Annotated in this window: 52 protein-coding genes; 29 read left to right on the top strand and 23 right to left on the bottom strand. The window is 61.9% G+C overall.

Features of this window, described 5'->3' with window-relative positions; genetic code table 11:
* Window positions 1-424 (bottom strand): PAAR domain-containing protein (locus NR164_RS17260; protein WP_256823026.1); only part of this gene is annotated, 424 nt, incomplete at its 3' end.
* A gap of 216 nt (window positions 425-640) precedes the next feature.
* On the opposite strand from NR164_RS17260, the gene NR164_RS17265 reads away from it, so the two are divergent.
* The 15 genes from NR164_RS17265 (at window position 641) to NR164_RS17335 (ending at window position 16,482) form a co-directional block, all read left to right on the top strand.
* Window positions 641-2,263 carry a methyl-accepting chemotaxis protein gene (locus tag NR164_RS17265; protein WP_256823027.1) on the top strand — a complete coding sequence of 541 codons (1,623 nt, stop codon included), beginning with the start codon at window positions 641-643 and terminating at the stop codon, window positions 2,261-2,263.
* Window positions 2,263-2,775, top strand: a complete 513-nt coding sequence (locus NR164_RS17270) for a chemotaxis protein CheW (RefSeq protein WP_046384493.1) — start codon at window positions 2,263-2,265, stop codon at window positions 2,773-2,775. Before NR164_RS17265 ends, NR164_RS17270 begins: the two co-directional genes overlap by 1 nt.
* Complete coding sequence (locus NR164_RS17275; RefSeq protein WP_017844691.1) at window positions 2,772-4,031, top strand: protein-glutamate O-methyltransferase CheR; 1,260 nt, start codon at window positions 2,772-2,774, stop codon at window positions 4,029-4,031. Before NR164_RS17270 ends, NR164_RS17275 begins: the two co-directional genes overlap by 4 nt.
* Window positions 4,024-4,725, top strand: a complete 702-nt coding sequence (locus tag NR164_RS17280; RefSeq protein ID WP_046384491.1) for a chemotaxis protein CheW — start codon at window positions 4,024-4,026, stop codon at window positions 4,723-4,725. Before NR164_RS17275 ends, NR164_RS17280 begins: the two co-directional genes overlap by 8 nt.
* The gene (locus tag NR164_RS17285; RefSeq protein WP_128191890.1) at window positions 4,722-7,004 is read left to right on the top strand and encodes a hybrid sensor histidine kinase/response regulator; all 2,283 of its coding nucleotides are present in this window, start codon (window positions 4,722-4,724) and stop codon (window positions 7,002-7,004) included. The genes NR164_RS17280 and NR164_RS17285 overlap by 4 nt, the downstream gene beginning before the upstream one ends.
* Window positions 7,001-8,011, top strand: coding sequence for a chemotaxis response regulator protein-glutamate methylesterase (locus NR164_RS17290; RefSeq protein WP_256823028.1), 1,011 nt, complete (start codon window positions 7,001-7,003; stop codon window positions 8,009-8,011). The genes NR164_RS17285 and NR164_RS17290 overlap by 4 nt, the downstream gene beginning before the upstream one ends.
* A 51-nt stretch (window positions 8,012-8,062) precedes the next feature.
* Complete coding sequence (locus tag NR164_RS17295) at window positions 8,063-9,064, top strand: PleD family two-component system response regulator (RefSeq protein WP_046384488.1); 1,002 nt, start codon at window positions 8,063-8,065, stop codon at window positions 9,062-9,064.
* A 240-nt stretch (window positions 9,065-9,304) separates the two neighbouring features.
* Window positions 9,305-10,400 (top strand): peptide chain release factor 2 gene (gene prfB / locus NR164_RS17300; protein WP_098100956.1). Its coding sequence is split into 2 segments (ribosomal slippage): window positions 9,305-9,376 and window positions 9,378-10,400, totalling 1,095 coding nucleotides; the frame shifts between segments, so codons are not numbered across the junction.
* A 70-nt stretch (window positions 10,401-10,470) separates the two neighbouring features.
* Window positions 10,471-11,973: a lysine--tRNA ligase gene (lysS, locus tag NR164_RS17305; RefSeq protein ID WP_046490136.1), complete on the top strand. Its 1,503-nt coding sequence runs from the start codon at window positions 10,471-10,473 to the stop codon at window positions 11,971-11,973.
* A 106-nt stretch (window positions 11,974-12,079) separates the two neighbouring features.
* Complete coding sequence (locus NR164_RS17310; protein WP_017844698.1) at window positions 12,080-12,796, top strand: TetR/AcrR family transcriptional regulator; 717 nt, start codon at window positions 12,080-12,082, stop codon at window positions 12,794-12,796.
* Window positions 12,797-12,811: 15 nt separating this feature from the next.
* Complete coding sequence (locus NR164_RS17315; protein ID WP_017844699.1) at window positions 12,812-13,360, top strand: hypothetical protein; 549 nt, start codon at window positions 12,812-12,814, stop codon at window positions 13,358-13,360.
* A gap of 21 nt (window positions 13,361-13,381) precedes the next feature.
* Complete coding sequence (locus NR164_RS17320) at window positions 13,382-14,659, top strand: flavohemoglobin expression-modulating QEGLA motif protein (RefSeq protein ID WP_017844700.1); 1,278 nt, start codon at window positions 13,382-13,384, stop codon at window positions 14,657-14,659.
* Window positions 14,660-14,765: 106 nt separating this feature from the next.
* Window positions 14,766-15,671: an alpha/beta hydrolase gene (locus NR164_RS17325; RefSeq protein ID WP_046490139.1), complete on the top strand. Its 906-nt coding sequence runs from the start codon at window positions 14,766-14,768 to the stop codon at window positions 15,669-15,671.
* Window positions 15,668-15,994, top strand: coding sequence for a hypothetical protein (locus NR164_RS17330; protein WP_017844702.1), 327 nt, complete (start codon window positions 15,668-15,670; stop codon window positions 15,992-15,994). The genes NR164_RS17325 and NR164_RS17330 overlap by 4 nt, the downstream gene beginning before the upstream one ends.
* Window positions 15,995-16,113: 119 nt before the next feature.
* Window positions 16,114-16,482, top strand: a complete 369-nt coding sequence (locus tag NR164_RS17335; protein WP_126585655.1) for a hypothetical protein — start codon at window positions 16,114-16,116, stop codon at window positions 16,480-16,482.
* Window positions 16,483-16,528: 46 nt separating this feature from the next.
* Here the strand turns inward: NR164_RS17335 and NR164_RS17340 are convergent, their stop codons facing one another.
* The 3 genes from NR164_RS17340 to NR164_RS17350 form a co-directional block, all read right to left on the bottom strand.
* Window positions 16,529-17,314, bottom strand: coding sequence for an OmpA family protein (locus NR164_RS17340; protein ID WP_017844704.1), 786 nt, complete (start codon window positions 17,312-17,314; stop codon window positions 16,529-16,531).
* A 56-nt stretch (window positions 17,315-17,370) separates the two neighbouring features.
* Window positions 17,371-17,796 (bottom strand): DUF4398 domain-containing protein, encoded by a 426-nt coding sequence (locus NR164_RS17345; RefSeq protein ID WP_026139763.1) that lies wholly within the window; start codon window positions 17,794-17,796, stop codon window positions 17,371-17,373.
* 284 nt (window positions 17,797-18,080) lie between these two features.
* The gene (locus NR164_RS17350) at window positions 18,081-18,425 is read right to left on the bottom strand and encodes a hypothetical protein (RefSeq protein ID WP_017844706.1); all 345 of its coding nucleotides are present in this window, start codon (window positions 18,423-18,425) and stop codon (window positions 18,081-18,083) included.
* 198 nt (window positions 18,426-18,623) lie between these two features.
* Here NR164_RS17350 and ppc point away from each other — a divergent pair, with 198 nt between their 5' ends.
* The 6 genes from ppc (at window position 18,624) to NR164_RS17380 (ending at window position 25,148) form a co-directional block, all read left to right on the top strand.
* Window positions 18,624-21,269, top strand: a complete 2,646-nt coding sequence (gene ppc, locus NR164_RS17355; protein WP_256823029.1) for a phosphoenolpyruvate carboxylase — start codon at window positions 18,624-18,626, stop codon at window positions 21,267-21,269.
* Between the two features lie 279 nt (window positions 21,270-21,548).
* On the top strand, window positions 21,549-22,196 hold the full coding sequence (gene adk / locus NR164_RS17360) for an adenylate kinase (RefSeq protein WP_017844708.1): 648 nt from the start codon (window positions 21,549-21,551) through the stop codon (window positions 22,194-22,196).
* Window positions 22,197-22,286: 90 nt separating this feature from the next.
* Window positions 22,287-22,973 carry a tRNA (adenosine(37)-N6)-threonylcarbamoyltransferase complex dimerization subunit type 1 TsaB gene (tsaB, locus tag NR164_RS17365; RefSeq protein ID WP_128191891.1) on the top strand — a complete coding sequence of 229 codons (687 nt, stop codon included), beginning with the start codon at window positions 22,287-22,289 and terminating at the stop codon, window positions 22,971-22,973.
* 160 nt (window positions 22,974-23,133) lie between these two features.
* Entirely contained in the window at window positions 23,134-23,433 is a 300-nt protein-coding gene (locus NR164_RS17370; protein WP_017844710.1) for a hypothetical protein, read from the top strand.
* Window positions 23,433-24,293, top strand: coding sequence for a DUF72 domain-containing protein (locus NR164_RS17375; protein ID WP_046384482.1), 861 nt, complete (start codon window positions 23,433-23,435; stop codon window positions 24,291-24,293). Before NR164_RS17370 ends, NR164_RS17375 begins: the two co-directional genes overlap by 1 nt.
* Before the next feature lie 27 nt (window positions 24,294-24,320).
* Window positions 24,321-25,148: an oxaloacetate decarboxylase gene (locus NR164_RS17380; protein WP_256823030.1), complete on the top strand. Its 828-nt coding sequence runs from the start codon at window positions 24,321-24,323 to the stop codon at window positions 25,146-25,148.
* Between the two features lie 40 nt (window positions 25,149-25,188).
* On the opposite strand, the gene NR164_RS17385 is transcribed toward NR164_RS17380, so the two are convergent.
* The gene (locus tag NR164_RS17385; RefSeq protein WP_256823031.1) at window positions 25,189-25,809 is read right to left on the bottom strand and encodes an energy transducer TonB; all 621 of its coding nucleotides are present in this window, start codon (window positions 25,807-25,809) and stop codon (window positions 25,189-25,191) included.
* Between the two features lie 96 nt (window positions 25,810-25,905).
* Here NR164_RS17385 and NR164_RS17390 point away from each other — a divergent pair, with 96 nt between their 5' ends.
* Window positions 25,906-26,688 carry a class I SAM-dependent methyltransferase gene (locus NR164_RS17390; protein WP_017844714.1) on the top strand — a complete coding sequence of 261 codons (783 nt, stop codon included), beginning with the start codon at window positions 25,906-25,908 and terminating at the stop codon, window positions 26,686-26,688.
* 18 nt (window positions 26,689-26,706) lie between these two features.
* Here the strand turns inward: NR164_RS17390 and NR164_RS17395 are convergent, their stop codons facing one another.
* Window positions 26,707-27,366, bottom strand: a complete 660-nt coding sequence (locus tag NR164_RS17395) for a TetR/AcrR family transcriptional regulator (protein WP_026139764.1) — start codon at window positions 27,364-27,366, stop codon at window positions 26,707-26,709.
* Window positions 27,367-27,459: 93 nt separating this feature from the next.
* Between NR164_RS17395 and NR164_RS17400 the strand changes: the two genes are divergently transcribed.
* A complete protein-coding gene (locus tag NR164_RS17400) occupies window positions 27,460-28,560 on the top strand; it encodes an efflux RND transporter periplasmic adaptor subunit (RefSeq protein WP_046384480.1) in 1,101 nt (366 codons plus the stop codon).
* A 6-nt stretch (window positions 28,561-28,566) separates the two neighbouring features.
* Complete coding sequence (locus NR164_RS17405) at window positions 28,567-31,638, top strand: efflux RND transporter permease subunit (protein WP_079442980.1); 3,072 nt, start codon at window positions 28,567-28,569, stop codon at window positions 31,636-31,638.
* Between the two features lie 125 nt (window positions 31,639-31,763).
* On the opposite strand, the gene NR164_RS17410 is transcribed toward NR164_RS17405, so the two are convergent.
* Entirely contained in the window at window positions 31,764-32,219 is a 456-nt protein-coding gene (locus tag NR164_RS17410; protein ID WP_046490157.1) for an Lrp/AsnC family transcriptional regulator, read from the bottom strand.
* Between the two features lie 406 nt (window positions 32,220-32,625).
* Here NR164_RS17410 and NR164_RS17415 point away from each other — a divergent pair, with 406 nt between their 5' ends.
* Together NR164_RS17415 and NR164_RS17420 are read left to right on the top strand one after the other, a co-directional pair.
* Entirely contained in the window at window positions 32,626-33,243 is a 618-nt protein-coding gene (locus NR164_RS17415) for a LysE family translocator (protein ID WP_079442981.1), read from the top strand.
* Window positions 33,244-33,292: 49 nt separating this feature from the next.
* Entirely contained in the window at window positions 33,293-33,886 is a 594-nt protein-coding gene (locus NR164_RS17420) for a LysE family translocator (protein ID WP_057004712.1), read from the top strand.
* 477 nt (window positions 33,887-34,363) lie between these two features.
* On the opposite strand, the gene NR164_RS17425 is transcribed toward NR164_RS17420, so the two are convergent.
* The 3 genes from NR164_RS17425 to plsB are packed head-to-tail and all read right to left on the bottom strand — an operon-like array spanning window position 34,364 to window position 38,052.
* A complete protein-coding gene (locus tag NR164_RS17425; RefSeq protein WP_017844721.1) occupies window positions 34,364-35,053 on the bottom strand; it encodes a DUF4197 domain-containing protein in 690 nt (229 codons plus the stop codon).
* 27 nt (window positions 35,054-35,080) lie between these two features.
* A complete protein-coding gene (locus NR164_RS17430) occupies window positions 35,081-35,482 on the bottom strand; it encodes a YbaY family lipoprotein (RefSeq protein ID WP_046384477.1) in 402 nt (133 codons plus the stop codon).
* 50 nt (window positions 35,483-35,532) lie between these two features.
* Complete coding sequence (plsB, locus tag NR164_RS17435) at window positions 35,533-38,052, bottom strand: glycerol-3-phosphate 1-O-acyltransferase PlsB (RefSeq protein WP_046384476.1); 2,520 nt, start codon at window positions 38,050-38,052, stop codon at window positions 35,533-35,535.
* A gap of 179 nt (window positions 38,053-38,231) precedes the next feature.
* On the opposite strand from plsB, the gene NR164_RS17440 reads away from it, so the two are divergent.
* The gene (locus tag NR164_RS17440) at window positions 38,232-38,441 is read left to right on the top strand and encodes a cold-shock protein (RefSeq protein WP_017844724.1); all 210 of its coding nucleotides are present in this window, start codon (window positions 38,232-38,234) and stop codon (window positions 38,439-38,441) included.
* Window positions 38,442-38,585: 144 nt separating this feature from the next.
* Here the strand turns inward: NR164_RS17440 and NR164_RS17445 are convergent, their stop codons facing one another.
* From NR164_RS17445 to NR164_RS17460, 4 genes are all read right to left on the bottom strand, one after another.
* The gene (locus NR164_RS17445) at window positions 38,586-38,963 is read right to left on the bottom strand and encodes a hypothetical protein (protein ID WP_046490163.1); all 378 of its coding nucleotides are present in this window, start codon (window positions 38,961-38,963) and stop codon (window positions 38,586-38,588) included.
* A 71-nt stretch (window positions 38,964-39,034) separates the two neighbouring features.
* Complete coding sequence (locus NR164_RS17450; RefSeq protein ID WP_046490165.1) at window positions 39,035-39,844, bottom strand: putative RNA methyltransferase; 810 nt, start codon at window positions 39,842-39,844, stop codon at window positions 39,035-39,037.
* A complete protein-coding gene (gene dapE, locus NR164_RS17455) occupies window positions 39,844-40,995 on the bottom strand; it encodes a succinyl-diaminopimelate desuccinylase (RefSeq protein WP_046384474.1) in 1,152 nt (383 codons plus the stop codon). The genes NR164_RS17450 and dapE overlap by 1 nt, the downstream gene beginning before the upstream one ends.
* A 226-nt stretch (window positions 40,996-41,221) precedes the next feature.
* A complete protein-coding gene (locus NR164_RS17460; protein ID WP_046384473.1) occupies window positions 41,222-43,813 on the bottom strand; it encodes a glycosyltransferase in 2,592 nt (863 codons plus the stop codon).
* A gap of 218 nt (window positions 43,814-44,031) precedes the next feature.
* Between NR164_RS17460 and tcdA the strand changes: the two genes are divergently transcribed.
* Window positions 44,032-44,841 carry a tRNA cyclic N6-threonylcarbamoyladenosine(37) synthase TcdA gene (gene tcdA / locus NR164_RS17465; protein WP_026139765.1) on the top strand — a complete coding sequence of 270 codons (810 nt, stop codon included), beginning with the start codon at window positions 44,032-44,034 and terminating at the stop codon, window positions 44,839-44,841.
* A gap of 122 nt (window positions 44,842-44,963) precedes the next feature.
* On the opposite strand, the gene NR164_RS17470 is transcribed toward tcdA, so the two are convergent.
* From NR164_RS17470 to NR164_RS17485, 4 genes are all read right to left on the bottom strand, one after another.
* Window positions 44,964-45,371 carry a SufE family protein gene (locus tag NR164_RS17470; RefSeq protein WP_017844731.1) on the bottom strand — a complete coding sequence of 136 codons (408 nt, stop codon included), beginning with the start codon at window positions 45,369-45,371 and terminating at the stop codon, window positions 44,964-44,966.
* On the bottom strand, window positions 45,368-46,573 hold the full coding sequence (locus tag NR164_RS17475; protein WP_079442985.1) for an aminotransferase class V-fold PLP-dependent enzyme: 1,206 nt from the start codon (window positions 46,571-46,573) through the stop codon (window positions 45,368-45,370). Before NR164_RS17475 ends, NR164_RS17470 begins: the two co-directional genes overlap by 4 nt.
* A gap of 64 nt (window positions 46,574-46,637) precedes the next feature.
* Window positions 46,638-47,672 (bottom strand): 2,3,4,5-tetrahydropyridine-2,6-dicarboxylate N-succinyltransferase, encoded by a 1,035-nt coding sequence (gene dapD, locus NR164_RS17480; protein WP_046384471.1) that lies wholly within the window; start codon window positions 47,670-47,672, stop codon window positions 46,638-46,640.
* Between the two features lie 32 nt (window positions 47,673-47,704).
* Window positions 47,705-48,067, bottom strand: coding sequence for an ArsC family reductase (locus tag NR164_RS17485; protein ID WP_026139766.1), 363 nt, complete (start codon window positions 48,065-48,067; stop codon window positions 47,705-47,707).
* A gap of 212 nt (window positions 48,068-48,279) precedes the next feature.
* Here NR164_RS17485 and NR164_RS17490 point away from each other — a divergent pair, with 212 nt between their 5' ends.
* On the top strand, window positions 48,280-49,923 hold the full coding sequence (locus tag NR164_RS17490) for a Na+/H+ antiporter (RefSeq protein ID WP_046384470.1): 1,644 nt from the start codon (window positions 48,280-48,282) through the stop codon (window positions 49,921-49,923).
* A 44-nt stretch (window positions 49,924-49,967) separates the two neighbouring features.
* Here the strand turns inward: NR164_RS17490 and NR164_RS17495 are convergent, their stop codons facing one another.
* The 5 genes from NR164_RS17495 to map all read right to left on the bottom strand — a co-directional run bounded on the left by NR164_RS17495 (window position 49,968) and on the right by map (window position 56,455).
* Window positions 49,968-50,750, bottom strand: coding sequence for a M12 family metallopeptidase (locus NR164_RS17495; protein ID WP_079442986.1), 783 nt, complete (start codon window positions 50,748-50,750; stop codon window positions 49,968-49,970).
* A gap of 113 nt (window positions 50,751-50,863) precedes the next feature.
* Complete coding sequence (locus tag NR164_RS17500) at window positions 50,864-51,577, bottom strand: M12 family metallopeptidase (RefSeq protein WP_256823032.1); 714 nt, start codon at window positions 51,575-51,577, stop codon at window positions 50,864-50,866.
* Window positions 51,578-51,666: 89 nt separating this feature from the next.
* Entirely contained in the window at window positions 51,667-52,866 is a 1,200-nt protein-coding gene (gene dapC, locus NR164_RS17505; RefSeq protein ID WP_046490180.1) for a succinyldiaminopimelate transaminase, read from the bottom strand.
* A gap of 39 nt (window positions 52,867-52,905) precedes the next feature.
* Window positions 52,906-55,608: a [protein-PII] uridylyltransferase gene (locus tag NR164_RS17510; RefSeq protein WP_046384468.1), complete on the bottom strand. Its 2,703-nt coding sequence runs from the start codon at window positions 55,606-55,608 to the stop codon at window positions 52,906-52,908.
* Between the two features lie 64 nt (window positions 55,609-55,672).
* A complete protein-coding gene (gene map / locus NR164_RS17515; protein ID WP_017844739.1) occupies window positions 55,673-56,455 on the bottom strand; it encodes a type I methionyl aminopeptidase in 783 nt (260 codons plus the stop codon).
* Between the last annotated feature and the right edge of the window lie 80 nt (window positions 56,456-56,535).

Genomic DNA, 56,535 nt, shown 5'->3' on the forward strand with positions numbered 1-56,535 from the left:
AGAAGCGCCAATTGCGCTCGCAGGCTGACTCGAGTATTTCGCTGAAAGCGGAAGGCGTTGAGCTCGGGGTAGGATTTTTCGCGGGCGCTGGCGCTTCCGATGCAGTCGCGCTTCGGCGGTGTACCGCGGAGTCTTCGGCGGTAAGGGTCTGAAACCGCTCGAACTGGTCGGCCAGCAAACGAGGGGGCGGGTCGCATTGGCAGCGGCAGAGATCGTCCGAGAGCGCCACCCGTCGCCCTCGTGCCCACTGCTCCAGGCGCGGGCCAACACAAACTATGACCCCGGTGGTTTTGCATACCGGGCAACGCACCTCATGACCTTCAAGGGCGATGTCCACTTGGGTGATGCAAAAGCCCGTCAAACCGCCGACGACGGTCCCGCCAGCGGTGGTTTTGGCTCCTCGGGTAATGAAATAGCGCCGCATGCCAGCCGTGTCCTTTTGTTAGCAGGGACCTGCACGCTAGGCTCGGCGAGAAAAGCCCGGTAGTCGGACGCTTCGCGGGTTTTTGTAGGTTGGTTCTGTAATTACCTTCAGGGATGTTTTTGCATTCTGTGGGCACCACGTCGAAACCCATTGATAAATGAAGGCTTGTGCTCAGCTATACTCCCCCCCATTTGAATGGCTCTTCGAGGAAACACTGTGAAGAATTGGACCTTGCGCCAGCGGATTTTGGCGAGCTTTGCGGTCATTGTCGCGATCATGCTGCTGATGGTTGTGGTGTCCTACTCGCGGTTGCTGAAGATCGAAGTCAGCCAGGAATCGGTCCGGGACGATGCGGTACCGGGGGTTTACCTCAGTTCGATGATCCGCAGCGCATGGGTCGACAGCTATCTGCTGACCATCGATATCATCGGCCTGCGCGCAGATAAAACCCTCACCAGTGCCGATAAGACGGACTTCAAGTCTTTCGAAGCGCGTATTGAACAGCAGATGGCCAATTACGAAAAAACCGTCAACAGCCAGGCTGATCGCATGGAGTTCGATAACTTCAAGGCGGCGCATATCAACTACAACAAGGCCCTCGCCGAGGTGCTGGCGCGCATTGAAGCCAATGATTTGCCGGGTGCGAGCGTGCTGGTCGAAGAGCAATTGACGCCGATCTGGACCGAAGGGCGCATGAAGCTCAATGACATCATCACCGAAAACAAGAGCGTGTCTGACCGCGCCACATCGGCCATCGACGAGTCGGTGATGTCGGCCAAGCTCAGCATGGCGGTTTCGCTGATCATCGCCATCTTCGCCGCTGGCCTGTGCGGTCTGCTGTTGATGCGCGCAATCATGGCGCCGATGCAGCGTATCGTCGAGATCCTCGACGTTATGCGTACCGGTGACCTGAGCAAGCGCTTGAACCTGGAGCGCAAGGACGAATTCGGCGCGGTCGAAACCGGCTTCAACGACATGATGACCGAACTGACCGCCCTGGTGTCCCAGGCCCAGCGTTCGTCGGTGCAGGTGACTACCTCGGTCACCGAGATTGCCGCCACCTCCAAGCAACAACAGGCCACGGCCACGGAAACCGCGGCAACTACCACCGAGATCGGCGCTACTTCGCGGGAGATCGCCGCCACTTCCAAGGACCTGGTCCGTACCATGACCGAAGTCTCCACCGCCGCTGACCAGGCCTCGGTCGCCGCCGGTTCCGGCCAGCAAGGCCTGGCGCGCATGGAAGAAACCATGCACTCGGTGATGGGTGCGGCTGAGCTGGTCAACGCCAAGCTGGCGATCCTTAACGAGAAGGCCGGCAACATCAACCAGGTGGTGGTGACCATCGTCAAAGTTGCCGACCAGACCAACCTGTTGTCCCTCAACGCCGCCATCGAGGCCGAGAAGGCCGGTGAGTACGGCCGCGGCTTTGCCGTGGTGGCCACTGAAGTGCGCCGCCTGGCCGACCAGACCGCCGTGGCCACCTACGACATCGAGCAGATGGTGCGCGAGATCCAGTCGGCGGTGTCCGCCGGGGTGATGGGCATGGACAAGTTCTCCGAAGAAGTGCGCCGGGGCATGTTCGAGGTGCAGCAAGTGGGCGAGCAACTGTCGCAGATCATCCACCAGGTCCAGGCCCTGGCGCCGCGGGTGTTGATGGTCAACGAAGGCATGCAGGCCCAGGCCACCGGGGCCGAGCAGATCAACCACGCGCTGGTGCAATTGGGCGATGCCAGCAGCCAGACGGTGGAGTCCTTGCGCCAGGCCAGCTTTGCCATTGATGAACTGAGCCAGGTTGCGGTCGGTCTGCGCAGCGGCGTGTCGCGTTTCAAAGTCTGATGAGCGACCTCGCGGCTAAACTCGGCGTCGTCCCGGCAGCGAAAAAGGCGTTGTTCCTGGTGTTCCACATCGGCCACGAACGGTATGCCCTCAAGGCCACCGAAGTGGCCGAAGTGCTGCCGCGCCTGCCGCTCAAACCCATCGCCCATGCACCGCTGTGGGTGGCGGGTATCTTTGCCCATCGTGGCGCGATGGTGCCGGTCATCGACCTCAGTGCCTTGACCTTCGGCGAGCCGGCCCAGGCGCGGACCAGCACGCGGCTGGTGCTGGTCAACTATAAACCTGAGCCCTGGCTCGAGGCGCGTTGGCTGGGACTGATTCTGGAGCAGGCCACCGAAACCCTGCGTTGCGACCCGGCGGAGTTCAAGCCCTACGGCCTGGACAATCCCCTGGCGCCCTACCTGGGGCCGGTGCGCGAAGATGCCTTGGGCTTGATGCAATGGATCGGCGTCGCGGATATGCTCACCGATGACGTGCGCGCCTTGCTGTTTTCTGCCGAGCCGAGCCTATGAGCAACGACCCGCGCTTCTTTGCCTTCTTGAAGGAACGCATTGGCCTGGACGTGGCCTCGGTGGGCGAAGCCATCATCGAACGCGCCGTGCGCCAGCGCAGCCAGGCCGTCGCGGCCCACACGGCGGATGAGTACTGGCAGCACCTGCAGCACTCCCACGACGAACAGCAAGCGCTGATCGAAGCGGTGATCGTGCCCGAGACCTGGTTTTTCCGTTACCCCGAATCCTTCGCGACCCTGGCCCGTCTGGCCAAGGCGCGCCTGGCCGAGATCAACCAGTTGCGCGCGCTGCGCATCCTCAGCCTGCCCTGTTCCACCGGCGAAGAACCCTATTCGATCGCCATGGCCTTGCTCGATGCCGGCCTGGCGCCGCACCAGTTCAAGGTGCAGGGCATGGACGTCAGCCCGCTGTCGGTGGAGCGTGCCCAGCGCGGCGTGTATGGCCGCAACTCGTTTCGCGGCGGCGACCTTGAGTTTCGCGACCGCCACTTCACCGAGCAGGCCGATGGTTATCGCATCGAAGACCGCGTGCGCGAACAGGTGCGCCTGCAAGTCGGCAACCTGCTCGACCCGGGGTTGCTCGCCAATGAGCCGAGCTACGACTTTGTGTTTTGCCGCAACCTGCTGATCTATTTCGACCAACCCACGCAAAAACAAGTGTTCGACGTGCTCAAGAACCTGACCCACGTGGACGGCGTGCTGTTTATCGGCCCGGCCGAAGGCAGCCTGTTGGGGCGTCATGGCATGCGTTCGATCGGCGTGCCGCAGTCGTTTGCATTCAGCCGGCACACCGAGCCGGTCAAGCCTGAGCCGGTATTCGTGCCGATACCCGCGCCCGCGCCTCGGCGCAGCATCGCAGCGATCCCGCCCAAGCCGCGACCGTTCAGCACGCTCAACGCCCAGGTGGTGCCGATCAAGGCGCCGGCGTCGGAGGCCGGCGACCTGCTCAGCCAGATCGCGACCCTGGCCAACGAAGGCAAAAGCGCCGAGGCCCGTGCCGCCTGCGAGCGTTATTTAAGTCAACACCCGCCGGCCGCCCAGGTGTTTTATTGGTTGGGGCTGCTCAGCGATGTGGCCGGCAACGCCCTGGACGCCCAGGGGTTTTATCGAAAAGCCTTGTACCTGGAACCGCAGCATCCGCAGGCCCTGATGCAGCTGGCCGCGTTGCTCGAAGCTCAGGGCGACATTGCGGCGGCGCGTCGGTTGCAGGCGCGGGCCGCGCGTAGCGAGCTGACAGTGAGCAAAAACCATGAGTAGCCCCAACGCGCTCGACACTGCGGGCCTGGCCCTGACGATGGACGACACCCAGGCCATCGACGATTGCTGGAACCGGATCGGCATTCACGGCGACAAGTCCTGCCCGTTGCTGGCGGACCATATCCACTGCCGCAACTGCTCGGTGTACTCCGCCGCCGCTACCCGCTTGCTGGATCGCTATGCGTTGCAGCAGGACGATCATCGTCCGGTCGCCGATACCCAGGCGAACGAAGACATCGTCACCCGTTCCCTGCTGATATTCCGCCTCGGCGAAGAATGGCTGGGGATCGCCACCCGATGCCTGGTGGAAGTGGCAACCCTGCACCCGATCCATTCCCTGCCGCACCAACGTTCCCGCGCGTTGCTTGGCGTGGCGAACGTGCGCGGCGCGCTGGTGGCGTGCCTGTCGCTGGTCGAGCTGTTGGGCCTGGACGCCATCAACCACGGCACGCCGGGCGGGCGCATCATGCCGCGCATGTTGATCATCGCCGCGCAGGATGGCCCGGTGGTGGTGCCGGTGGATGAAGTCGACGGTATCCATGCCATCGATGAGCGTACTTTGACGGCGGCATCAGCCTCCGGCACCCAGGCCAGCGGCCGCTTCACTCAGGGCGTGTTGCAGTGGAAGGGCCGCAGCCTGCGTTGGCTGGACGAGGCTCAGTTGCTGTCTGCCGTGACCCGGAGCCTCACATGACCCCCGACCAGATGCGCGATGCCTCGCTGCTGGAATTGTTCAGCCTGGAAGCCGATGCCCAGACCCAGATACTGAGCGCGGGCCTGCTGGCCCTGGAGCGCAACCCGACCCAGGCCGACCAGCTCGAAGCCTGCATGCGCGCCGCGCACTCGCTCAAAGGCGCGGCGCGGATTGTCGGGGTGGACGCCGGGGTCAGCGTGTCCCATGTCATGGAGGATTGCCTGGTCAGCGCCCAGGAAAGTCGCCTGTATCTGCAGCCGGAACACATCGACGCGCTGTTGCAAGGCACCGACCTGCTGATGCGTATCGCCACGCCGGGCAACACCGTGGGGCCGGCGGATGTCGAGGCGTATGTGGCCTTGATGGAGCGCCTGCTCGACCCGTCGCAGCCCACGGCCAAAGTGGCGCCGCCGCCAACTGCGCCTGCTCCAGCGCCCACTCCGCTGATTGAAGCACTGCCCGCCGAACCCGAGCCTGCGCTGTCCCTCGGCAGCGAACCGCTGCGTCAGAACAAGCGCATGACCGAAGGCGGCGAGCGCGTACTGCGTGTGACCGCCGAGCGTTTGAACAGCCTGCTGGACCTGTCGAGCAAATCCCTGGTCGAAACCCAGCGACTCAAGCCATACCTGGCCAGCCTGCAACGCCTCAAGCGTGTGCAGGGTAACGGTGTGCGTGCGCTGGACCACCTCGATGGTCACCTCAAGACCCTCGACTTGAGCCTGGAAGCCCAGGAGTCCCTGGCCGATGCCCGCCGCTTGCTGAGCGAAGCCCAAGCCCTGCTGGCGGAAAAAACCGCTGAGCTCGATGAGTTCGGCTGGCAGGCCGGGCAACGCGCCCAGGTGCTTTACGACACCGCGCTGGCCTGCCGCATGCGCCCGTTTGCCGATGTGCTCGCCGGCCAGGTCCGCATGGTGCGCGACCTCGGCCGCAGCCTGGGCAAGCAGGTGCGCCTGGAGATCGAGGGCGAAAAGACCCAGGTCGACCGTGATGTGCTGGAGAAGCTCGAAGCGCCGCTCACCCACTTATTGCGCAATGCCGTCGACCACGGCATCGAAACGCCGGAACAACGCCTGCTGGCGGGCAAGCCGGCCGAAGGCTTGATCCGCTTGCGGGCCTCCCACCAGGCCGGCTTGCTGGTGCTGGAACTGAGCGACGACGGGAATGGCGTCGACCTCGAACGCCTGCGTGGCACGATCGTTGATCGGCATCTGTCGACGGTGGAAACCGCCTTGAACCTCAGCGAGGAGGAGTTGCTGACATTCCTGTTCCTGCCGGGCTTCAGCCTGCGCGACAAGGTCACCGAAGTCTCCGGGCGCGGCGTCGGCCTGGATGCGGTGCAGCATATGGTCCGCCAACTGCGCGGCGCGGTGGTGCTGGAGCAAGCGGCGGGGCAGGGCAGCCGTTTCCATCTGGAAGTGCCGTTGACCCTGTCGGTGGTGCGCAGCCTGGTGGTGGAAGTCGGCGAAGAAGCCTATGCCTTCCCGCTGGCGCATATCGAGCGCATGTGCGACCTGGCGCCCGACGACATTGTGCAGCTCGAAGGCCGCCAGCATTTCTGGCACGAAGGCCGGCATGTCGGCCTGGTCGCCGCCAGCCAACTGTTGCAGCGCCCGCCGGGGCAAGGTAATGACGAGACGTTGAAGGTGGTGGTGATCCGCGAGCGCGATGCGGTGTATGGCATTGCCGTGGAGCGTTTTATCGGCGAACGCACGTTGGTGGTGCTGCCGCTGGATGATCGGTTGGGCAAGGTCCAGGATATTTCCGCCGGGGCGTTGCTGGACGATGGCTCGGTGGTGTTGATCGTCGACGTCGAAGATATGCTGCGCTCGGTGGACAAGCTGCTCAATACCGGCCGCCTGGAGCGTATCGCCCGGCGCAGCCAGCAGGCCGCCGAAGCCCCGCGCAAACGCGTGCTGGTGGTGGACGATTCGCTCACCGTGCGTGAATTGCAGCGTAAATTGCTGCTTAACCGCGGTTATGAAGTGGCCGTCGCCGTCGATGGCATGGACGGCTGGAACGCCTTGCGCTCCGAGGACTTCGACCTGCTCATCACTGACATTGATATGCCTCGTATGGACGGGATCGAATTGGTCACACTCTTGCGCCGGGATGCTCGCCTGCAATCGTTGCCGGTGATGGTGGTGTCCTACAAGGACCGCGAAGAAGACCGACGCCGTGGACTCGACGCCGGCGCCGATTACTATCTGGCCAAAGCCAGTTTCCACGATGACGCCCTCCTTGATGCCGTGGTGGAACTGATCGGAGGCGCGCGGGCATGAGGATTGCAATCGTCAATGACATGCCGATGGCCGTGGAGGCGTTACGCCGCGCCGTGAGCTTCGAGCCCGCGCACCAGGTGGTGTGGGTAGCCAGTAATGGCCTGGAAGCGGTGCAGCGTTGCGCCGAATTGACCCCGGACCTGATCCTGATGGACCTGATTATGCCGGTGATGGACGGCGTGGAAGCCCCCCGGCGGATCATGGCCGAGAGCCCGTGCGCGATTGTGATCGTCACCGTCGACCGCCAGGCCAATGTCAGCCGGGTGTTCGAAGCCATGGGCCATGGCGCCCTGGATGTGGTGGATACGCCGGCCCTGGGCGTCGGTAATCCCAAGGATGCCGCCGCGCCGTTGTTGCGCAAGATCCTCAATATTGGCTGGCTGATCGGCCAGCGTGGCAGCCGTGTGCGCGCCGAAACCGCGCCGCCGCGCAGCACCGGCAAACGCCAGAGCCTGGTGGCGATCGGTTCTTCGGCCGGCGGCCCGGCGGCCCTGGAAGTCCTGCTCAAGGGCCTGCCCCGGGACTTTCCCGCCGCCATCGTGCTGGTGCAGCATGTGGACCAGGTGTTCGCCGCCGGCATGGCCGAGTGGCTGAGCAGCGCCTCCGGCCTGCCGGTGCGCCTGGCCCGCGAGGGGGAGCCGCCACAAAGCGGGGTCGTGCTGCTGGCTGGCACCAATCACCACATTCGTCTGTTGAAAAATGGCACGCTAGCCTATACAGCCGAGCCGGTGAACGAGATTTACCGGCCGTCCATCGATGTGTTTTTCGAAAGTGTGGCCAGCCACTGGAATGGTGATGCCGTCGGCGTGCTGCTGACCGGCATGGGTCGCGACGGAGCCCAGGGGCTCAAATTAATGCGGGAACAAGGATATCTGACCATCGCCCAGGACCAGCAGAGTTCGGCGGTGTATGGCATGCCCAAAGCGGCGGCGGCGATTGACGCTGCTGTTGAAATTCGCCCACTGGACAGAATTGCGCCCCGACTGCTGGAGGTATTTGCAAAATGATCAATATCCCCGGCGGTGCTGGTTTGCGGGCAGTAATTCAGGTGATTGCAGATGAATGATTTACAGATCGACGGCATCAAGACCGACGAAAATGCCGCCATGGTGTTGCTGGTCGACGACCAGGCCATGATCGGCGAAGCCGTGCGGCGTGGCCTGGCCCATGAAGAAAACATCGACTTCCACTTTTGCGCCGACCCGCACCAGGCCATCGCCCAGGCGATCCGCATCAAACCCACGGTGATTCTGCAGGACCTGGTGATGCCCGGCCTGGATGGCCTGACGCTGGTGCGCGAATACCGCAACCACCCGGCCACGCAGAACATCCCGATCATTGTGCTCTCCACCAAGGAAGACCCACTGATCAAAAGCGCGGCGTTTTCGGCCGGCGCCAATGATTATCTGGTCAAGCTGCCGGACAACATCGAACTGGTGGCGCGTATCCGCTATCACTCGCGCTCCTATATGACCCTGTTGCAGCGTGATGCGGCCTATCGCGCGCTGCGCGTCAGCCAGCAGCAACTGTTGGACACCAATCTGGTACTGCAACGGCTGATGAACTCCGACGGCCTCACCGGGCTGTCCAACCGCCGGCATTTCGACGAATACCTGGAACTGGAATGGCGCCGCGCCATGCGGGACCAGACCCAATTGTCGCTGCTGATGATCGACGTGGACTTCTTCAAGACCTACAACGACAGCTTCGGCCACGTTGAAGGCGACGAAGCCCTGCGCAAGGTTGCCGCCAGCATCCGTGAAGCCAGCAGCCGGCCTTCGGACCTGCCGGCGCGCTACGGCGGCGAAGAGTTCGCCCTGGTTCTGCCGAGCACTTCGCCGGGTGGCGCACGGCTGGTCGCCGAAAAACTGCGCATGGCCGTCGCCGCCCTGAAAATCCCGCACATCGCTCCGGCCGAGGGCGCGAGCCTGACCATCAGCATCGGCCTGTCGACCATGACGCCGGTGCAAGGCACCGATTGCCGCCAGTTGATCATGGCGGCGGACAAGGGGCTGTATACGGCCAAGAACAACGGGCGCAATCAAGTCGGTATCGAGTGATCCGAGGCCAGTGCCGGTCCACATGTGCGAGGGGCGGCGCGACGACTCGGCTTGCCCCCCGATGGCGGTGTGACAGTCACCGGGTGTAGGGCTGACACACCGCTATCGGGGGCAAGCCCCCTCTCACAGTGGATATTCACTGTTCTTGAACCTGCCTTTTCGCCAAGCGGACTGCCGTTTGCGCACGTTTGTCGTTATACTCGTCGGCTTTCAAAAGTTCGCCAACGAGTGCTGCCCGCCATGGAAATCAACCCGATCCTTAACACCATCAAGGACCTGTCCGAGCGCTCCGAAACTATTCGGGGGTATCTTTGACTACGATCAAAAGCATGAGCGTCTGACCGAAGTCAATCGCGAGCTTGAAGATCCGAGTGTCTGGAACAAACCCGAATACGCCCAGGAACTGGGCCGCGAGCGCGCAGCGCTGGCGCAGATCGTCGACACCCTCGACGAACTGAACACCGGTCTGGCCGATTGCCGCGACCTGCTGGACATGGCTGTCGAAGAAAACGACGAAGGCGCGGTAGGCGATGTCGTCGCCGAGCTGGCCCGTCTCGAGGAAAACCTCGCCAAGCTTGAATTCCGCCGCATGTTCAGCCACGAAATGGACCCGAACAACGCCTACCTGGACATCCAGGCCGGTTCCGGCGGCACCGAAGCCCAGGACTGGGCCAACATCCTGCTGCGCATGTACCTGCGCTGGGCCGACAAACGCGGTTTCGACGCGACCATCATGGAACTGTCGGCCGGTGAAGTCGCCGGCATCAAAGGCGCCACCGTTCACATCAAGGGTGAATACGCCTTCGGCTGGCTGCGTACCGAGATCGGCGTGCATCGCCTGGTGCGCAAGAGCCCGTTCGACTCCGGCAATCGCCGCCACACCTCGTTCTGCGCGGTGTTCGTCTCGCCCGAGATCGACGACAAGGTGGAAATCGAGATCAACCCGGCCGACCTGCGGATCGACACCTATCGCTCCTCCGGTGCCGGTGGCCAGCACGTAAACACCACCGACTCGGCGGTACGTATCACCCACGTGCCGACCAACACCGTGGTCAGTTGCCAGAACGAACGTTCCCAGCACGCGAACAAGGACACCGCCATGAAAATGCTGCGGGCCAAGTTGTACGAGCAGGAAATGCAGAAGCGCAACGCCGCTTCCCAGGCGTTGGAAGACACCAAGTCGGATATCGGCTGGGGTCACCAGATCCGTTCCTATGTTCTGGACGCGTCGCGGATCAAGGATCTGCGCACTAACATCGAACGCAGCGACTGCGACAAGGTGCTCGACGGCGACATCGACGAATACCTGGAAGCCAGCCTGAAATCGGGGCTGTAAACCGCCAGCCCGACCTCAAGTCCCCCGTCAGTGGCGGGGGCAACGAACCTGTGATGGAAAATTTAAAGACATGAGCGACCAACAACTCGACCCGCAAGCCCTGCAACAGGAAGAAAACTCCCTGATCGCCCTGCGCAAGGAAAAGCTTGCTGCCGAGCGCGCCAAGGGCAATGCCTTCCCCAACGACTTCCGCCGCGATGCCTACTGCGAAGACTTGCAGAAACAGTACGCGGACAAGACCAAGGAAGAGCTGGCAGAGGCTGCGATCCCGGTCAAGGTGGCAGGTCGCATCATGCTCAACCGTGGCTCGTTCATGGTGATCCAGGACATGTCCGGGCGCATCCAGGTCTACGTCAACCGCAAGACCCTGCCGGAAGAAACCCTGGCCGCCGTGAAAACCTGGGACCTGGGCGACATCATCGCCGCCGAAGGCACCCTGGCCCGTTCCGGCAAGGGCGACCTGTACGTTGAAATGACCAGCGTGCGCCTGCTGACCAAATCCCTGCGCCCGCTGCCGGACAAGCACCACGGCCTGTCCGACACCGAGCAGCGTTATCGCCAGCGCTACGTTGACCTGATCGTCAACGAAGACGTGCGCCACACCTTCCGCGTGCGTTCGCAAGTGATTGCCCACACCCGCGCCTTCCTGATGAAGCGTGACTTCCTGGAAGTGGAAACGCCGATGTTGCAGACCATCCCCGGGGGGGCCGCAGCCAAGCCGTTCGAAACCCACCACAACGCGCTGGACATGGGCATGTACCTGCGGATCGCGCCGGAGCTGTACCTCAAGCGCCTCGTGGTCGGCGGCTTCGAAAAAGTCTTCGAGATCAACCGCAACTTCCGCAACGAAGGCGTCTCGACCCGGCACAACCCTGAGTTCACCATGTTGGAGTTCTACCAGGCCTACGCCGACTACGAAGACAACATGGACCTGACCGAAGAACTGTTCCGCGAACTGGCGCAGCTGGTCCTGGGCAGCACCGACGTGCCGTATGGCGACAAGGTGTTCCACTTCGGCGAGCCGTTCGTGCGGCTGTCGGTGTTCGACTCGATCCTCAAGTACAACCCCGAGTTGACTGCCGACGACCTGACCGACATCGACAAGGCCCGCGCCATCGCCAAGAAAGCCGGCGCCAAGGTGCTGGGCTTCGAAGGCCTGGGCAAGCTGCAGGTGATGATTTTCGAAGAGCTGGTGGAGCACAAGCTGGAACAGCCGCACTTCATTACCCAGTACCCGTTCGAAGTGTCGCCGCTGGCCCGTCGCAACGATGACAACCCGAACGTCACCGACCGTTTCGAACTGTTCATCGGCGGCCGCGAAATCGCCAACGCCTACTCCGAGCTCAACGACGCGGAAGACCAGGCCGAGCGCTTCATGGCCCAGGTGGCCGACAAGGACGCCGGCGACGACGAAGCCATGCACTACGACGCCGACTTCGTGCGCGCCCTGGAGTACGGCATGCCGCCGACTGCGGGCGAAGGCATCGGCATCGACCGCCTGGTGATGTTGCTGACCAACTCGCCGTCGATCCGCGACGTGATCTTGTTCCCGCATATGCGGCCACAAGCGTAACCGTAGCGAAATCCGAAGCCGCCTTTTATAAGGCGGCTTTTTTATGTGGCGTAAATAAGCGTCAAGCAAACAGCGCCAGGTTTTGATCTTTTCAAGGATGTGTGTCGTGAACCGCGTAATCGCTCAGGAAGGAGCCGCTGGCATTGCCGCTGCCGTGGCTGAAAGTGTCCAGTACCAGGGCCGCAAGGCCAGTCGTCGGGGCAGCGAGCAACGCAGGCAAGATATTCTCGATGCCGCCATGCGTATCGTGGTGCGTGATGGCGTGCGAGCCGTGCGTCACCGTGCCGTGGCGGCGGAAGCTGGGGTGCCCCTGTCGGCGACCACCTATTACTTCAAGGACATCGATGACCTGCTCACCGATACCTTCGCCCAATACGTCGAACGCAGCGCCGCATTCATGGGCAAGCTGTGGGTGCGTAACGAAGGCTTGTTGCGCGAGATGGTCGCGTATGGCGATGGCAGCCCGGAGTCGCGTTCGCAACTGGCCGATGACATTGCGCGGTTGACCGCCGATTACGTGCAGCGCCAATTGAGCAATCGTCGCGAGTACTTGATGGCCGAACAGGCCTTTCGCCAGGAAGCCTTGCTCAACCCGCGCCTGGCCGAGCTGGTGCGTTCTCACCAACAGATCCTGTTGCAGGGCACCGGGCAGTTTTTCCAGGTATTGGGCTCGCGCGAGCCGCAACAGGATGCCAAAGTGTTGACGGCGATTATCGGTCGGATGGAATATCAGGGCCTGCTGGACGGCGCGGAACCGCTGAGCGCTGACGACATGCTTGAGATCCTCAAGCGTTACATGCATTTGGTGTTGGCCTCGGTCTGACACCGGGAGTGTCCAATGAAAGCCTGGCGTGTCGCGGTCGTCGCCTTGTCGTTCCTCTTCCTCAGCGGTTGCCTGGTGACCTTCAAGGAACCGCTGCCGGCCAGCGAGGCGGCGCCCGCTGCGCTGGTGGGCCAATGGACGAGCAAGAATGCCTGGGGCGAGCCGCTCAACCTGCAGATCAGCCGCGCCGGCAAACACCGCTACAAAGCCGTGAGCTACCCTCAGGCCAAGCCCGGCCAGCGTGATGAGTATGTGTTCAGCGTCTCGCGCCATGGCAATCGCTGGTATCTGTCGGCGCCGTTGCCGGGCAAACTCGGTGGGCATTACGTCCTGGCGGGGTTCGAACTCGACGAAACGCACGAACTAGTGGTCTATAACCTCGACCTCGAGCAAATTCACCAGGCCATCGGGCAGCGGTCGTTGCACGGCAGCACCGTGGACACCGTGGAAGGCCCCGGTGTACTGGTCGACAGCCCGATGGATCAGGTGTTTGCCTACCTGGATGACCCGGCCAATGCCGATGTGTTCGTTGAAGCTGCGCGCTACCGGCGTGCGGATAAATAACGTTTAAAGAGGAAGTACCGGGTGGACGATTACCAGCAGACGATACGCAGTTTGTCCGATCGCATTGTGCTGGCGCAAACACCGATCCGCGTCCTCGACGCAGTGAAATGGGACGACAACATTCGCCAAGGCTTCCTCAAGGCCAAGGGCAAGGCAATGCCCGCGGTAGACCGCGATTACTACCTGAACCGGCCGCTGTCGTTCGATTCGAGCGCGGTGAAGCTGGAGTTTCAGAACATCGAGCGCGACATCACCCGCCGCCTCGGCCAGTTCAGCCCCGTAGGGCAGATCATGCGCCGCATGTGCCGGGAGTACCGCATGGTGGTGCGTATGCTCGAAGCGCGCGGCACCGAGGATTTCGGCCTGATTTCCCAGGAACTCTACGGCGCCGCCTCCGATGCCTTCCATGCCGGCGACCCGACCCTGGCCGACCTCGGCCTGATGCTCTCCGACTACCTGAACAATATCGACGTGCGTGGCGACCTGAAGGACGAGGCCAAGACCCTCACCGCCAAGGACGCGGTCAGCCTGCTGCAAACCCGTCTGAACAAGGTGTTTGGCGAGGCCGAGGAAACCATCCGCGTGTTCGAGTCCGACGGCATCGTCGCCGACGCAGCGGCGGGGGCCGACTACATCAAGATCCGCGCCGATGCGATGTTCAACGAGCGCGACGTGCGCGCCCTCGAAGTGCATGAAGGCCTGGTGCATGTGGGCACCACCCTCAACGGCCTGAACCAGCCGATCTGCACCTTCCTGTCCAAGGGCCCGCCATCGTCGACCGTGACCCAGGAAGGCCTGGCGATCCTGATGGAAATCATCACCTTCGCCTCCTACCCGAGTCGCTTGCGCAAGCTGACCAACCGCACCCGTGCCATCCACATGGTGGAAGAGGGCGCCGATTTCCTGCAGGTGTTCGAGTTCTTCCGCGAGCAAGGTTTTGAAATGGCCGAGAGCTACGGCAACGCCAGCCGGGTGTTTCGCGGCTCGGTGCCGAACGGTCTGCCGTTTACCAAGGATTTGTCCTACCTCAAGGGCTTTATCATGGTCTACAACTACATCCAGCTGGCCGTGCGCAAAGGCAAGCTGGAACAAGTGCCGTTGCTGTTCTGCGGCAAGACCACCCTGGAAGACATGCGTACCCTGCGCCAACTGATCGACGAAGGCCTGGTGGTACCGCCCAAATACCTGCCGGAGCAGTTCCGCGACATGAACGCCCTGGCGGCGTGGATGTGTTTCTCCAACTTCCTCAACCATTTGAGCCTGGATCGGATCGAGGCGGATTACTCCAACATCCTGTAAAGGCTGAACTGACCCAACCGGTCCAACAAGGTGGGAGGGGGCGTGCTCCCACCTTGTTGGACCTACACACGCCTGAACATTTCGACTATCAGCGAGGCTTCAACGGATGAGAATCCTCGGCATTCTTTGCCTGTTACTCACACTGAACGGCTGCAGCTCCCTGCTGTTCTACCCGGAGCCCGGCTTGCCGTTCACGCCGCAAAAGGCACACCTGGCGTATCGCGACGTCACGCTCACCACCGCCGATGGCGTCAAGCTGCATGCCTGGTGGTTGCCGGCCAAGCCGGGAGTGCCGCTCAAGGGCACGGTGCTGCACCTGCACGGCAACGGCGGCAACCTGGCCTGGCACCTGGGCGGCAGTTGGTGGTTGCCGGAGCAGGGCTATCAAGTGCTGTTGCTGGACTATCGCGGCTATGGGCTGTCGCAAGGCAAGCCGTCGCTGCCGGCGATCTATCAGGACGTCGACGCGGCTTTCAGCTGGATCGACAAGGCGCCCGAAACCCAGGGCCAGCCGTTGATCGTCCTCGGCCAAAGCCTGGGCGGCGCGCTGGCCGTGCATTACCTGGCGGCCCACCCCGAGCGGCAGGCCCACCTCAAGGCCCTGGTGCTGGACGGCGTGCCCGCCAGTTATCGTGATGTAGGACAATTCGCCCTGAGCACCTCCTGGTTAACATGGCCGTTTCAGGTGCCCTTGTCTTGGCTGGTGCCCGACGCCGACAGTGCGATCAATGGCATGCCCCAGTTGAGCGGAGTCCCGAAACTGCTGTTCCACAGCCTCGATGACCCGATCGTGCCGCTGTCCAATGGCATCCGCTTGTATCAGGCCGCGCCTGCACCCAGGGTGTTGCAACTGACCCGCGGCGGCCATGTGCAGACCTTTGCCGACAAGACCTGGCAAACTGTGATGCTGCGTTATCTGGACGACCCGCAACACTTCAATGGCCTGCGTCGCCTGGGCGAGATTCCGAATTACCCTATTCCTAAAGTTGACTCATCAGAGAGCCCGCAATGAGCGAAGAACGCAACATGATCCCGCTGATCCTCACCGGTATCGGCACCATCATCGGCACCGTCGGCTGCCTGTGGTTTTATGGCTACCTGCATTTCGCCAAACCGGAAGACGCGTTGCTGCTCAGCGACTTCACCATGCTCAAGACCGTGCCCGGCGAGGACTACAAGATCTCCCTGACCCCGGCGGCGCAAGTGGCGCAATGCGTCGATGGCGTGCTGGTGATGTTCGATACCGAGCAAAAAGGCCTCAGCGGTGTGCTGGTGAACAACAAAAAGCAGGCCGTGCGTTGCGTCGGTCAGGAAACCCCACAGTTGCAGCAATAAACCGTTGCGCGCAGTACCGCCCGGCCTGAAATTTCTGGAACCGTTTTGCGTAAGACGCCACTGATTGGCTTGTCAGCGTTGCTGATAACAATCCTTACGAAAAAATCCGGGAGAGCGGTATGGCTATCAGTGCACTCGATAGAGCAATGGGCATGGTCAATGGGCAGAACAGCCTTGATCAGGGGGGCTTGCAAGAGGTTGGGCAGCAGCCGGGTAAGATGGGGGCCGAGCTGATCAAGAAGCTTCTGGAGAAACTGGAAGGCAGCAACGGTGCTCAGGGCGGTGGCGGAGCTCAGGGCGGTGGCGGTGCTCAGGGCAGTGGCGGTGCTCAGGGCAGTGGCGGTGCTCAGGGCGGTGGCGATTCCTCGGGCTCTGGCGGTTCCGGCGATCAACTGGATATGGAGAAACTGAAGAAGATGATGGCCGGGCGCCAAGGCATGGAAGCGATGATGCCGGACAGCGACAACGGTCGTAAGATCGGCGCCTGACAGGCAAAAAAACCCACCGTTCAGGTGGGTTTTTTTCCAGCATCGATCAGTAAGCGACGGACGAACGTGGCTTGACCGGCTGGTTGTCGTTGGAGATGGTCACTTCAACGCGGCGGTTCATGGCGCGCCCGGAAACGCTGCCGTTATCGGCCACCGGGTATTCCTTGCCATAGCCCTGGGTCACGATGCGCGAAATGTCCACGCCTTGCTGGGCCAGTGCGCGCTGTACGGAGGCCGCACGGCGCTCGGACAGGCTCTGGTTGTACGAATCGGAACCGGTGCTGTCGGTGTAGCCTTCGACGATCACTTTACGGTCCGGGTTATCGCGCAGGAACTGCGCCAGTTTGGTGATGTTGACCAGGCCGTTGGACTTCAGGTCGGACTTGTTGGTGGCAAACAGCACGTCACCAAAGGTCACCAGGGTGCCACGCTCGGTCTGCTTGGCGTTCAGGCTGTCTTGCAGTTGCTTGATCTGCGCATCGCGGGCATCGAGCAAGGCGCGGGCGCGCTCGTCACCGGCGTTTTTCAGTTTGGCTTCGGATTCGCGCAGCGCGATGGTGTCTTTGGCCACTTCAACGCGCTGGTTGGTCAGGTAGGCCAATTGGTCGACTTTCTTCTGGTCTTCCTTGTCGCGGTAAGCCTTGTCAGCCTTGTCCAGCCATTCGCTGGCGTCCTTGGTTTCCAGGGCCGCCACTTTGGTGGCTTGCGGGTTGGACTGCAGGGCCGAGAAGTTGGTCCGTGCATTTTCCAGGTTCGCGTTCGGCGGAGTGGAGCATGCTGCCAGAGCAACGCTCATCGCCAGCAGGGCAGGGATCATCAATTGTTTGCGCATAGTCGTGTCGTCCTTTCAATTCGATATCAGGTGCGATGCAGCCAAGGGGCGGCGGCTTATTTCTGTTGGATAGCAGCCGGGCGCATGCCTTCCTTGCGCAGTTCATCAACCGCTTTCTGCGAGTCCTTCACCGCCTGCTCGGCCTTGGCGGCCTGGGCTTTACGCTCAGCGACGCGGGCGTCCCATTCGGCTTGCTCGGCCAGGCGACGGGCTTCGTCATAGTTTTTGTCGTGCATGGCAATTTCGGCTTGCTTGAGCTTGTCCTGGGCCGACTTCATTTCCACGGCGGCGAACTCGGTGCCGCCGGCGCTGACTGCGCTGTTGACCGCAGACTGAGTCACCGCGTATTGCTCGGTCGGTGGGTTGCCAGCGCAGCCCGCCAGGACGAAGCTAGTGCCGATGGCCAACGCGGCCAGTTTGAGCCCGCGCAGGTGGTTAAACGTGGATTTGGCAGTGCTGGTCTTCATCGTCTTCAACTCCATTGGATAACGCCTCAAAAACATCAAAATCCATCGCACTGGTCAGCGGCTGCGGGCCCGGCGGTAAAGCACGAAACGCCTATTCAAACGGCCGTTCCAAGTGATGGCTTACTGGTTGTGACCTGCGGCTTTTTTCAAAAGTTCAGAGAAGATGGCTATTGGCCTGAAAAAATACCTGACTGATCGGTCAGCACTTTTTGGCTTGAACTTTTGCCGCGCGCAGAGGTATGCCGGGCCCTTGTGAGGCCCGGAAATACGCGGGATGGAGGGTGTTTAAGAACGGCTGATCAGTGCTTCGGTTCGTCGGCGCCGGCCGACATGTCGTGCAGATAGCGGCGCGACAATGTCAGGAAACGCGGGGTGGGGCCAACGTCTTCATACAACGGATCACCCTCTTCGTCGGTGGCAATCACATGCTGGCCCTTGATGTACGGAAAGCTGGTTTCCAGCTCTTCGAGGGCGGCGCCGATCAGCTCGCCGAGCAATTCTTCGGGGTGGCGCTTGGGGTACATCTCCGCAATGGCCGCCAGGCGGGCGGCGGATTCCACGTCCAGATGGATCGCGTACTCCGTCTTGGTCAGGCGACCCTTGGCGTTTTCTTCCCAATGCTGGGCCAGTTCTCGAATTTTCATGGCAACCTCAATAAAACCCTGGGTAACGGGCGGTGATGAGCGACCAGCCGCCAGCGTGGATAAACACGGCGACTCACTCATGAGACTAGCTGTAAGCCACAAGGTTTAAAGTGGTTTGTGCTTGGCCTTGTCAGAAAGTGACGCGGGCGGCACTCTGGAAGGCCTGCGCGTCCCGGATTTCTGGCTGGAGATTGGCTGATGAGTGATATCGATGCACGCTTGCGTGAGGATGTTCACCTGCTGGGTGAACTGTTGGGCAACACCATTCGAGAGCAGTACGGCGATGATTTTCTCGACAAGATCGAGCAGATCCGCAAAGGCGCCAAGGCTGACCGGCGTGGCGCGGTGGCCGATCAGGCGGCGGGCGAGGAACTCAGCGCCAGTCTGAACCAACTGCAGGAAAACGAACTGTTGCCGGTCGCCCGGGCCTTCAACCAGTTCCTCAACCTGGCCAACATCGCCGAGCAGTATCAGTTGATTCATCGGCGCGATGAGTCGCAACCGGCGCCTTTCGAATCGCGGGTGTTGCCGGAGTTGTTGGCGCGCCTGCAACGCGAAGGCCACAGCAATGAATCCCTGGCCCGTCAATTGGGGCGCCTGGAGATCGAGCTGGTCCTCACCGCGCACCCCACCGAAGTGGCCCGTCGCACCCTGATCCAGAAATACGACGCGATTGCCGCGCAACTGGCGCTGAAGGATCACCGTGACCTCACCACCGCCGAGCGCGAACAGATCCGCGAGCGCCTGCAACGGCTGATCGCCGAGGCCTGGCACACCGAGGAAATCCGCCGTACCCGGCCCACGCCCGTGGATGAAGCCAAATGGGGCTTCGCGGTGATCGAGCACTCGTTATGGCAGGCGATCCCGAATTACCTGCGCAAGGCCGACCATGCGCTGCAGGCCGCCACCGGCCTGCGCCTGCCTTTGGAAGCGGCGCCGATTCGCTTCGCCTCGTGGATGGGCGGCGACCGTGACGGCAACCCGAATGTCACCGCGCCGGTCACCCGCGAAGTCTTGCTGCTGGCGCGCTGGATGGCGGCCGATTTGTACTTGCGCGATATCGATCAGTTGGCCTCGGAGCTGTCGATGCAGCAGGCCAGCCCGGCGTTGCAGGTCAAGGTCGGCGACAGCGTCGAGCCGTATCGCGTGCTGCTCAAGCAACTGCGTGATCGCCTGCGGGCGACCCGCCAATGGGCCCAAGCCGCATTGAGCGCGACCATCCCGGCACCGGCGGATGTGCTGCAACACAACCGCGACCTGCTGGACCCGCTGGAGCTGTGCTACCAGTCGCTGCATGAGTGCGGCATGGGCGTGATCGCCGATGGTCCGTTGCTCGATTGCCTGCGCCGCGCCGTCACCTTTGGCCTGTTCCTGGTGCGCCTGGATGTGCGCCAGGACGCCAGCCGCCACACCGCGGCGATGACCGAAATCACCGATTACCTCGGTCTGGGGCGTTACGAAGACTGGAACGAAGAGATGCGTATCGGCTTCCTGATGAAGGAACTGGTCAATCGTCGACCGCTGCTACCGGGCTATTTCAAGCCGTCGGCGGATACCGCCGAGGTGTTGAACACCTGCCGGGAAATCGCCGCCGCCCCGGCTGCGTCCCTGGGTTCGTATGTCATTTCCATGGCCGGCGCCGCGTCGGATGTGCTGGCGGTGCAACTGTTGCTCAAAGAGTCGGGCGTGCAACGGCCGATGCGCGTGGCGCCGCTGTTCGAAACCCTGGCCGACCTGGACAACGCCGGCCCGGTGATCGAAAAACTGTTGCTGCTGCCGGGTTACCGCGCGCGGCTGCAAGGCCCGCAGGAAGTGATGATCGGCTACTCGGACTCGGCCAAGGACGCCGGCACCACCGCCGCCGCCTGGGCGCAGTACCGGGCGCAGGAACGTCTGGTGGATATCTGTCGCGAGCAACAGGTGGAACTGCTGTTGTTCCATGGTCGCGGCGGCACCGTCGGACGAGGCGGCGGCCCGGCCCACGCGGCGATTCTGTCGCAACCGCCGGGCTCGGTGGCGGGGCGGTTCCGCACCACTGAACAAGGCGAAATGATCCGCTTCAAATTCGGCCTGCCGGACATCGCCGAGCAGAACCTCAATCTGTACCTGGCGGCGGTGTTGGAAGCGACGTTGTTGCCGCCGCCACCACCGCAGCCGGACTGGCGCCATTTGATGGATGAATTGGCAGCGGACGGCGTCAGCGCCTACCGCGCGGTGGTGCGGGAAAATCCGCAATTCGTCGAGTATTTCCGCCAGTCCACCCCGGAGCAGGAGCTGGGGCGCCTGCCCTTGGGCAGTCGCCCGGCCAAACGCCGTGCCGGTGGTATTGAAAGCCTGCGGGCGATCCCGTGGATCTTCGGCTGGACCCAGACCCGCCTGATGCTGCCCGCCTGGCTCGGCTGGGAAGCGGCGTTGAGCAAGGCGCTGGAGCGCGGGGAAGGCGAGTTGCTGGGGCAGATGCGCGAGCAATGGCCGTTCTTCCGCACCCGCATCGATATGCTGGAAATGGTGCTGGCCAAGGCCGATGCCGATATCGCGCGGCTCTATGACGAGCGCCTGGTGCAGCCCGAGCTGTTGCCGTTGGGCGCGCATTTACGCGACCTATTGTCGCAGGCCTGCCAGGTGGTGCTTGGCCTGACTGGCCAGTCGCAACTGCTGGCCCATAGCCCGGACACCCTGGAGTTCATCCGCCTGCGCAACACCTACCTCGACCCCTTGCACCTGTTGCAGGCCGAATTGCTGGCGCGCTCGCGTCGCCAGGAAGCGGCACAGGACAGCCCTCTGGAACAGGCGTTGCTGGTGTCCGTGGCCGGTATCGCCGCCGGCTTGCGCAATACAGGCTGAGGTTTTTTGCGTGTGCTCAACGGCTTGCAGATAACCCACGACGGCCGCCCTTAACAGGGCGGTCGGCGTTTAGGGGGGCGGGTTGCACTCAGGCACACCTCTCCTATGACGCATGTGTGGTGCGGGTTTTTCCTACTTTTGGCGGCTTGTGTGGTTAAGGCCTGCTGTGTATCTTGATCAGCCTTTGGCCGTTTGGGCGGCCTGGACCCACATTTTTACGAGATTGGCCCCCGCGGCGAATCCGAGCGTCATCTCTATAAAAAATTGAGGAGCACATCGATGCGCGTCATTCTGCTGGGAGCTCCCGGGGCCGGTAAAGGTACTCAGGCAAAGTTCATCACTGAAAAATTTGGCATTCCACAAATCTCCACCGGTGACATGCTGCGCGCTGCGGTAAAAGCAGGCACCGAGCTGGGCATTAAAGCCAAAAGCATCATGGATGCTGGCGGTCTGGTTTCCGATGACCTGATCATCGCGCTGGTCCAGGACCGTATCGCGCAACCCGATTGCGCCAATGGCTTCCTGTTCGACGGCTTCCCACGCACCATTCCCCAGGCAGAAGCCCTGGTGACGGCAGGTGTCGAGTTGGACGCTGTGGTCGAAATCGCGGTTGAAGACGAAGAGATCGTGCAGCGTATCGCCGGTCGCCGCGTTCACGAGGCCTCGGGTCGCGTGTACCACACCATCTACAACCCGCCGAAAGTGGAAGGCAAGGACGATGTCACCGGTGAAGACCTGGTGCAGCGTAAAGACGACACCGAAGAAACCGTGCGTCATCGCCTGTCGGTCTACCATTCCCAGACCAAGCCGCTGGTGGATTTCTACCAGAAGCTGTCGGCTGCCCAAGGCAAGCCGAAGTACAGCCACATCCCTGGCGTCGGCTCGGTGGAAGCGATCACCGGCAAGGTGCTGCAAGCACTGAGCTGATCGAACGATCGGCTTTACGCACAACGGCCCGCTTGCGGGCCGTTGTTGTTTATACTGGCGCACTTTTTTTCGACTTGGACACCGACACCGATGAGCACCCTGCTGGCCCTGGACACTGCGACTGAAGCTTGCTCGGTTGCCTTGCTGCACGATGGCAAGGTCACCAGCCACTACGAGGTGATCCCGCGCCTGCACGCGCAGAAGCTGTTGCCGATGATCAAGCAACTGCTGGAGGACGCCGGCACGAGCCTGTCGGCCGTGGACGCCATCGCCTTCGGCCGTGGCCCGGGCGCCTTTACCGGCGTGCGTATCGCCATCGGCGTGGTCCAGGGCCTGGCCTTTGCGTTGGAGCGCCCGGTGTTGCCGGTGTCCAACCTCGCCGTACTGGCCCAGCGTGCGTTGCGTGAACACGGTGTACGGCAAGTGGCGGCGGCGATCGATGCGCGGATGGATGAAGTCTATTGGGGCTGCTACCGCGAAACCGACGGCGAGATGCGCCTGGCAGGCGTTGAGGCCGTGCTGCCCCCCGAAGCGGCGGAGTTGCCGAGCGATGCCAGCGGTGATTGGTTCGGTGCCGGTACGGGCTGGGGTTATGGCGAGCGCATCGGTGTGCCGCTGGTTGGCCAGGACGCCACACTGTTGCCGCATGCCGAAGACCTGCTGACCCTGGCGCGCTTTGCGTTCGAGCGCGGCGAAGCGATTGCTGCGGACCAGGCGGCGCCGGTGTATCTGCGCGATAAAGTCGCGCAGACCAAGGCCGAACGCGGGATAATTTGACGTCAAAAGTACGGGTGTTTTTGGCCAAAGCGCGCCAATCGTCAGAATTTGCCCCGGCGTTTAAACCTTTTTCCATTTATGTGTTCTAGTTATCACCAGAGCATTTGCGCGCTACGGATTGCGCCACTAAAATGCCATTACTGATACCGAGTTCGCATCGATGCGTATAGACGGCTTTTCCTCACAGTCCTACCCCCTCAAGCGTAAGCCGCGCAAGGCAAACGTCACGGTAGACGAGTCCGTCGAGGATTCGCCGGACTTCATCGAGGTCCAGTCCGAAGCGTCCAGCCCCCAAGGCGCTGCAAACGCGCGTACCAGTGGTCTTCCTGCCCGCCAGCAAGACATGGTCTTCCCGCGCTCCATGAGCAAAAGCGTTGCCACCGCCCTGGCCAGCTACCTGACCACCGCCGGCTTTGTCGAATGGGATATGGAAGTGCTGGGTCTCGACATCCACATCTGATGCGCCTGCCTTATTTCATCGGTTGCCCGTCCTGGAGTGAAAACGCCTGGCGCGAGTACCTGTACCCTGTCGATGCCCGTTCCAGCGATTACCTCGCCCTCTACTCGCAAGTCTTCAACGCGGTGGAAGGCAACACCACGTTTTATGCGCGCCCGTCAGCCGCCACCGTGCAGCGCTGGGCCGAGATCATGCCCGCGGATTTTCGCTTCACTGCCAAGTTCCCCGGTGACATCAGTCACGGTGGCGACCTGCGTGAGCAACTGCCGGCGGCACACAGTTTCGTCGACTTGATGAGCCCGTTGGGTGAGCGCGTTTCGCCGCTGTGGCTGCAATTGTCGGCCAGCTTTTCGCCGCAGCGCCTCGCTGAACTGGCCGGGTTTATCGACGGGCTGGAACGCCCCCTGGCCGTGGAAGTGCGCCACCCGCAATTCTTCGCCAAGGGCGATGCCGAGCGCATGCTCAACCGCCTGCTGCGCGACCGTGGCGTCGAACGGATCTGCCTCGACCCTCGCGCCCTGTTCAGTTGCACATCCACCTCGGCCGCGGTGCTGCATGCCCAGGCGAAAAAACCCAAGGTACCACCGCGTCCGGCGGCGTTGACCCTGTTTCCCCAGGTGCGCTTCATCGGCCACCCCGAGCTTGAGGCCAACGACCCCTTCCTGATCCCGTGGGTGGAAAAGATCGCCGGTTGGATCGAAGAGGGACGCACCCCCTACGTGTTCCTGCACACCTCGGATAATCGCCTCGCCGCGCAACTGGCGCTGCGTTTTCACGCCAAGCTGATGGCACGTTTGCCCGGCTTGCCCGCGTTGCCGACCTTGCACCGCGAACCCGCAGCGCAGCAACTGGGGTTACTCTAAGGCTCCTTTTCCCGCCAGGAGTCAGTCATGGATGCCCAAACCCTTCGCGCCGAAACCTTCAAGGCCCTGCATGCACGCGATCGTGCGTTTGTGATGCCCAACCCGTGGGACGCAGGCTCGGCGATCATGCTCGCCAGCCTCGGCTTCGAAGCCCTGGCCACCACCAGCGCGGGCTACGCGTTCAGCCTGGGGCGCCCGGATGCCGAAGGGGCGCTGTCCCTGGAAGACACCCTGGTCAACGCCACGATGATCGCCAAGGCCACCGAGTTGCCGGTGGCCGCCGACCTGGAAAACGGCTTCAGCGACACCCCCGACGGTTGCGCCCGGACCATTTTGCGCGCGGCGGCCAGCGGTATCGTCGGTGGCTCCATCGAAGATGCCACGGGTATCGCCGTCGACCCGATCTATTCCTTTGACCTTTCCGTCGAGCGTGTGGAAGCTGCGGTCGTCGCTGCGCGCAGCCTGCCATTCCCGTTCATGCTGACGGCCCGTGCAGAAAACCTCCTGCATGGTCGCCTGGATTTGCCTGACACTATTCGCCGCCTGCAGGCCTACGCCGAAGCCGGTGCGGACGTGCTCTATGCGCCGGGGCTGCGCAGTGCCGAGGAGGTGCTGGCGGTGGTCAAGGCCGTGGCCCCAAAACCGGTGAATGTGTTGATGTCCGGCGGCCTGAAACTCAGTGTGGCGCAGTTGAGCGCGATGGGCGTCAAGCGCATCAGCGTGGGCTCGGCCATGGCGCTGGCGGCGTATGGCGAGTTTTACCGCGCGGCGCAGGAGGTGTACCAGTCCGGCACCTTTACCTTCACCGAGCGCTCGATGCCCTACAGCCAGGCCAGCCAATTCTTCAAGGATTAAGCGGCGTGTGTTCGCACGGCATGGGGCGCGGCGTTGAGGCTTATGCCGCCAGGCGCAGGTTGTTGACGATCAGCGGACGCGCCCAGTGGTAGTCGAAGTCCAGGGCCTTTTGTTGGGCGACCAGCTCTTCTTGCGGGAACGGCGTGGCGGCCGGTGGCAGCAGGTCCAGTTCGAACTCGGCGATCGGCAAATGTAATGGGCGCGGTTCCGGCGCAGCGCCGGGTTCCGGTAACGGTTGGCCGGCGCTCAGCACGATCGGGCGCACCCAAGTGCTTTCGAAATTCTGCTGGCGCTGCTGGGCGAGGATCTCTTCTTGCGGGAATGGCGTGGCGGCCGGTGGCAACAACTCGGTTTCGAATTCGGCAATCGGCAGGAACAGCGGTTCAGGCGGGGCGATCTCAGTGTCTTTCACGTCGCACTCACGCTGGGTGAGGATCTGCGACAGCAGGTCAGCGCCAGCGCTGGGTTCCACCGCCGGGTCCAGCGGCGCTGGCGCCTTGGCCGCGAGCGCGTCCGGCGTTTCGCCGAGCTGCTCGGCCAACGCGCGGGCGAAGAAGTCCTGCCACACATGACTGACGCCGGCCAGCGCTTGAGTATTGCGCAGGCCGTAGTGGTTGTGGGTCGGCAGTACACCGATGGTTAGCGGAAGAATGTCTGACATTTTTCTCGGTCGACGCTCAGCTCTGGCAAAATACCTGATCCTTGTTTCTATCGGCCGTTGTTGGCCGATCCTTAATATTTTTGAGCGTAGCGATTCATGAGCGAACAACCAGCGGCCAGCCGCATCCAGGTCGAGGCCTTGGCCGACGGCTTCCAGGCCCGCGCCGAACAGTGGGCTGCGCTGCTGGGCTTGCCGCTACAGCTGGCGGATGCGGAGTTTTCCCTGCAAGTCGGGGAGCAAGGCCTGCAGTTGCAACAGCTCGGGCCTGACGCGCCAGGGCCGGTGCGCGTGGATTTCGTCGAAGGCGGCGCGGCGCATCGGCGGTTGTACGGCGGTGGCAGCGGGCAGATGATCGCCAAGGCCGTGGGCATCGCCCAAGGCGTGCGCCCACGGGTGCTGGACGCCACGGCCGGGCTGGGCAAGGACGCATTCGTGCTGGCCAGCCTGGGCTGCGAGATGAGCCTGATCGAACGTCAGCCGCTGATCGGCGCATTGCTCGAGGATGGCCTGGCACGCGCGGCGGAGGATTTTGAGGTGGCGCCGATCGTGGCGCGGATGACGCTGCTCAAGGGCAACTCCATCGAGGTGATGCTCAATTGGCAAGGCGAGCCGCCCCAGGTGATCTACCTCGATCCGATGTTCCCGCACCGTGAGAAAACCGCCCTGGTGAAGAAGGAAATGCGCCTGTTCCGCCCCTTGGTGGGCGACGATCCAGACGCACCGGCCCTGCTGGCGGCGGCGCTGGCCCTGGCCAGCCACCGCGTCGTGGTCAAGCGCCCGCGCAAGGCGCCGTGCATCGAGGGGCCCAAGCCGAGCCATGCGCTGGATGGTAAATCCAGCCGCTACGACATCTATCCGAAAAAGGCACTCAAGTCCTGAGCCTCGCGCTGCAAGCGGTCACCCGTTGCCGCTTGCAGCGGGTTCTCGGCGATAGGCCCGCATAAACAATCCCACCACATCCTGCACGTGGGCTTCGGCCGCTTCCTCGCTCAATTGCCCGCCGCAGCCATACAACAAGCAGAAGTTCGCCGTGCCCTTGAGCAGGCAGAAGAAGTGTTCGGCTGCGGTAAAAGGCTTGTCGATGCTCAGCGCGCCGCTCTGGTCGATGTGCCCGAGCAGACGCTCCATGCCTTGCAACATCCGCATCGGCCCGGCTTCGAAGAAGATCTGCGAGAGTTTCACGTCCTGATTGCCCGTGGTCATCATCAGGCGGTGCAGGTTCACCGATTCCTTGCTGTTGACCAGGCGATGGAAGCGGCGCCCGATATTCAGCAGCACCGTCTCCACAGGCACACCCTCGGGCAGCTCAAAGTACATCACCGGCAACTGTTCTTCGCACTTGGCCATCACGGCGGCGGTGAACAAGGTCTCTTTGTCGGTGAAGTGGCTGTAGACGGTCAGTTTCGATACGCCGGCCTCAAGGGCCACGGCATCCATGCTGGTATTTGCGTAACCGTTGCTCAAAAACAGGATTTTCGCTGCTTCGAGGATTGCCTGGCGTTTTGCCATGTCCTTGGGACGCCCAGGGCTACTGGTATTGACAAGATTGTCGGACATTTCCACCTTTAATACTGGACTGGTGAGTTTGGTATTAATAACATACTGCCCAGTATAATTATTCCTAGCACCATTTGCGAAAGGTCCTTCAGCATGCGCAGCATTCTCCTGCCCCTTGCGTTGCCTGCCAGCCTGGTCTTTCTACTCGCCGCCTGCGGCCATGAAGAATCGCCCCAGACTACCCTCCGCCCGGCCATGGTGGTGCAACCACAGCCTGCGGCGCAGACGATGGACAGTTATCCAGGCGAGGTGCGTGCCCGGTACGAACCGGACCTGGCCTTTCGCATTGGCGGCAAGGTCAGCAAACGGCTGGTGGAGGAGGGCGAGCGGGTCAAGGCCAATCAACCGCTGGCGGAACTCGACCCTCAGGATGTGCGCCTGCAACTGGAAGCCACCCGCGCCCAGGTGGCCGCCGCCGAGGCCAACCTGCGGCTGGTGCGTGCCGAGCGTGACCGCTACAAGACCCTGATGGATCGTCAGTTGGTCAGCCGTTCCCAGTACGACAATGCTGAAAATCTGTACCGATCAGGTGAGGCGCGCCTCAAGCAGATCAAGGCCGAGTTCGATGTGTCCAGTAACCAGGCCGGTTATGCCGTACTCCGCGCTCCGCAGGACGGCGTGGTTGCCAAGCGCGCGGTGGAAGTCGGCCAGGTGGTGTCCGCCGGCCAGACCGTGTTCACCCTGGCCACCGATGGCGAGCGTGAAGTGCTGATCAGCCTGCCCGAGCAAGGCTTCGGCCGGTTCAAGATCGGCCAGCCGGTGTCGGTCGAGTTATGGAGCCAGCCGGACCAGCGATTTGCCGGACGTATTCGCGAACTGTCGCCCGCAGCCGATCCGAAATCGCGCACCTTCGCTGCGCGCATCGCCTTCACCGGCGGTAAGGTTCCGGCCGAGTTGGGCCAGAGCGCCCGCGTTTTCATACAGGCAGACGGTGTTATTCCGCTGTCGGTGCCGCTGTCAGCCTTGAGCGCGGAGAACGGCGTGTCCTACGTCTGGCGCGTGCAGCCGGATGACACCCTTGTGCGTACCCCAGTGCGTATCGGCGCCTTTGGCGAAAAAACCGTACCCGTGCTCGAAGGCTTGAGCCCTACCGACTGGGTGATTGCCGCCGGGGTTCATGTGCTCCATGAGGGGCAGCAGGTGCGCCCGGTGGATCGCTCCAACCGGGTGGTGAATCTGGCGGTCAAGGAGTAGTCCCCGATGGGTTTCAATCTTTCCGAATGGGCGTTGCGTAATCGCCAGATCGTACTGTTCCTGATGCTCCTGCTGGCGGTGGTCGGCACTTTGTCCTACACCAAGCTTGGGCAAAGCGAAGACCCGCCGTTCACCTTCAAGGCCATGGTGATCAAGACCAATTGGCCCGGTGCCACGGCCCAGGACGTGTCGCGCCAGGTCACCGAACGCATCGAGAAAAAGCTCATGGAGACCGGTGAGTACGAGCGCATTGTGTCTTTCTCGCGCCCCGGCGAATCCCAGGTCACCTTCATCGCCCGCGACGCCATGCGCTCGGCGCAGATTCCCGAGCTGTGGTACCAGGTGCGCAAGAAGATCAGCGATATTCGCCAGACCTTGCCGCCGGATATCCAGGGACCGTTTTTCAACGATGAATTCGGCACCACCTTCGGCAATATCTACGCCCTGACTGGCGACGGCTTTGACTATGCCGTGCTCAAGGACTACGCCGACCGCATCCAGATTCAACTGCAGCGCGTGCCGGATGTGGGCAAGGTCGAACTGCTCGGCCTGCAGGATGAGAAGATCTGGATCGAGCTGTCCAACCTCAAACTCGCCACGCTCGGCTTACCGCTGGCCGCTGTTCAACAAGCGCTGCAGGAGCAGAACGCGGTCTCCACTGCCGGCTTCTTTGAAACTCCGACTGAGCGCGTGCAACTGCGGGTGTCGGGTAACTTCAAGAGTGTGGAAGAGATTCGCAGCTTCCCGATTCGTGTAGGCGACCGAACCTTCCGTATTGGCGATGTGGCCGACATCCACCGTGGCTTCAATGATCCACCGGCGCCGCGCATGCGCTTTATGGGCGAAGACGCGATCGGTCTGGCCGTCGCCATGCACGAGGGCGGCGACATTCTGGTGTTGGGCAAAGCCCTCGAAGGCGAGTTCGCACGCCTGCAGAAGAACCTTCCGGCGGGCATGCAACTGCGCAAGGTGTCGGACCAACCGGCGGCGGTGAAAACCGGTGTCGGAGAATTCGTCCGGGTGTTGGCCGAGGCGCTGGGCATTGTCTTGCTGGTGAGTTTTTTCTCCCTCGGTATACGCACTGGCATGGTCGTGGCCCTGGCGATTCCGCTGGTGCTGGCGATGACCTTTGCCTGCATGTACTACCTCGGCATCGGCTTGCATAAGATCTCCCTCGGCGCGCTGGTGCTGGCCCTGGGCTTGCTGGTGGATGACGCGATCATCGCCGTGGAAATGATGGCGATCAAAATGGAGCAGGGGTACGACCGCCTTAAAGCGGCCAGTTTTGCCTGGACCAGTACCGCGTTCCCGATGCTGACCGGTACGCTGATCACGGCGGCCGGCTTCCTGCCGATTGCCACCGCGCAGTCGAGTACCGGTGAATACACCCGTTCGATCTTCCAGGTAGTGACCATCGCGTTGCTCGCCTCGTGGGTCGCGGCCGTGGTGTTCGTGCCGTACCTGGGCGAAAAACTCCTGCCGGACTTGGCGAAAATTCATGCGGCTAAACACGGCGCTGACGGTCCCGATCCCTACGGCACACCGTTCTACCAGCGTGTCAGGCGTTTGCTGGAGTGGTGTGTCAGTCGGCGCAAGACCGTGATCGTGCTGACGCTGCTGCTGTTTGTCGGCTCGGTCGCACTGTTTCGTTTTGTGCCGCAACAGTTCTTCCCGGCTTCCGGCCGCCTGGAGTTGATGGTCGACCTGAAACTCGCCGAGGGCGCGTCTCTGAGCAACACCGCTGGCCAGGTCAAGCGCCTGGAAGCCCTGCTCAAGGAACACGCCGGCATCGACAACTACGTGGCCTATGTCGGCACCGGTTCGCCGCGCTTCTATCTGCCCCTCGACCAGCAACTGCCGGCCGCCAGCTTTGCGCAGTTCGTGGTGTTGGCCAAGTCCATCGAAGAGCGCGAAAGCCTGCGCATCTGGTTGATCGAAACCCTCAACGAGCAGTTCCCCGACCTGCGTTCACGGGTCACACGCCTGGAAAACGGCCCGCCCGTGGGTTACCCGGTGCAGTTTCGCGTGACCGGCGAGCATATCGACGAAGTCCGTGCCCTGGCGCGTAAAGTGGCGGCCAAGGTGCGCGAAAATACCCACGTAGCTAACGTGCATCTGGACTGGGAGGAACCGAGCAAGATCGTCTACCTCAATATCGACCAGGACCGTGCGCGCGCCCTCGGTGTGAGTACCGCCAACCTGTCGAAATTCCTGCAGAGTTCTCTGACCGGCGCCAGCGTCAGCCAGTACCGGGAAGACAACGAGTTGATCGAAATTCTCCTGCGCGGCACTGTCCATGAGCGCACTGAACTGTCGCTGCTGCCGAGCCTGGCCGTGCCGACCGACAACGGCAAAAGCGTCGCGCTGTCGCAGATCGCCACCCTCGAATACGGCTTCGAGGAAGGCATCATCTGGCACCGTAACCGCCTGCCCACCGTAACCGTGCGCGCCGACATCTACGGCAAGGAACAACCGGCGACCCTGGTTCAGCAGATCCTGCCGACCCTCGAAGGCGTGCGTGCCGAACTGCCGGACGGCTACCTGCTGGACGTCGGCGGTACCGTCGAGGACTCGGCCCGCGGGCAGAATTCGGTCAAGGCCGGTGTGCCGCTGTTTATCGTGGTGGTGCTGACGCTGCTGATGCTGCAACTGCGCAGCTTCTCACGCACGGTAATGGTATTTCTCACGGCGCCTCTGGGGCTGATCGGGGTCACGCTGTTCCTGCTGGTGTTCCGCCAACCCTTCGGCTTCGTGGCCATGCTCGGCACCATCGCCCTGTCAGGAATGATCATGCGCAACTCGGTGATTCTGGTGGACCAGATCGAACAGGACATCAAGGCAGGGCTGGCGCCGTGGCAGGCGATTATCGAAGCCACTGTCCGACGCTTCCGGCCGATTGTTCTCACCGCCCTCGCGGCGGTACTCGCGATGATCCCGCTGTCACGCAGTGTGTTCTTCGGGCCGATGGCAGTGGCGATCATGGGCGGGTTGATTGTGGCGACGGCATTGACGTTGCTGTTCCTGCCCGCGCTTTATGCTGCATGGTTTCGTGTCAGGAAAACGGGTGACCAAGAGTAAGGAGAACAGGCGTATGTATATAAGTGCCTACGCCTGATGCACGCTGAAGAAAGTGTAAGGTGAGTGGGGAATGCCTGAAGCCGCGACAGCGGTTAATAGCGCCAGGATATCTCCCACAGGACTAATCAGAGGGCCGGCAGTTTCTTCTCGACGGTTTTTATAATCGATGTATTAGTGTCGGCCAGGGGGGCGATCTTTTGAAGGGTCAGGTCCAGGTGGGCAACTGAGTCGATATAAAGATGGCAGACAAAACTGTCGTCCCCGGTGATTTTGTAGCACACCACACATTCAGCCATTTGCGCGAGCAACTGTTCAACCTGTTGGAATTTTCCAGTCAGGGGTTTAACCCTGACCAGCGCTTGCAATGCAAAGCCCAGGGCCTGGGCGTCCAACTCCACGCTGAACCCGCTGATGACCCCCGAGCCTTCCAGACGCTTGAGGCGTTCGCTGCAGCCGGGGGCCGATAACCCCACCTGTCGGCCGAGGGCGCGAATAGACGCGCGGGCGTTCTGGTGGAGGGCGACAATCAGCGCGCGATCAATAGGGTCAAGTGTCTGGTCGCCCTTTGTAAGCTTTTTCATTAGATGGACCTTACGAATTTTGATGAAATCGCGTGAAAATCTTACATACCATACACGGATGAAAAAAGAATAGACCTTTTCAAGGTGCCCACCTATTGTTTGATCAGCGGGCCCTGCAATATTGCGCCGCTCACTTAACGCTGTGTTGTGATGTTTCTATTGCAACTTTATCTATATTGTCGAGGGCGCGAGATGAACTACATACTTGATGCAAGCTCGCTTGCAATAATTTCACAATAATAACTTCTCTGCCGAAAAAGTATTTTCGCTGCGTCATGAGTTTGCCCGACATAAGAGGATCCAATGGCGTGATCGACTTTATGAAAAACCACAGAGCCGTCTACTACTGCCATGAACACGGGCTGCCTCGCTAAGCCGTCACGAATGTTCTTCAAAGGGGAAGCGTATGCCCGACATTGCACTGTCCGTTTACCAGGCGATATTTACCTTCGCCGTCGCCGCCATCGCGCTGCTTGCCAGTCCAGGCCCGGCGACCCTGGCGCTGGCGGCGAGTGGGGCTGCTTATGGCATGAGGCGTTCAACTCGGTTTTTCGTGGGGATCACGTTGGGCCTGGTGATCGCGATGGCATTGGTTGCTTCCGGCCTCTATGTGGTTCTGCACAGTTTTCCGATGCTGGCGACGGCGCTGACGGTCATCTCCATTGTTTATATTGTGTGGCTGGCCTACCAGATTGCTACCGCGCCGCCCATCAGGGATGAGCAGTCCGTGATCACGCCGGGCTGGGGCGCCGGGTTTGTGCTGGGTGTGGCGAATATCAAGGCCTATGCCGCATTCGCCGCGTTGCTGGGCAGTTTCACCCTGGGCGCCGCACCTGCCTGGGAGCAAGGTGCGAAAGCCTTGATCTGTCTGCTGGTGTGTGTGGTATTCGACGTTCTGTGGCTCTTTGCCGGCAGTCGAATGCGCAAGTTATTCATCCACCCCACTTGGAGCCGACGACTTAACGTAAGCTTCGCGATTTTGATGGTCGCGACGGTCGCCTGGTCAATCACGCTGACGCAATAGCGCTTTCGCTGGGAAGACCATTGAATAGTTCCGCCCGAGGATAGTTTTCATGTTTGGGACTGTGTCTGCTCTGGTGTTATTACTGGTCGTTCCTGGACCGACCAATACCCTGTTAATGCGCGCAGGGGTTCTGTTTGGGTTTGCAGCATCATGGCGCATGGCATTTATCGAATGCCTGGCGTACCTGCTTCAGGTCTCTGTTTGGGGGGCGGTGTTGTTCTATGTGTCGGCCTGGTCCCCCTGGGTCGTGAAAGTGACGCAGACGGCTGCCATCTGCTATCTGCTCCAACTGTCCTTCACGTTGTGGCAGCGCAAGAGCACAGCCGTCGACCCAGGTACGGACCGTTTCTCTGGGCTGCACTTCTTCTGGCTGACGGTGATGAACCCCAAGGGCCTGCTGATTGTTTCGTTTATTGCGCCGATCAGCGCATTTGCCACGTTGCAAGGGTACGCCCGGTTCATGACCACGCTCGCGTTGGTGGTGATACCTGTAGGGTTTGCCTGGATCTTGCTGGGCAGTCGGTTCGAAGGGGGGCAAAAGGCGTGGCTGACGCCGTTGAGAATCAACCGGGCAACCTCGATGGTCATCGGGTGTTTTGCCACGGTTCTATTGGGGCGCCTGGCCGATTCTATTTTCAACTGACGCGAGGCAGTATTTCACACGCAGGACGGAACCATTTTTGCCCTTGCTTCCACACAGGATTAGTCGACCGAGCGGTTCCCGTGTATGAGATGCGGGGCAGTGAGTTGGCGCTAATCTGAATAGGAAGGAGTGTGTATGCTTTTACTACCTTTGCTGGCGTTACCGATGCAAGTCGCGGGCTCGATGCTTGGGCTGGGAAATATGTTTGGACAGAATCAGCCAAACGCCAATCGCGATATCAATATTAATATCAACAACGATAGCCATAACTTCAATGCGTCGTCGTCCAGCTCTCATCACTCACACATGTCTCACGGTGGTGCCCGACGAGCGTCGCACATCCACTATTGAGCCTACTCATCGACGCTGCCGGGCGTGAGCGTGCGGCGCCTGGTTCGGGGGCCTGATAGACGGTTCGGCGAAAAATCAAGGCCCTGACGATGTCAGGGCCTTTTTTTCCGCTCAGGTCGCGTGGCGTTACAGCGCGCCAAACACCTTCTTCGCCAGACTGGTCGCCGCTGCCGCCGGGTTTTTGCGAATGGTCTCTTCCTGCTGCGCAATCATCTTGAACAAACCATCCAGCGCTTGTTCGGTCACATAGTTTTCGACGTTGGCACTTTTGGCATCGACCGCGCCAAACGCCGCGGCCTTGCCGGCAAGCGCGTTGTACTGCTGCGCCACGCCGACCTTGTCGGTGGCGGCCTTGACGATCGGCAGGAACTTGGCGCGGATGGCTTCGCGGCTGCTTTTGTTCAGGTACTGGGTGGCCGAATCCTGGCCGCCGGTGAGAATGCCCTTGGCATCGCTCACGCTCATGTTTTTCACCGCGTTGACCAGGATTGGCTGGGCTTGGGTCACGGCGGTTTCGGCGGCTTTGTTCATGCTGGTTTCCAACTGCTCGACCTGGTCACCCATGCCGAACATCTTCAGCTTGTCGGCGACTTTGCCCAGTTTTCCCGGCAGGCCGATCTTGACGTCGGGGTTGTTGCTGAAACCACCCGGTACACCCAGTTGTTTCACGGCGATCTGTGCGCCTTGGGTCAATGCATCCTTGAGGCCGCCGGCGGCGTCGCCCTGGGACAGGCTGCCAAGATCCAGGGCCATGGCGTTGGCACCGAGCAGCAGGCCGGCGCACAGGGCGGTGAGACGAAGGGAATTACGGAGCATGGGCGCTTCCTTATGATCTGGAAATAATCAGTGTGCGACCGCATCAACCCGCAGGCGCAGCGGTTGAACGTCTTGGCCATTGAGTTGCACAGGGTGCCGCTCGGTGGTGATGAACAGTAGCTTGCCCTCCACTTCGATGCGAGCGCTGACCGAGTAACTGTGGCCCGGCTTGACCTGGGCCGGGTCATAGCTCAAGTGGAACGGCAATGGCACCTGGCCTTTGACCGGGCCTTTCTGTTCGGCCAGGGTCACGGCCGGCGCGTCCATCAGCGATACGTCCTGCAGGCTGACGCTCAAGATGGCTGTCGGCGGCAGCGCGATGCGTTGCAGGTAGAACACTTCGCCATCGAGGCTGGCCTTGGGCGCGGGATTCATGGAATGGCAGGCGCCGAGCAGGGCGGTCAGGCCCAGGAGGATGATCTTTTTCATGGTGCAGCTCCTTTTCAACGGCGCCGTAACCCAGCGACGCCTTATTCAATTTAGCGGCTTTCTTCCGGTTTGCGGGCTTCGGCTTCGACCGGCGCTTCGGCCGCGCCGTCGACGCGGTGCAGGGCAACCTGGCGGATCGACAGGCGAATCTCAGCCGGCAGCACCCGTTTCGCCGCGCCTTCAGCCAGTTCGCCGAGCAGGTCGTGATAGCTCAACTTGCCGGCTTCGTCGCGGCGCAGCACATCTTGCTCCAGCAACGTCTGAATAAAATGTCGGAAAAGGCTCTTGTCGAAGAACTCCGGGGCATTGAGGCCATGCAGGATCGATAGGCGCTGGGCCATGATCGTACACAGGTCTTCCAGCTCTTCGGCGCTGATGCTGTTCCGGCCGCTGTTGAGCAGCAGCGAAATCGCCATGTAGAAGCGTTGCAGGGTCTGGGCGATGCTCTTGGACAGCAGTGTCAGCAGCACAAAGTGCCGCGAACTCGGCGCCGGGCGCAGGTACACGTTGTTCTCGAAACGCAGCAGGCCTTGTTCGACAAACGCCTCCAGCCACTGGTCGATCACCGTGTCCAGTTCCTCCAGCGACCAGCGGATAAACAGCTCTGACTGCAGGTATGGGTACAGCGCACGGGTGTAGCGCAGAATCTGCTCGCGGCTCATCCGCGAGCTGCTCTGGAAGAAGCTCGCCAGCAGCGCCGGCAAGGCAAAGATATGCAGCACGTTGTTGCGGTAGTAGGTCATCAGGACGGCGTTCTGCTCGTCCAGGTACAGAATCTTGCCGAGGGCATCACTCTGTTCCGACAGCAGGTTCATGTCCTTGACGTGCTTGATCAACGCCATGCCATCCCCTTCGGGCAGGGTGGTATGCGGTGAGTAGGGCACCCGGCGCAGCAGCGCCAGGTACAGGTCCAACTGGCGGGCCATGGCCTGTTCGTCCAGGGCCAGGCGCGTGGTCGACAGCAGCGCCAGGGCCACCAGGTTCACCGGGTTGATCGCCGCCGCTTCGTTCAAATGGCGCGCCACCCGCTCGCCGAGGCGGTTGGTGGTTTGGTTGAGCCACGCCGGTTTGTAGTGCGGGCCCAGTTCCTGGGCACGCCAGCCCGGTTGTTCGGCGTCGAGGAATTGCGCCAGTTTGATCGGTTCGCCGAAGTTGACCGCGACCTGGCCAAAGCGCTGCTTGAGCGCACCGACCACCTTGAAAATATCGAAGATCGACTCTTTCTTCTTGCTCGCGCCGCGCAGCTCACCGAGGTAGGTACGGCCTTCGAGCACACGCTCGTAACCGATATACACCGGCACGAACACGATCGGCATGCGCGAGGAGCGCAGGAAGCTGCGCAACGTGATCGCCAGCATGCCGGTTTTCGGTTGCAGCATGCGCCCGGTGCGCGAGCGTCCGCCTTCGACGAAGTACTCCACCGGGAAACCCTTGGTGAACAGGGTGTGCAGGTATTCGTTGAACACCGAGGTGTACAGCGGGTTGCCCTTGAAGGTGCGGCGCATGAAAAACGCACCGCCGCGGCGCAGCAGGCTGCCGATCACCGGCATGTTCAGGTTGATGCCGGCGGCGATGTGCGGTGGGGTCAGGCCGTTTTTGAACAGCAGGTAGGACAGCAGCAGGTAGTCGATATGGCTGCGGTGGCAGGGTACATAGATCACCTCGTAACCCTGAGCAACCTGTTGCACACCCTCGATGTTATTGACCTTGATGCCGTCGTAGATCTTGTTCCAGAACCAGCTCAGCACCACTTCCAGGAAGCGGATCGCGGTGTAGGTGTAGTCCGAGGCGATTTCGTTGCCGTAGCGCAGGGCCAGGGCCTTGGCTTTTTCCGGGCTGATCTTCTCGCGTTCGGCTTCATCGAGGATGGCCTGGCGCACCAGCGGCATATTCACCAAGCCCTTCACCAAGTTGCGGCGGTGGGACAGGTCGGGGCCGATCACTGCGGTTTTCAGGTTGCGAAAGTGTACGCGCAGGATGCGTTGGGCCATGCGAACGGTGCGTTCGTGGCCTTTATTGTGCTCGATCAATTCACGCAGGTTGATAGGCGCGGAGAATTGGACGCGGGTCTTGCGCCCCAGGATCAGGATGCTCAGCAGCCGGCGCAGGCGCCCGGTGACGGCCCAGCTGTCGGCGAACAGCAGTTTCCATGGGCTGGACTCGCTGTCGGGCGACTGTCCCCAGAACACGCTGACCGGAATGATTTGTGCATTCTCTTGTGCGTGCGCGCTGAGGGTATTGACCAGGCGGGTCAGGGTCGGCGGCGCGCCGCGTTTGTCCTGGCGGCCGAGCCAGTCCGGCTCTGGCGTGAGGTAGAAGAACGCCGCGGGTTCCAGCAACGGCCCGACCGCTACCGGCAGCACCGGGCGCGGCAGGCCGGCCTTGGTGCACTCGGTATCGACCACGGCCAATTCGGTGAGGGAGGGTGATTGCAGGACGTAGAACACCGGCCGGCTGCGGTCGAGGTTAAGGGTAAGGGACGACTGGTTGATCGTCTCTGAGCGAACCCAGAGGTACAACAGTCGGCGCAAGGTGCCAAACACCAGACGGCGGAACGGGGAGCGGGTCATAGGCGAGCTGCTTCAAGTGGAAAAAACCGAGCAGGTGCTCGGGTGGGTAGTGTGCCGTATTCACCGAAAATCGGCAAAAAGCAGCGATGTAAAGTTGAGTTGATCGTTTTTGAGCCTGTCTTATACTCGGCAGTTCAACGCGACCGACTCGACAATAACAATCATGTGGGAGTGAACAGATGACAACGCGCGAAACCGGTAATGTGAAGTGGTTCAACGATGCCAAGGGATATGGCTTTATTCAGCGTGAAGACGGCAAGGATGTGTTCGTACACTACCGCGCCATCCGCGGTGAAGGGCACCGTTCCCTGGCCGAAGGCCAGCAGGTGGAATACGCCGTGGTGAGCGGCGAGAAGGGCTTGCAGGCAGAGGATGTGGTGGGTTTGTAATGCGGGTTTTTGTTACACCGTAGAACCCATGTGGGAGGGGGCTTGCTCTCGATCGCGGTGGGCCAGTCAATACATATAGTGACTGATCCAACGCGATCGGGGGCAAGCCCCCTCCCACATTTTGATTGGGTTCGCAATTGCGGATCAGGTGGTTTTCCAGGTGATCTGTTCTTCACCGTCTTCGCTGATGCGAATCCAGGTGTCGGCGCTTTCCTCGCCTTCTTCCTCAACCCAGCTGCCCGGTGCGCAACGCACTTCGACGTTCAGCGCGGCAAAGGCGGCGCGGGCGCAGGCGATGTCGTCTTCCCACGGGGTCTGATCGCTTTCCAGGTACAGGCTGTTCCATTTGCCTACCGCCTTGGGCAGCCAGGTAACAGGCACGTCGCCGGCCGTGCACTTGTAGGTCTGGCCGCGCTGGACCCAGGCGGTGCAAGGGCCAAGGGCGGCGCCCAGCCAGGCGGCGATGGCCTTGTGGTCGACGTCGGCGTCCTTCAGGTAAATCTCGATATCAGGTTGGCGCATGGATGTTCCTCGTTGCGGGATTCGAAAATCCATTCGCGGATTCAGGGTGGGCGGAGTGCCCGAAAAGTCGGTTATTGAAGCACGAAATAATCGTAGCGCATTGATACGCTGACCCGCAGCGGCTCGGCATGCTCGATCACCTCGGTGCGGCGCTCGGCGCTGGCGCGCCAGCCGTGAGGGGTCATGGCCAGCAGGTTGGCACGGTCTTTCGGGTCCGCCAGGCTCAGCGTGAACTCGAGGGTTTCGCTGTGCGCAAGGCTCATGCCGTCCGGCACCAGGGCCAGGTGTTTGTCGTCGGTGTACTCGCGCACTTCGTCGTACAGGCGCTCGCGCAACTCCATCAGGTGACCGCGGGTCGGGCCGACTTTCATCAAGCCGCCGCCGGGGCTGAGCAGGCGTTTGGCCTCTTGCCAGTCCAACGGGCTGAACACGCTGGCGAGAAACTGGCAGCTGGCATCGGCCAACGGCACGCGGGCCATGCTGGCGATCAACCAGGTCAGCGCCGGGTTGCGCTTGCACGCACGCTTGACCGCTTCCTTGGAGATATCCAGGGCATAGCCATCGGCGTGGGGCAGGGCGTCGGCGATTTGTGCGGTGTAGTAACCCTCGCCACAACCGATGTCCACCCAGCGCTGTGGTGCTTGTTGCGCGGCCAGTTGCGCCAGGCGCTTGGCCACCGGGGCGTAGTGGCCAGCGTTGAGGAAGTCGCGGCGCGCCTCGACCATGGCGAGGTTGTCGCCCGGGTCGCGGCTGTTTTTGTGCTGCACCGGCAACAGGTTCAGGTAACCCTGGCGCGCGCGGTCGAAACGGTGTCCGACCGGGCACGCCACGCCATTGTCCACCGCATTGAGCGGTGCGCTGCAAATGGGACAGGCCAGCATCAGGCGAGCAACTTGATCAGGGTCTGGTAGTAGATCTCGGTCAGCACGTCGAGGTCGCTGGCCAGAATGCGCTCGTTGACCTGATGGATCGTCGCGTTGACCGGGCCCAACTCGACCACCTGGGTGCCGAGGGTTGCGATGAAGCGCCCGTCGGACGTACCGCCGCTGGTGGACGCCTGGGTCTCACGACCGGTGACCGCCTTGATGCTGGCGGACACCGCATCGAGCAAGGCCCCCGGTTCGGTGAGGAACGGCAGGCCGGACAGCGCCCAGTCTACGTGCCAGTCCAGGCCGTGTTTGTCGAGGATCGCGGCAACGCGCTGTTGCAGGCCTTCCACGGTGGATTCGGTAGAGAAGCGGAAGTTGAACACCGCTGTCAGGTCACCGGGGATCACGTTGGTCGCGCCGGTGCCGGCGTTGAGGTTGGAGATCTGGAAGCTGGTCGGCGGGAAGAAGGTGTTGCCGTCGTCCCAATGCTCGGCGGCCAGTTCCGCCAGTGCCGGAGCAGCCAGGTGGATCGGGTTCTTCGCCAGGTGCGGGTAGGCCACGTGACCTTGCACGCCGCGCACGGTCAGGGTAGCGCCGAGGGAGCCGCGACGGCCGTTCTTGACCACATCGCCGACCAGGCTGGTGCTGGATGGTTCGCCGACGATGCACCAGTCCAGACGCTCCTTGCGCGCGGCCAGGCGTTCGATCACAGCCTTGGTGCCGTGGTGCGCCGGGCCTTCTTCATCGCTGGTGATCAGAAAGGCCACCGAGCCCTTGTGGTCCGGGTAGTCCTGCACGAAGCGCTCCGACGCCACCAGCATCGCCGCCAGGCTGCCTTTCATGTCCGCCGCGCCGCGGCCGCAGAGCATGCCGTGGTCGTCGATCAGCGCGTCGAACGGATCGTTCTGCCAGGCCTGTACCGGCCCGGTCGGGACCACGTCGGTGTGGCCGGCAAAGCACAGCACCGGGCCGTCGTGCTTGCCGTGGGTGGCCCAGAAGTTATCTACGTTTTCGATACGCATCGGCTCAAGCTGGAAACCGGCGTCGCCCAGGCGCTGCATCATCAGCTTCTGGCAATCGGCGTCGATCGGCGTCACCGAGGGACGGCGGATCAGGTCGATGGCAAGTTGAAGGGTCGGCGAAAGGTCGGCATGGGCCGTCATGGGAAACTCCGGAAATCGAGGCGGCGACGTTCTAATTGACTGTAGGAGCGAGCTTGCTCGCGAAAAACGCAAGAGCACCGCGTTCATTCAAGATGTTCGCGTGATCGTTGACGATTTTCGCGAGCAAGCTCGCTCCTACAGTGATATGTGCAAGGCTTACAAAACGGCCGTTATCTTATAGCAAAACGGCGGCCAGAGGCCGCCGTTTAGTGCATTGCACACGTTTTTACAGCGCGGTGGCCGGCTCTGCCTTCGGCGCCGGTTTCGGCAGCGACGACAGGAACGCCATGATCAACGCCGCCACATACGGCAGCGACTGCACCAGCAGCATCACCACCCAGAAGCGCATGTCGGCGCTCGGCAGGCCCTGCACCAGGTAGATCCCCAGCGCCGCGCCCCACAACAGCAGCATGATGAACATCTCTTCGCGGGCTTCGGAAATCGCTACCCAGAAGCCGTGGTTATCCGCGTTTTTCGGTGTGCGAAAGAACGGAATGCTGGTGGTGAAGAAGCCATACAGCACCGCTTTGGCGATGGTGTGGGACAACGCCAGGCCGGCCAGCGCCGCACAGAACGCATCCTTGAGGTTAACCCCCACGGCACGACGGTACAGGAAGATGATCTTGCCCACCTTGAACACGAACAACGCCAACGGCGGGATCGCGAAAATCAGCAACGGCGGGTCGACCCGGGTCGGCACGATGATCATCGCCGCCGACCACAACAGCGCGCCGACGGTGAAGAAGATGTTCATGCCATCCGCGACCCACGGCAACCAGCCCGCGAGGAAGTGGTAGCGCTGGCCACGGGTCAGCTCGGTGTCCTTGCCGCGCAGCAGGCTGGCGGTGTGACGCTTGATGATCTGGATCGCGCCATAGGCCCAGCGGAAACGCTGTTTCTTGAAGTCGATGAAGGTGTCGGGCATCAGGCCCTTGCCGTAGCTTTCGTGGTAATACGCGGCCGACAGGCCTTTCTCGAACACGCGCAGGCCGAGTTCGGCGTCTTCGCAGATGCACCAGTCGGCCCAGCCCAGCTCTTCGAGCACCGAGCGACGGGTCATGGTCATGGTGCCGTGCTGGATGATCGCGTCGCGGTCGTTGCGGGTGACCATGCCGATATGGAAGAAGCCTTTGTATTCGGCGTAGCAGAGCTTCTTGAAGGTGCTTTCGTTCTGGTCGCGATAATCCTGCGGCGACTGCACCACGGCGATTTTCGGGTCGGCGAAGTGCGGCACCATGTGCTTGAGCCAGTTCGGCGACACGCAGTAGTCCGAGTCGATCACCGCGATCACTTCGGCATCCTTGGCGGTGTGCGGGATCAGGTAGTTCAACGCGCCGCCCTTGAAACCGGCCAGGGGCGCGACGTGGAAGAACTTGAAGCGCGGGCCCAGGGTTGCGCAGTAGTCGCGCACCGGTTCCCACACCGCCGGGTCTTTGGTGTTGTTGTCGATGATCAGGACTTCGTAGTCCGGGTAGTCGAGGGCGGCCAGGGCATCGAGGGTCTGTTTGACCATCTCTGGCGGCTCGTTGTAGCACGGCACATGGATCGACACTTTCGGGCGGTAGTCCGAGTCCCCCACGACCGGCAGGAATTCACGCCGACGTTTGTGGGTCCAGACCGCTTCCGCCAGTTCATGGGCTTCGGCCAGCAGCACGATAAACACGCCCAGGGCGCCGAGCGCCAGGAGGAAGCCGACCGTCAGGCTGAACCAGGTGCTGTATTGCTGGCTGTAGTCGTAGCCGATCCACACCAGCACCGAACCGCACAGGAACGCGATAAAGGTCAGGAAGGTCCGGCCGCGTTGGCGCAGGGCCGAGCCGTCGATCATCAGCAGGGTCAACGACAGCAGTGCAAGCACCACCGAACCGATGGCCAGCACGCGCCATTGCGGGATCGCGACCACCGGTCCTTCGAAGTTGAATTTCTGCTGACGCGCGGCGTTGTACACGCCCCAGTAGGCGCCGACCGAGCCTTCGTCGCTGGCTTTCCACGGTTGGTCGAAGGCCTCGATCACGAAGTAGTTGAAGCCCTGGCGGTTCAGCTTGTTCACCAGCGTGCGCAGGTAAATTGCCTGGTCGGCGGGAGACGCATCAGCACCGCCACGCATGCGGCCGTTGCTCGGCCAGCCGACTTCCGACAGCAGCAGCGGCTTTTTCGGGAAGGTCTTCTTCAGATCCCGTGCGCGGTCGAGTACGAATTGGCCCGCCTGGTCCACCGGAATATGTTCCCAGTACGGCAGGATGTGCGCTGCGATCAAGTCGACGTGCTTGGCCAGTTGTGGGTTGTGCTCCCAGATGTGCCATTGCTCGGAGGTGGTCACCGGCACCTTGACGGCCGCGCGCACGCGATCCAGCAACACGATCAGTGCTTCGGGGGTGATCTCTTTACGGAACAACGCTTCGTTGCCGACCACCACGCGCACGACGCTGCGCGAGCTGTTGGCGATCTCGATGGCGCGCTGGATCTCGCGTTCGTTGCGTTCCAGGTCCGGGCTGATCCAGATCCCCAGGGTGACGCGCAGGCCGAACTCTTCCGCCAGCTTGGGGATGTCTTCCAGAGTGCCGTCGACCGAGTAGGTCCGGATGTTGTCCGTCAACTTGCTCATGATCTCCAGATCGCGACGCATCTGGTCGTCGGTCGGGTACTGGTCCTTCTGTGGGTACTGGCCTTGTTGAAACGGCGAGTAGGAAAAACCGGAGATCTGTTCAGGCCAGTTGGGGGCAGTGACCGGGCGGTTGATCAGCGCCCAGAAGCCGGTGAACAGCGCGGCAATTGCCAGCACCACCACCAGGTTGAGTCCAAATTTACGCGATGACATGGCTATTTCGGGTTCCAAAAGGTGTGGAACGAAAAGAGGTGTCGGCCTACGCCGAACGGCGCGCATCCTACACCGGCCCTTCCCTGAGCGTACAGCAGACTGAGAAAAGCCGGACGTTAGTCCGCGAATCTCCAGCTAAGTTCTTTACGTGTATCGCGAAGTTTCGAACTTGTCCTGGCAAAGCCCTATAATGCGCGCCGGTTTTTGGGGTAATGGTCATGAGTACAGAAGATCCGCGGTTTGCAGGCGTCGCCCGCTTGTATGGCATTGAAGGCCTGGAGCGCTTGAAAGCGGCCCATGTGGCGATCGTCGGCGTCGGCGGCGTAGGCTCATGGGCGGCGGAAGCCATCGCCCGTTGTGGGGTGGGCGAGATCTCGTTGTTTGATTTGGATGATGTCTGCGTCAGCAACAGCAACCGTCAGCTGCATGCCCTCGACAGCACCGTGGGCAAGCCCAAGGTCGAGGTGATGGCTGAGCGCCTGCGCGGCATCAACCCGGACTGCACGGTGCATGCCGTGGCGGATTTCGTGACCCGCGAGACCATGGCCGAGTACATCACCCCCAACATCGACTGCGTGATCGACTGCATCGACGCCGTCAACGCCAAGGCGGCACTGATCGCCTGGTGCAAGCGCCGCAAGATCCAGATCATCACCACCGGCGGCGCTGGCGGGCAAATCGACCCGACGTTGATCCAGGTCTGCGACCTGAACCGCACCTTCAACGACCCGCTGGCCTCGAAAGTGCGCTCCACCCTGCGCCGTGACTATGGCTTCTCGCGCACGGTGACCCGCCATTACAGCGTGCCGTGTGTGTTTTCCACCGAGCAACTGCGCTATCCGAAGCCGGACGGCAGCATCTGCTTGCAGAAGAGTTTTGTCGGCGACGGCGTGAAGCTGGACTGCGCCGGCGGGTTTGGCGCGGTGATGATGGTGACGGCCACCTTCGGCATGGTGGCGGCGACCAAGGCGGTGGACAAGATCGTGGCCGGGGTGCGCCGGCCTTCCGATCGGGTCAAGCCTTCTTGAATCTCAAGGCCTTGCACCATTCAAATGTGGGAGGGGGCTTGCTCCCGATAGCAGAGTGCCAGTCACTGAATACATTGATTGAACCACCGCTATCGGGGGCAAGCCCCCTCCCACATTGGGTTTTATGTACGGCTTAGTTCGCGCATGCGCTGCAGCACGGCGTTCAGGCCATTGCTGCGCGACGGCGACAACTGGCGGGACAGCCCCAGTTGATTGAACCAGTCCGGCAAGTCGACCGCCTGCAACTCGGCGGCCGACAGCCCGTTGACCCGCGCCAGCAGCAACGCCACCAGCCCACGGATCATGCGCGCTTCGCTGCTGGCGGCGAACTGCCAGTGGCCGTCGGATAAACGCCCGACCAGCCATACCAGGCTCTCGCAGCCCTGCACCAGATTGGCCTCGACCTTGTCTTCGTCCGCCAGCGGCGGCAGCCGTTCGCCCCATTGCATCAGCAGGCGCGCGCGTTGCTCCCAACTGCCCACTGCCTGAAACGACTCAAGCGCGCCGACAGCCTCGGCCGGCAGGCTCATCGCAGCATATCCAGGGCCTGGTCCAGCGCTTCGAAGAATCGCTCCAGATCATCGGAATTGTTGTACAGCGCCAGGGACACGCGAATCGCTCCCGACAAGTGCATCGCCTTGAGCAGCGGCATTGCGCAATGATGGCCGGCGCGCACGGCAATGCCCTGTTCGGTCAGCAAGTGCGCAAGATCGGCGTTATGCACGCCTTCCACCACAAAACTGACCAACGCCACCTGCGGCGCGCCCAGTACGCGCACGCCATTGCGCGCTTTCAGCCCGCGCAACAGGTACTCGTGCAGGGCGGCTTCGTGGGCGATGAGCGCCGGTTGATCCAGTGAATTGAGGTAATCCAGGCTGGCGCCCAGGCCGATCACGCTGGCAATCGGTGGGGTGCCGGCCTCGAACCCCAGCGGCGCGGGGCGGAAGCTGGCGCTGTGGTAATCGGCCTGTTGCACCATTTCGCCGCCGAACTGCCAGTGGCGCAGCTGTTGCAGGGCTTGGGTGCGGCCGTACAGCACGCCGACGCCGTCCGGGCCGTAGAGTTTGTGGCTGGAAAATACGTAGAAGTCGCAGCCCAGCGCTTGTACGTCGTGGCGGCCGTGGACGATGCCCTGGGCGCCATCGACCACGGTCAGCGCGCCCTCGGCCTTGGCCATGGCCAGCAAGGGTTCCAGCGGTTGCCAGGTGCCCAGCACGTTGGACAGTTGGCTCACCGCCAGCAGGCGCGTGCGCGGGCCGATCAGCGTGGCGGCGGCCTGAAGGTCGATCATACCGTCGTCGCCAACCGGCAGGATCACCAGTTCCAGCGCGCGACGTTTGGCCAGTTGCTGCCAGGGCAGCAGGTTGGCGTGGTGTTCCAGGGCGCTGATGACTAGTTCATCGCCCGCATTGAATAAGTGCTCGAGGCCGTAGGCCAAGAGGTTCAGCGCCGACGTCGCGCCATGAGTGAAGACGATGTGCCCGCTGTCTCCTGCATTCAACCACTGCGCGACCTTGTTGCGACTGTCCTCGAAAGCCTGGGTCGCGTGGGCGCCCGGCAAATGCTGGGCACGGTGAACGTTGGCGGCGCCATTGGCGTAGTAATGGCTGATCGCGTCCAACAGGGCTTGAGGTTTTTGCGCGGTGGCGGCGCTGTCCAGATAGGTCTGGTCTTGCCGTTGCAGGGCGGCGATGGCCGGAAAGTCGACGCGCCAGGGAGAGGGCACAAGCATGGTGTTCAAGACTCGTATAAACGGGCCCCAGAATCGGGGCCCGCGAGTGGCATCGAGTCGCTGCTTAGTTGTGAGCGTGCAGCGCTTCGTTCAGTTCGATGGCCGACTTGTGGGTTTTGCACTCCACGGCACCGGTCTCGGAGTTACGGCGGAACAGCAGGTCCGGCTGGCCGGCCAGCTCGCGCGCCTTGACCACTTTAACCAGCTGGTTGCGCTCGTCGAGCAGGGCAACCTTGGTCCCGGCGGTGACATACAGGCCCGATTCCACGGTGTTGCGGTCGCCAAGCGGGATACCGATACCGGCGTTGGCGCCGATCAGGCAGCCTTCGCCGACCTTGATCACGATGTTGCCGCCACCCGACAAGGTGCCCATGGTGGAGCAACCGCCGCCCAGGTCCGAACCCTTGCCGACAAATACGCCGGCCGAGACACGGCCTTCGATCATGCCCGGGCCTTCGGTGCCAGCGTTGAAGTTGACGAAACCTTCGTGCATCACGGTGGTGCCTTCGCCCACGTAGGCGCCCAGGCGGATACGCGCCGCGTCAGCGATACGCACGCCGCTGGGTACGACGTAATCGGTCATTTTCGGGAACTTGTCCACCGAGAACACTTCCAGCAGCTCGCCACGCAGGCGCGCTTCGAGTTGGCGTTCGGCCAGCTCATTGATGTCGATCGCGCCCTGGCTGGTCCAGGCCACGTTCGGCAGTTGCGGGAACACACCGGCCAGGCTCAGACCGTGGGGCTTGACCAGGCGGTGGGACAGCAGGTGCAGCTTGAGGTAGGCCTCAGGCGTGGAAGTCAGTGCGGCGTCTTCGGCCAGCAGGGTGGCGACCAGCGGGGTATGGCTTTCAGCCAGGCGGGTCAGCAGGGCTGCCTGGGTCGCGTCGACGCCTTTGAGCGCGTCAGCCAGTTGCAGGGCTTGGGCGACGGTGAAGGTGATCGCCTGGTTGCCTTCGCTGTAACCGAGGATCGGCGCGATGGCGGCGACGACTTCTGCCGACGGGTTGAGTACGGGTTGTGCGTAAAACACTTCCAGCCAAGCACCTTGGCGGTTCTGAGTGCCGACGCCGAAGCCCAGGCTGAACAGGGAATTGGACATGCTGTTACCTCTACAAAAATGGGATGGCCGGCCTACTTGAGGGCTGCCGAATAAGTATCTGGCTTGAAGCCAATCAGGGTTCTGTCTCCGAGATCAAGCACCGGGCGCTTGATCATCGAGGGTTGTGCGAGCATCAATTCAATGGCTTTCGACTGATCGAGATCGGCTTTGCGTTCGTCTTCGAGTTTGCGAAAGGTGGTGCCCGCACGGTTCAAAACCACCTGCCAACCGTGCTCGTTGCACCATTGGGTCAAGTGTTCGCGGTCGATACCGACGGTTTTGTAGTCATGGAACTCGTAGCTCACGCCGTGCTCGTCGAGCCAGGTGCGGGCTTTTTTCATGGTGTCGCAGGCTTTGATGCCGAAAAGGTGCAAGGTTTTACTTGATACGGTCAAGGAATTGCCCCCCTTTGGACCAATGAAGATGAAAGGTCTGGGATTATGCCACGACCAGCGGGTTTGGGTGCCGCTCGTCTCTAGCGTGGATTGCCCCGTGCGACTATTGTGCGAAAGCCATCGCGCAGCATAGGCGGCTAATATGGCACTTCAATGGTGAGTTGTTGCCTGATGTGTGTCGTTGCAAGTCGATTGTCCGGGAAAACCGCGTTATGCAAACCGCCTACACCGTTCTTATCTTGCTGATGCTGGTCAGCGTTTCGCGGCTGGTCTGGCGAGTCATCCCACTGCCGTTACCGCTGGTGCAGATTGCCGCCGGGGCCTTGCTGGCCTGGCCCACGCTGGGGCTGCATGTCGCGCTGGACCCGGAGTTGTTCCTGTTTCTGTTCCTGCCGCCGCTGTTGTTCTCCGATGGCTGGCGTATGCCTAAGCGTGAACTGTGGCGCCTGCGCGGGCCGATTCTGACGTTGGCGGTGGGGCTGGTGCTGTTCACCGTGGTCGGCGCTGGCTACTTCATTCATTGGTTGTTGCCTTCGATTCCATTGCCGGTGGCCTTTGCCCTGGCGGCGGTGTTGTCGCCGACGGACGCCGTGGCGGTGTCGGCCATTTCCCAGAACCGTTTACCCACGCCGTTGATGCATATGCTCCAGGGCGAAGCCTTGATGAACGATGCCTCGGGCCTGGTGACCTTCAAGTTCGCCCTGGTGGCAGCCTTGACCGGGGTGTTTTCCCTGGCGGATGCCAGCCTGACCTTTGTACTGGTGGCCATCGGCGGTCTGGCGGTCGGGATCGCGTTGAGCTGGCTGGTGGGGCGCTTGCGTGTCTGGATGATTGCGCGAGGCTGGGACGACCCGGCCACCCACGTTGTGTTCATGTTGCTGCTGCCGTTCGCCGCCTATGTTCTGGCCGAACGCCTGGGCGCATCGGGGATTCTTTCGGCCGTGGCGGCGGGCATGATGCAAAGCTGGCTGGACCTGCTGCCCCGCCAGACCAGCACGCGCTTGCTCAATCGCAGTGTGTGGTCGCTGCTGGAGTTTGCCTTCAATGGCTTGATCTTCCTGCTATTGGGGTTGCAACTGCCGGACATCATCAAGGCGGTGGTGAGTCATGAAACCACGCTGTGGCCGACCCTGCTGTATCGCTGCCTGGACGTGGTCGCGATCTTCCTGGTGTTGTTGGTATTACGCTTCATCTGGGTACAAAGCATCTGGCGTCTGTCGGGCGTGCTCCGGCGCCTGCGTGGGAAAAGCGAGCTTACCCTGGTGCCGACGGCGCGTTCCTGCTGGCTGTTGACCGTGGGCGGTGTGCGCGGGGCGGTGACATTGGCCGGTGTGATGTCGGTGCCCTTGCTGCTGGCGCCGGGCAAGGCGTTCCCGGAACGCGATCTGCTGATCTTTATCGCGGCCGGGGTGATCCTGTTGTCGCTCATCGCTGCCTGTATTGCGTTGCCGCTGCTGCTGCGCGGCATTGAAAAAAGCCCCGATGAAAAACACCACAATGAAGTGCGCGAGGCGTGGAAAAAGACCGCCGTGGCGGCGATCCATGCGCTTGAGGTGGAAGAACCCACCGAGAGCGCTCCCGCGGACGCTGCCCAGGCCGCACTGGCTACCGAACTGAAGGCACGACTGATGTCGGAATACCGGCATCAGCTGGACGTCTTCAACGACTCCGCCGAAGCCCAGGCACTGGCGTCGCAGATGGACCAACTGGAGCGAAAGCTACGGCTCAAGGCGCTGCGGGCGCAGCGCTTGGAGTTGTATAGCCTGAGCCGTCATCACCGGATTGGGGATGACGTGTTGAGGGAGGTGTTGGACGATCTGGACATGAGTGAGGCGAACCTGGGGTCGCCGAAGTAGGCAATTGGGGGCCGCCGTGCCGCCGGCGCTGAGTGTGCAGTGTTTTAAACGGTGCAGTCTGAGTCGGCATCACGAAAGCGTGGATGACGGATCACGGCGGGCATGGGCGCCGCTTGAGGGTAGGTTTTTTTGGCCCAGGCAATGTCTCCGTCACTCAGTGACCTGTTCTCGCTGTGCGCCCGCTTTCCATTGGTCTGGTCCGGGCTGACAGCGTAGTGCATGACCGAGTCAGGGTCATAAGGCAGCAAGTCATAAGCGCTGCTGCGAGTCAGCGGCAGGACGTTGTCCTCCACCTCATGCGGGTTGGGGGTGTTGCGGTAGGTCTGGTGGATGGTTTCACGGTTCCACGGAATGTTGGCATCGGGGTGCTGGTGGGCGTGATGGGCACCGAGCATATGCCCGAATTCATGCAGGACGGTGTCTTCGAAGCGGGGCGCGTTGTGATCCATGGGCAGGCTCATGGTCGGCAGCCCGAACGGAATGTTGCGCGCATCGGTGCCTATGGATGAAGCGCCGCCGTTATCGCCCGGCGGATTCTGCGCAATACGGATATCGCCTCTCGCCCCCGAGACAAAATCAAACTTCAGGTTGATATGGGGCAGCCAACGGCTGGCGGCTTTTTTCACGGCCAGCACGTATTCGTCGTCCACCCCATACTCATACATGGCGATCGTGAGCGTAGTGTTCTGGGGCCAGTATTTGCCCGGCTCGCCGACATTGCGTCGACGTCTCGAAAGACTGTGCGTTGGCGTAGCGCTATCGGTGCTTTCGCCAGGCGACCAGTGCGTGCCAGGCTGATACGAGGCTTCGGGGGCGGGGTTTATCATTGAGCGTTTCCTGCGGCAGGTCGAGACGAGGCACTGGTTGATTCGTGCCAATTGCAGGAAAGTTCCCGGCGGTGTTGAGTGAATACGTGAGCCGATGTTTACCCCTGGGCCCGCTACGTCGGGTTGACCGGGGGGTACAGCGTTCTGATCGTTTGCTTGTCGCCCGCGGAAAGGGTTGTGTTTTTAGGAATGGCCTGGCCGTTGCGCCTCAATGCTGCCGGAATTTCATAATGCATCACGGACTGTGGATCGTATGGGGTGATCTGCAGGCCGGGCCGGTTGTCTGGCTCAAGGATATGCTCGCGTACCATGGCTTCGTTGAAAGAGTCGCTGGTGTAGTAGTCATACACTTGGGGGCTGTCCCAATCCAGGCTGTTCTGCGGGTGTTGGTGTTCGTGCAATAACCCGAGGGCGTGGCCGAATTCGTGCAGGGCCGTACTGCGCAACTTCTTCGAGTCGTCGGTCCGGTTGAGGTGCATCGTGGGTTGATCTTCATCGATGCGCTTGGCCTCTGTGCCAATGGCGGACCAATTGCCCTTGAGCCCTTCATCGTCAGAAATACGAATATCGCCCGTCTTGCCTTCGACGATATTGAAGCGCAGGGCCGGCGTGTGGTGGGCCCATTCGCGGATAGCGTCCACCACCAGCGCTTTGCTTTTTTCGCTGCTCAGGTCGAGCGCAACGGTGACCACGCCGGCCGGCCAGCGCTTGTCGCTGTCGGCGATGCCTCTTTTGGTTCGCCCGGCGGATTCGGGAGGGGAGGTGTGGTTATTCGGGAGCGGCTCATAAGCGGGGGGAGGGGCGAGCGACGGGGGGATTAGGCTCATAGGCATTACTCGTAGGAAGTTTGCCTATTGGTGGTGAGCGAGTGAACAAGGTTCCCGCACTGTGCGACACAGTGCGGGATGTGGCGAGGTTACTTCCTGCGTTGAATGAAATCGCGAATGCGCTCAGCCGCTTCCACGCACTCCGCCAGTGGTGCAACCAATGCCATGCGAACGCGCCCGGCGCCTGGGTTGACGCCGTCCACCTCCCGCGACAGGTACGAACCGGGTACTACGGTCACGTGTTCTTGCACAAACAGATCGCGACAGAAGGCGGCGTCGTCACCCTCTACATTCGGCCACAGGTAGAAACCACCATCGGGGGCTTGTACGTCCAGCACCGGCTTGAGGATCGCCAGCACGGCGTCGAATTTTTCCCGATACAGGTCGCGGTTGGCCTGGACGTGGGCTTCGTCCTGCCAGGCGGCGATGCTTGCCAGTTGGGTTTGCACGGGCATCGCGCAGCCGTGGTAGGTGCGGTACAGCAGGAAGGCCTTGAGGATGTCGGCGTCGCCGGCCACGAAGCCGGAGCGCAGGCCCGGCAGGTTGGAGCGCTTGGACAGGCTGTGGAACACCACGCAGCGTTTGAAGTCCTGGCGGCCGAGTTCGACGCAGGCGCTCAACAGGCCCGGCGGCGGGCTTTGTTCGTCGAAGTACAGCTCGCTGTAGCACTCGTCGGCGGCAATCACGAAGTCGTATTCGTCGGCCAGGGCGATGAGCTTTTTCAGCGTGTCGACCGGGATCAGCGCGCCGGTCGGGTTGCCGGGGGAGCACAGGAACAGGATCTGGCAGCGCTTCCAGACGTCTGGCGACACGGCGTCGAAATCCGGGTTGAAGCCATTGGCGTCCAGGCACGGCAGGTAGTGCGGCTTGGCGCCGGCCAGGAACGCCGCGCCTTCATAGATCTGGTAGAACGGGTTCGGGCTTACCACCAGCGCGTCGTCACTGCGATTGACCACGGCTTGGGTGAAGGCGAACAGTGCCTCGCGGGTGCCGTTGACCGGCAGGATGTTACGCGCCGGGTCCAGCCAGCCCTTGGGTACATTGAAGCGGCGTTCGCACCAGGCCGCGATGGCTTCGCGCAGCGCCGCAATGCCCAGGGTGGTCGGGTACACCGCCATCTGGTCGAGGTTATTGCTCAACGCCTCAGCGACGAAGGTCGGCGATTTATGCTTGGGCTCGCCGATGGACAGCGCGATCGGACGTTTGTCCGGGTTCGGCGTGACGCTGCCGAGCAGGGCGCGCAGTTTTTCGAACGGGTAGGGCTGCAACTGGTTCAGGGCGTTGTTCATCGGTGGATCTCGTGCAAGGCGTTAAAAACTGGGCGGGTATCAAATCGTCAGGCGCGTCAGCTCGACCCCGGGCTCCTGGTGAACGCTCAACTGCTGGACGATTGCATCCTGCAGGCGGCGGCACAGTTCGGGGTCGGACAGCGGCTGGTTGTCGGCGTCGGTAATGAAGAACACGTCTTCCACGCGCTCGCCGAGGGTCGCAATCTTGGCGTTCTGCAACGACAGGTCGAACTCCAGGAAAATCCCGCCGATCCGCGCCAGCAGGCCCGGGCGATCCGGCGCGCTGAGTTCCAGCACGGTTACCGGGCGCTGGGCGTCGTTGGAAATGGTCACCTGGGGCGCAAACGCAAAATGCTTGAGCTGGCGTGGCACGCGGCGCTGGATGATGGTCGGGTAGTCGTCCGGGTTGCGCAACGCCTCGGTCAGGCCTTCGCGGATCTTTTTCACCCGCGCCGGGTTATCGCCGATGGACTCGCCTTCGGTGTCGAGCACGATGTAGGTGTCGAGGGTGAACTGGCTGCTGGAGGTGATGACCCGGGCGTCGTGGATGTTCAGGTTGAGCTGGTCCATGGCCGCCACGGTCACGGCGAAGAAGTCGTGCTGGTCGGGGGCGTAGATGAAGATCTGCGTGCCGCCTTCGAACTCGCGTTGGGTCGTCTCTTTGATCAGCACCAGCGGGCCGCCATCGGCCGGTTGCTGCAGGATTGCATCGCTGTGCCAGGCCACGTCGCCGGCGGTGTGGCGCAGGAAGTAATCGTCGCCCAGTTGCGACCACAATTGTTCGACGTCGTCCGGGTCGTTGCCGCCGCGCACCAGGATATCCAGGGCCGCGCTTTGGGTGCGGCGGATCTGTTCTTCGCGGTCCACCGGGTTTTCCAGGCCCCGGCGCAGGGCGCGCTTGGTCTCGGTGTACAGCTGGCGCAACAGGCTCGCGCGCCAGGAGTTCCAGAGGGTCGGGTTGGTGGCATTGATATCGGAAACCGTCAGCACATACAGATAGTCGAGACGGGTTTCATCGCCGACGATCCCGGCGAAGTCGTGGATCACCTGCGGGTCGGACAGGTCCTTGCGCTGGGCGGTCGTCGACATCACCAGATGGTTCTGCACCAGCCAGACAATCAGGCGGCTGTCCCACAACGGCAACTGGTGACGCTGGCAGAACGCCTCGGCATCGACTGCACCGACTTCCGAGTGATCGCCGTGGCGGCCTTTGCCGATGTCGTGGTACAGGCCGGCCAGGTAGATCAGTTCGGGTTTGGGCAGCTTGGCCATCAGCTTACTGGCCAGCGGGAATTTCTCTGACACCTGGGTGTACTGCAGCTTACGCAGGTGCTTGATCAGGTTCAGGGTGTGGGCGTCGACGGTGTAGATGTGGAACAGGTCGTGCTGCATCTGCCCGACGATAAAGCCGAACTCCGGCAGGTAACGCCCGAGGATGCCGTAGCGGTTCATCCGCCGCAGGTTGCGGTGGATGCCGATCTTGCACTTGAACAGCTCGATGAACAGGCTGGTGTTGCGGATGTCGTTGCGAAAGTCATCGTCGATCAGGTGACGGTTTTCTCGCAGCAGGCGAATCGTATCGGCGCGCACGCCTTTGATTTCCGGCTGCTGGGCCATCAGTACGAAAATTTCCAGCATGGCAAACGGCGTGCGGCGGAACACGTTGTCGTTGCGCGCCTCGATATAGCCGTCGTGCAGCTGGAAACGCGGGTTGATCGGCTGCGGCGGCGCTTCGTCTTCCGGGGCCAGGATCACTTCTTCGAAGTGCTGGATGATCAGGTCGCTGAGCTGGGCGATGCTCATGACCACCCGGTAGTACTGCTGCATGAAACTTTCGATGCTGGTCTTCGCGTCTTCGCCCTCGAAACCCAGCAGGGTGGCGATGGAGCGCTGATGGTCGAACAGCAGGCGGTCTTCGGCACGCCCGGCGAGCATGTGCAGGGCGTAGCGCACTTTCCAGAGGAATTCCTGGGACGAGGCGAGCAGGGCGTTTTCGCTTTCCACCAGAAAGCCTTCACCGGCCAGGGCGCGCAGGTTCAGGGTGCCGTACTGGCGACGGGCGACCCACAAGATCGTCTGGATATCGCGCAAGCCCCCCGGGGAGCCTTTGACGTTGGGTTCCAGGTTGTATTCGGTGTCGTTGTACTTGTGGTGCCGGGCTTTCTGCTCGGCGCGCTTGGCCAGGAAGAACTCCTTGCTCGGCCACATGTGCGCGGTGCTGGTGACTTCGAGCATGCGTTGGCGCAGACGCTCGGGACCGGCGATGGTGCGGCTTTCCATCAGGTTGGTGATGACGGTGAGGTCGGCGCGGGCTTCTTCGCCGCATTCGGCCACCGAGCGCACGCTCTGGCCGACTTCCAGGCCGATGTCCCACAGCAGCGTCAGAAAACGCTCGATGGAATCGCGAAAGATCTCATGGTCGGCGCTGTCCAGCAGGATCAGCAGGTCGATGTCCGAGTAGGGGTGCAGCTCGCCGCGGCCGTAGCCGCCGACCGCCACCAGGGCGATATCGGCGTCTTCGCTCCAACTGAACTGTTCCCAGGCCTTTTGCAGGATGTTATCGACGAACCAGGCTCGGTCCTCGATCAGCCGACGGATGTCCCGGCCGCTGCGAAAGCGCTCGTCGAGCACCTCGCGGGCCTGGCGGATAGCCTTCTTGAAGGCGGCGATAGGGCTGGCCTTCAGCGCCAGTTCGGCCTGGAACTGGCCACGGTCGAAGAGTTCGGGATCCACCTGGGGCATCGTTCGGCTTTCCTTTCTATCTATCAGTCAGTCACAACACAGTCTGGGAAAACCAGGGCAGCCGTTACGCCGAGATGCGTGGGATGGTGTCGTCCGCGCGCAGGGTGAAGATCTCGTAGCCGGTGTCGGTGACCAGCAGGGTGTGTTCCCACTGGGCGGAGAGCTTGCGGTCCTTGGTGATGGCGGTCCAGCCGTCGCCCAGCACCTTGGTGTCGGCCTTGCCCTGGTTGATCATCGGCTCGATGGTAAAGGTCATGCCGGCTTTGAGTTCCATGCCGGTGCCGGCGCGGCCGTAGTGCAGGATCTGCGGCTCTTCGTGGAACACCTTGCCGATGCCGTGGCCGCAGAACTCACGGACCACCGAGAAGCCGTTCTTTTCAGCGTGCTTCTGGATCACTTCACCGATATCGCCCAGGCGGCAGCCGGGTTTGACGATTTCAATGGCCTTGTACATGCATTCCTGGGTCACCTGGGACAGGCGCTCGGCCCAGACCGGCACGGTGCCGACATGGAACATGCGGCTGGTATCGCCGTGGTAGCCGTCTTTGATGACGGTGACGTCGATGTTCAGGGTGTCGCCGTCTTTCAGCGGTTTGTCGCCGGGAATCCCGTGGCAGACCACGTGGTTGATCGAGGTGCAGATCGACTTGGGGAAGCCCTTGTAGTTCAGCGGGGCAGGGATAGCTTTTTGCACGTCGACTATATAGTCGTGGCAAATGCGGTCCAACGTTTCGGTGGTGACGCCGGGCTTGACGTGTTCGGCAATCATTTCCAGCACGTCGGCCGCCAGTTTGCCGGCAACGCGCATGCCGGCAATGTCTTCGGCGGTTTTCAAGGTAACGGTCATACAGGCTCTCTCTAGCGCGAGGCGCTGAAATCAATACGGTTTACGGGTGTGCGACAAAAGGTTGCAGAATTCGCACAAGC

The sequence above is a fragment of the Pseudomonas sp. Pse79 genome (genome assembly GCF_024519615.1).
Classification (GTDB): Bacteria; Pseudomonadota; Gammaproteobacteria; order Pseudomonadales; family Pseudomonadaceae; genus Aquipseudomonas; species Aquipseudomonas veronii.

Coding starts and splice junctions, on each gene's coding strand:
- NR164_RS17270 (WP_046384493.1), top strand. CDS start 2,263: ATGAGCGACCTCGCGGCTAAACTCGGCGTCGTCCCGGCAGCGAAAAAG.
- NR164_RS17275 (WP_017844691.1), top strand. CDS start 2,772: ATGAGCAACGACCCGCGCTTCTTTGCCTTCTTGAAGGAACGCATTGGC.
- NR164_RS17280 (WP_046384491.1), top strand. CDS start 4,024: ATGAGTAGCCCCAACGCGCTCGACACTGCGGGCCTGGCCCTGACGATG.
- NR164_RS17285 (WP_128191890.1), top strand. CDS start 4,722: ATGACCCCCGACCAGATGCGCGATGCCTCGCTGCTGGAATTGTTCAGC.
- NR164_RS17290 (WP_256823028.1), top strand. CDS start 7,001: ATGAGGATTGCAATCGTCAATGACATGCCGATGGCCGTGGAGGCGTTA.
- NR164_RS17295 (WP_046384488.1), top strand. CDS start 8,063: ATGAATGATTTACAGATCGACGGCATCAAGACCGACGAAAATGCCGCC.
- lysS (WP_046490136.1), top strand. CDS start 10,471: ATGAGCGACCAACAACTCGACCCGCAAGCCCTGCAACAGGAAGAAAAC.
- NR164_RS17315 (WP_017844699.1), top strand. CDS start 12,812: ATGAAAGCCTGGCGTGTCGCGGTCGTCGCCTTGTCGTTCCTCTTCCTC.
- NR164_RS17325 (WP_046490139.1), top strand. CDS start 14,766: ATGAGAATCCTCGGCATTCTTTGCCTGTTACTCACACTGAACGGCTGC.
- NR164_RS17330 (WP_017844702.1), top strand. CDS start 15,668: ATGAGCGAAGAACGCAACATGATCCCGCTGATCCTCACCGGTATCGGC.
- NR164_RS17335 (WP_126585655.1), top strand. CDS start 16,114: ATGGCTATCAGTGCACTCGATAGAGCAATGGGCATGGTCAATGGGCAG.
- NR164_RS17340 (WP_017844704.1), bottom strand. CDS start 17,314: ATGCGCAAACAATTGATGATCCCTGCCCTGCTGGCGATGAGCGTTGCT.
- NR164_RS17345 (WP_026139763.1), bottom strand. CDS start 17,796: ATGGAGTTGAAGACGATGAAGACCAGCACTGCCAAATCCACGTTTAAC.
- NR164_RS17350 (WP_017844706.1), bottom strand. CDS start 18,425: ATGAAAATTCGAGAACTGGCCCAGCATTGGGAAGAAAACGCCAAGGGT.
- ppc (WP_256823029.1), top strand. CDS start 18,624: ATGAGTGATATCGATGCACGCTTGCGTGAGGATGTTCACCTGCTGGGT.
- adk (WP_017844708.1), top strand. CDS start 21,549: ATGCGCGTCATTCTGCTGGGAGCTCCCGGGGCCGGTAAAGGTACTCAG.
- tsaB (WP_128191891.1), top strand. CDS start 22,287: ATGAGCACCCTGCTGGCCCTGGACACTGCGACTGAAGCTTGCTCGGTT.
- NR164_RS17370 (WP_017844710.1), top strand. CDS start 23,134: ATGCGTATAGACGGCTTTTCCTCACAGTCCTACCCCCTCAAGCGTAAG.
- NR164_RS17375 (WP_046384482.1), top strand. CDS start 23,433: ATGCGCCTGCCTTATTTCATCGGTTGCCCGTCCTGGAGTGAAAACGCC.
- NR164_RS17380 (WP_256823030.1), top strand. CDS start 24,321: ATGGATGCCCAAACCCTTCGCGCCGAAACCTTCAAGGCCCTGCATGCA.
- NR164_RS17385 (WP_256823031.1), bottom strand. CDS start 25,809: ATGTCAGACATTCTTCCGCTAACCATCGGTGTACTGCCGACCCACAAC.
- NR164_RS17390 (WP_017844714.1), top strand. CDS start 25,906: ATGAGCGAACAACCAGCGGCCAGCCGCATCCAGGTCGAGGCCTTGGCC.
- NR164_RS17395 (WP_026139764.1), bottom strand. CDS start 27,366: ATGTCCGACAATCTTGTCAATACCAGTAGCCCTGGGCGTCCCAAGGAC.
- NR164_RS17400 (WP_046384480.1), top strand. CDS start 27,460: ATGCGCAGCATTCTCCTGCCCCTTGCGTTGCCTGCCAGCCTGGTCTTT.
- NR164_RS17405 (WP_079442980.1), top strand. CDS start 28,567: ATGGGTTTCAATCTTTCCGAATGGGCGTTGCGTAATCGCCAGATCGTA.
- NR164_RS17410 (WP_046490157.1), bottom strand. CDS start 32,219: ATGAAAAAGCTTACAAAGGGCGACCAGACACTTGACCCTATTGATCGC.
- NR164_RS17415 (WP_079442981.1), top strand. CDS start 32,626: ATGCCCGACATTGCACTGTCCGTTTACCAGGCGATATTTACCTTCGCC.
- NR164_RS17420 (WP_057004712.1), top strand. CDS start 33,293: ATGTTTGGGACTGTGTCTGCTCTGGTGTTATTACTGGTCGTTCCTGGA.
- NR164_RS17425 (WP_017844721.1), bottom strand. CDS start 35,053: ATGCTCCGTAATTCCCTTCGTCTCACCGCCCTGTGCGCCGGCCTGCTG.
- NR164_RS17430 (WP_046384477.1), bottom strand. CDS start 35,482: ATGAAAAAGATCATCCTCCTGGGCCTGACCGCCCTGCTCGGCGCCTGC.
- plsB (WP_046384476.1), bottom strand. CDS start 38,052: ATGACCCGCTCCCCGTTCCGCCGTCTGGTGTTTGGCACCTTGCGCCGA.
- NR164_RS17440 (WP_017844724.1), top strand. CDS start 38,232: ATGACAACGCGCGAAACCGGTAATGTGAAGTGGTTCAACGATGCCAAG.
- NR164_RS17445 (WP_046490163.1), bottom strand. CDS start 38,963: ATGCGCCAACCTGATATCGAGATTTACCTGAAGGACGCCGACGTCGAC.
- NR164_RS17450 (WP_046490165.1), bottom strand. CDS start 39,844: ATGCTGGCCTGTCCCATTTGCAGCGCACCGCTCAATGCGGTGGACAAT.
- dapE (WP_046384474.1), bottom strand. CDS start 40,995: ATGACGGCCCATGCCGACCTTTCGCCGACCCTTCAACTTGCCATCGAC.
- NR164_RS17460 (WP_046384473.1), bottom strand. CDS start 43,813: ATGTCATCGCGTAAATTTGGACTCAACCTGGTGGTGGTGCTGGCAATT.
- tcdA (WP_026139765.1), top strand. CDS start 44,032: ATGAGTACAGAAGATCCGCGGTTTGCAGGCGTCGCCCGCTTGTATGGC.
- NR164_RS17470 (WP_017844731.1), bottom strand. CDS start 45,371: ATGAGCCTGCCGGCCGAGGCTGTCGGCGCGCTTGAGTCGTTTCAGGCA.
- NR164_RS17475 (WP_079442985.1), bottom strand. CDS start 46,573: ATGCTTGTGCCCTCTCCCTGGCGCGTCGACTTTCCGGCCATCGCCGCC.
- dapD (WP_046384471.1), bottom strand. CDS start 47,672: ATGTCCAATTCCCTGTTCAGCCTGGGCTTCGGCGTCGGCACTCAGAAC.
- NR164_RS17490 (WP_046384470.1), top strand. CDS start 48,280: ATGCAAACCGCCTACACCGTTCTTATCTTGCTGATGCTGGTCAGCGTT.
- NR164_RS17495 (WP_079442986.1), bottom strand. CDS start 50,750: ATGATAAACCCCGCCCCCGAAGCCTCGTATCAGCCTGGCACGCACTGG.
- NR164_RS17500 (WP_256823032.1), bottom strand. CDS start 51,577: ATGAGCCTAATCCCCCCGTCGCTCGCCCCTCCCCCCGCTTATGAGCCG.
- dapC (WP_046490180.1), bottom strand. CDS start 52,866: ATGAACAACGCCCTGAACCAGTTGCAGCCCTACCCGTTCGAAAAACTG.
- NR164_RS17510 (WP_046384468.1), bottom strand. CDS start 55,608: ATGCCCCAGGTGGATCCCGAACTCTTCGACCGTGGCCAGTTCCAGGCC.
- map (WP_017844739.1), bottom strand. CDS start 56,455: ATGACCGTTACCTTGAAAACCGCCGAAGACATTGCCGGCATGCGCGTT.